We start from the raw sequence: 57,081 nt of genomic DNA on the forward strand, positions 1-57,081 counted from the left end.
GGGGGGGCGGGGCCCCGCCCCCCCCCCCCCCGGGGGGCGGGGGGGGGGGCGGGGGGGGGGGGGGGGGCCCCCCCCCCCCCACGACCGGGAGCCTTCAGGTCAACTGAGGTTCCATTGCTGGTTGGAGCCGCCGTTGCACGTCCAGAGTTCCGCCAGGGCGCCGTTGGCCGTGGAGGCACCGGTGACGTCGAGGCAGAGCCCGGACTGGGTGCCGGTGACGGTGCCGTCGGAGTTCACCAGCCATTGCTGGTTGGCACCGCCGTTGCACGGCCAGGTCACCACCTTGGTGCCGGCGGACGTCTGGTTGTTGTACGCGTCCAGGCACATCTGGCTGCTGCCGCTGTAGACGGTCAGCTGGTTGGAGGACGTACGGGTCCAGGTCTGGTTGGCGCCGCCGCTGCAGTCCCAGATCTGCACCTGTGTGCCGGCCGTGGTCGACGAGTTCGGCACGTCCAGGCACTTGCCCGCACCCACCGCGTGCAGCGCGCCGGTGCTCGTCCCGCCGGAGGAGGCGTTGCTGTATCCGGCCGCGGTGATGTTGGCCTGAACCGCGTTCTCGGTGGCGTCCGACGGGTAGCCGGAGGTCATCACGCCCTCGTAGAAGGTGCCCTGGGCGCCCTTGCTGTTGTCGCCGCCGGTGCCCAGGATGATGGCACCCTGCTTCCGCATCGGGTTGTAGCCCGCGACGTTGGGACGCGCTCCGTCGTAGAAGGTGGACAGGCCACCGGACTGCGCGTTGCCGCCACGGATCGCCCAGTGGTTCGGGCCGCCCTTGATGATGGCGGTCGTGTACCGGTAGTTGACGGTCGGGTCGTTGGCGTTGTAGCCCGCGTTGACTCCGGAGTACAGGCCGTTCTCCAGGTCGGCCATGATCCACGGTCCGTTGCCCGAACCGTAGCCCCAGACCCTGATGTTGCCGAAGTAGATGGCTTCCATGGTGCCGTTGCCGTCGTCGTTGCTGTCCGTCTCCGCGTTGCCGTAGTCGAAGCAGCAGCCGCCGTTGTAGTGCGTGCCGTCGAAGATCGCGTACATGCCCTCGGGGTTGTCCCCGGTGGCGATGCCGTTGGTGTGGTTGTTGCGGTACCCCGTGCCGGGTGCCACGAAGACGCCGTACGCCTTGTGACCGCCCACCGTGGTGGGTGCGGCGGTCGCGTTCGCGAGGTTGTCGGGGCCGCCCGCCGCACCGCCCCCGGGCGCCTGGGTGAGGTCGTTGCCGCGGCCCGACTGGTCGTAGATGACCGTGATCAGGCAGGTCGTCCCCGAGCAGAACGAGTCCTGCGCGGCGGCGTCGGCGTACCCGCCCGCGCTCAGGACGCCGATGTTCCGGGTGGTGTTGTCCGAGGCGCGCCGGACCTGGTAGAGCGGCCCGTTGTACGAGGCGTACAACGCTCGCGTGGTGCTGTGCGCCGCCACGCAGGGCGTACCGCCTGACGCGTAGATGTCGCACGGCCCGGACGTGGCGGCCGTGGCCGTGCCGGCTGTGGCCGTGGCCCCGGCCAGCGCTCCGGCGACGAGCGCGACCGCGGCCCCCGCCCGTGCGAACGTCCTCCACCGGGAGCGGGCGGAACGCGCCGATGGAGGGCCGTATGCCCGGGCCGGCGGATGTTGCGGACTGCCGCGGTGGCGCACCGCCACGAGTAACCGCTCGATGCCACCGCGTCCGGGCAGCAGACGGCGTCCGTTACGTGTGGTTCCCATCTGATCTCCCTACCGTGCCGGCGCGGCCCGTGCGGGTTGTGGTGGCGGTGCCGGCACATGCCGAAGCGCTTGAACGTTCCGTTGTGCAGTGAGATTGCAGAGAGAGTGCGGAGTCCCCGTTGTGAACCTGAGCGGAACCGATTCGACTCCTAATTCCCGCGGTTCGCAAGCTCTCGGAGTGGTCGAAAAGTTGCGGTGTGGCGGCACCCGGACGGCCCCGCGGCCGCCTGCCGCGCGGACGCCGAGGGAGAGGCGGGTGTGCCCGGCGCCCGGCCCGGATCACCCGGATGCCCCGTCCTCATGCTGTTGAGCAGGGGGACACGGCCGAACGGACCGGCCTCTAAACGCCCGTTCGGATGGCACTGGCCGAGGCGGCCGGGCCGCGGTCCGCGCGTCGGCGCCGCTGTCGGCTCGTGGTACGCCAGTGACCCCGCACACCGCCGGTCGCGGCCTCCTGTTGAAGCGCTTGCGTCGAACCGATTCGCTCGACGGTCCGCACCGTCTCCTGCGACGGCTGCCGCACCGTGGTCGGACGTGGCTCGGTGCGTGTCGATCTCCGCTGTTGACGTCGACCGGTTCGTAGCCGGAACCGACGGCGGTAGGGGTCTGCCAGGTTCAGTTCGGGGTGCCTGACCTCACGACCCGCACCTCTCCGGCCGGTATGCGCAGCTCTCCGCCGACCGGTTCGTCCGTGAGCATCTCGCGGCCCCGCGCCGGAACGATCGCGACGTCGTCCGCGTGGTTGACGAAGAAGGTGAAGACCTCTTCGTCGTTGAGGCGCACGAGCACTTCGAGCCCCTTCGGCACGTCCGCGAGGTCGGTGGGGCGCACCAGGGAACGGGCCATGTCGAGCAACGCATCGCTGTCGAGTCCGGCCGAGACGTAGACCGCACGGCCCCCGGTCCCGAGCGCACGCGACGTGATCGCCGGACGGCCGCTGAGGTGGCCCCCGCTGTAGCGGGCGATCACGTCGGCGTCGCGCACGCGGACGAGTTCGGTCCACTCCGTGCCGGACCATCCGTTGTCGAGGGTGAACGTCTCACCCTCCTGCAACGGCCGGAACTCCTCGCACCAGGCGCCCAGCAGCTCACGAAACGCGCCGGGATACCCGCCGGGCCTCACCTGGTCGTGCTCGTCCACGATCCCCGAGAGGAAGCCGACCACGACCGTGCCGCCCGCCTCGGCGAAGGCACTCACGCGCGCCGCGGTGTCGTCGTCGGTCAGGAAGAGCCCCGGCACCACGAGCACCTCGTACCCGGTGAAATCGGCCCAGGGCGAGAGGACCTCGATACTCTCGTTCAGCCGCCAGAACGCGTGGTGCCAGTCCCGGACGACGCGTCCGTAGGCGAGGTGGTTGTTCGGCTTGACTCCCTTCGTCATCGCCCAGCCCGCCTCGTCGTCGAAGAGGATGCCGACGCGGGCCTGGGGAGTGCGTGAGCCCATGACCGGGGCGAGGCGCTGGAGGTACTGGCCCAGCTTGCACACGTCGCGGTGGAGCTCGGTGTCCTCGCCGGCGTGGGGAACCATCGCCGAGTGGAACTGCTCCGCCCCGGCCCGGGAGGCGCGCCACTGGAAGAACAGGATACCGTCGGAGCCGTGACCGACATGGCTCAGGCTGTTGCGGATCATCTCTCCCGGCGCCTTGGCGCGGTTGCGCGGCTGCCAGCTGACGGCGCTGGTCGAGTGCTCCATGAGCATCCACGGACGGCGCTGCGTCGTCATCGCTCGCATGCGGTCGCCGGAGAAGGCGACGTCCTGCTCGGGGAGCGGGTCGGGTGAGCGCGTGTAGTGGTCGTTCGCGACGATGTCCATGTGGCGTGCCCACCGGGGGTAGTCGACGACGTCGGGCTCGGCGCCCGCCATGAAGTTCGTCGTGACCGGGAGGTCGGGCGTGACGCTCTTGAGCACGTCGCGCTCGGCAAGGTAGTGCGCCAAGAGCTCGTCCGAGGAGAAGCGGTCGAAGTCGAGGACGAGGGACGGATTCTTCGCGTCGTTGCCGCGGGGCGGGAGGATGTGCGCGAAGTCGCGGTAGGTGTGGCCCCAGAAGGCGGTGCCCCATGCCTTGTTCAGCGCGTCGAGAGTCCCGTACTTGTGTCGGAGCCAGTCGCGGAACGCAGCCGCCGACGTGTCGCAGTGACAGCGGCCGTTGCCGCCGCCCAGCTCGTTGCTGACGTGCCACATGACGACGTGATCACGGTGACCGTAGCGGTCGGCGAGCGCCCGGACCATGCGGAGCGCATACGTGCGGAAGACCGGGCTGCTCGGGCACCAGCCGAGCCGGGCGCCGGGCCAGTGCGGCTGCATGTCGTGGTCGACGGGGTAGATCTCGGGGTGTGCCGCCAGCAGCCAACCCGGGGGCGCGGCCGTCGGTGTGGCGAGGTCGATGGCGATGCCGTTGCTCGCCAGGAGGTCGACGATCTCGTCCATCCACTCCCAGTCGAACTCTCCGTCCGCGACTTCGACGAGGCCCCAGGAGAAGATGCCGAGCGAGACGATGTTGACCCCCGCCTGCGTCATCAGGCGGACGTCTTCCTTCCACACGTCCCTGTCCCACTGTTCCGGGTTGTAGTCGGCTCCGTAGCTCAGCCCGCGTGTGGGCCAGGCGTTGTCGACGTGGGACCAAGTCATCCTTTGACTCCTCCAGCGATGAGGTCGAGGCGCCAGAACCGTTGCAGGAACAGCACCAGGGCGATGAGGGGGACGATCGCGAGCGCGGCGCCGACGATGGCGAGCGTGTACAGCGCCGGCGAGCCGGAGCCGCGTTCGAGCAGGGAGTTCAACCCGACCGTCAGAGGGAAGGTGCGGGTGTCGGAGAGCATGATGTACGGCAGCAGGAAGTTGTTCCAGATGCCGACGAACTGCAGCAGGAACACCGTCACCATCCCCGGCCCCATGAGGGGGAGCACGACGCTGCGGAAGATCCGCCACTCTCCGGCGCCGTCGATCCGGGCGGCTTCGAGTACCTGCGTCGGGATGGCACTCGCTGCGTACACCCGGCAGAGATAGATACCGAACGGGCTCAGGATGCTCGGGAGCAGCACCGACCACTGCGTGCCGGCCAGATGCAGGTCGGACAGCAGCAGGTACTGCGGCACCGCGAGGGTGATGCCGGGGATGAGCAGCCCCGCGAGGATGGCGGCGAAGAAGATCCGGCCGCCTCGGAACTCGGACTTCGCCAGGGCGTAGCCCGCGGAGGCCGACACGAACGTCGACAGGACACCGCCCACGCCGGCGTACAGGAGCGAGTTCGACGCCCACAGTCCGTAGGCACCGCCGTCATAGGAGAAGAGGTCGCCGAGATTGTCGATCAGACCGGTTCCGGGGGCGAAGGTGAACGAGTCGAACAGCTCGCCAGGGGCCTTGCTCGCAGCGACGAACACCCAGGCCACGGGAAGGAGGCAGTAGATCGCACCCGCCACCATGATGAGCGTGGGGACAATCTTGGTTCGTTCGCGCGACCTCTCGTCGGTCGTGCTCATCGCATACCCCGTCTCGTCGAGATGCGGACCAATGCCAGGACTCCGATCGACACCAGCGCGGTACCGACAGCCAGGACGATCGACGCCGCCGCCGCGTCATGGAGATCGTCGAGCGCGAACGCGTCCTGGTAGATCGACATGAGCGGAACCCACGTGTTGGAGATGGTGTTCGTCAAAGGTTTGAGCATCAGCGGCTCGCCGTAGAGCTGGAGAGTTCCCAGCAGCGCGAAGATCGCGGTCAGGAGCAGCGCCGGCCCGACCAGTGGCACCTTGACACGGAGGGCGATCTGGATCTCGTTGGCCCCGTCCAGGCGGGCGGCCTCGATCAGCTCGTGGGGGATGCTGCGCAACGCCGTGTAGATGACGAGCATGTTGAATCCCGTGCCGCCCCAGACGGAGATGTTGGCGAGCGAGCCGTAGATTCCGCTCGGTCCGAGGAAGGGAATGTCCCCCCAGCCGAGGGACCGAGTGACGTGCGAGAACGGGCTCGTCCCCGCCAGATACATGAACCCCCACATCAGCGCGGCCACGACGCCGGGCACGGCATAGGGAATGAAGATCGCCGTGCGCCCGAAACGCCGCAGTTTCACCCCCGGCGCGTCCAGCAGCAGAGCGAAGAGCAGCGCGAGCCCCAGGGTCAACGGCACCGCGATGATCCCGTAGAGCACCAGATGTCTGAGCCCGGCGGCCAGTTGGGCGTCCTGGAAGACCGAGACGTAGTTGTCGAACCAGACGAACACCGTGGAGCGGGTGCCAAGGGCGCCGCCGCCGGTCCGCCGCTGGGCGTAGAAGCTGGAGCCGAACGCGTACACCACGGGGATCACCGTGAACACGGTGTACAGCACCATGGCTGGTGCGCTGAACAGGTACGGCGCGATACTCCGACGACCGCGGCGACGGGTCGGCGGCGGAGCGGCCGCCGTCACAGACCGGGTGTCCGTGTCGGCAACGGCTGTGTTGGTCATGCGGATGCCCTCTCTGACGCTCTGCGCTTTCCTTCAGGTCGCGGCTCTATCCCTCGCTCACCTTGAACCCCTGCTTCTTCAGGTCGTTCACGACGGCTTTCTGCGTGACGGTCAGGACGTCCGCCCATGACGTGCCGTTGTGCACGGCCGCGTTCATCGCGTCGGTGAACGCGGTCGCTGCGACGTCCGTGTTCGGGCCCCAGGTCACCGGGCGGGTGTGCTTGGCGATCTCGGCGACGACCTTGTAGTAGTCGGTCTGCTGCGGCATGAGAGCGGGCGGCTTCTGCGCCGTGGCGGCTTCTTGTCCCGACAGTGCGGCGGGATAGCCGTTCTGCACGTTGAGGATCAGCTTCGCGCCCTTGTCACCGGCGTTGAGCCACTTCGCGAACTCCGCGGCTTCCTTGGGGTGCTTGGACTTGGAGGTGACGACGACCGAGGAGCCGCCCTGGAACGAGACGGTCGGGTCGTTCGCGTTCCACCGGGGCAGGGGCGCGAGAGCCCACTTGCCGGCGGTCTTCGGCGCCACACCGTAGATGACACCAGGAGCCCAGGCAGCGGAGGGCCAGGACAGCATGGTGCCGTTGTTCAGCTGCTGGTTGTACGTCGGCGTCAGGATCGGATCGGCCGCGATGAGCCCGTCCTTGAACATCCCCTGGAAGAAGTCCATCACCTTACGGGAGTTCGCACCGTCGATGTCGACAGTCCACTTGTCCCCGTGGACCGACCACCAGTCGTCGCCGGCCTGCGCCGCCACGGCGGCGTACCAGCCCCATCCGTCGGTGCTCAGGGAAGCCATCGTGAGCTTGGGGTTGCGGGCCTTGATCTCGGCGGCCGCCTTGCGGTAGTCCTCCCACGTCAAAGGCGCCTTGATGCCGTACTTGTCGAAGACGTCCTTGCGGTAGACCAGTGCCATGGGGCCGACGTCCTGCGGCAGTCCGTACGTCCGGCCGCTGAAGGTCGTCTGCGCCCACGAACCGCGCGAGTAGTTCTTCCGGACGTCGGAGACGTAGTCGGTGATGTCCAACGGCGCGCCGGCGACAATCATGCGAGGCAGCGACGTGTTCTCCACGAGCGCGAGATCGGGGGCGTTGCCCGCGCGAATCGCGGCCAGCAGCTTGGCGGAGGACTGCTCGCCACCGCCGGCGTCGGTGTGGACCACCTTGATGTCCGGATGTGTGCGGTTGAACTCCTTGACTTCCTGCGCGCTTCCGGGCGCCCACGCCCAGTACTGCAGGGTGACCTGCCCCCCGGAGGAGGTGGCGGCGCTTCCATCCGAACAGGCGGAAGCGAGGAGCGCGGTGCCGACCGCGGCGGCCACAGCAGCCAAGGTCCTGCGGAACTTCCTGGTACGCATGAGTCTCCCTTGACTCGGAGCGGACTCGGTCTCTCGCGGCGACGAGCATCACTCGCACCACCAGAGTTTGTCAATGGAGGTGACAAACCCTGGTGCGCCTGCCCGCGCGACAGACCTTTCCCGCCACGGGAACGGGGCGTCGGGCGCAGGCGACGCTGGACCGAACGGTGCCCAGAGGGGGTGGACCACCGCGGTTTGCACCGCAACCGGGGTTCACCTGCGTGGGGTTGGAAGCCAGCCGCCCTGCGAAGAGGTCGTCTGCGCCCGACGGGCAGCAGTACGCACCGGCCCGGCCTGTGCCGTGAGCCGGGACGCCGGCCTGTCCGGCGGCGTCAACGGGGGCCGGCGCGAGCAGAGCATGACGGCCCCCACCAGGACCGTGGCGTCACCGGATGCAGAGATCAGGGCGGCTTTCCCGGGGACGGAGCGGGCCAGGCGTGCAAGGCGGGGGGAATCGACGCGGTGGGCGCACCTTCCGGCCGAAGGCCGGGGGACGTCGGCGACCGACGACAACGCCGCTGGGGGCACCCCCCTCCGGGGGGGGTGCCGGCCCCCGCGTGCCGGACAGCCTCTACCCCCTTGCCGCCAAGGCCAGTTGGGACATCTCAGTGGTCGTACTCGGCGAGCCGCCGGTACAGCGCCAGGCCGGCCGCCGCGCGTGCCCATTCGAGGAAATCGAACACCGTGACCTCGACGACGGGCGAGTCCGGCACGGTGTACACGGTGCGCATCCCCTCGTCGAAGTCCTCGGTACGGGAATCGAGGATCGACGGGCTGTCCCCCGTCAAGATCACCTTGTCGGGATCAAGCAGGTTCAGGATGTGTCCGGCCGCCACGCCGATCCCGCGCGCAGCGCGCGCCAGTCGCTCACGCGCCGTCTGCTCGCCCGCCGCGGCTCGATCGATGACGTCACCGAGTGTCCGGGCGCCGACGACATCGTGCACGATCGAGGTCGTGGAACTCTCCGCCCACAGGCAGCCGCGATGCCCCAGGGGGCACCTCGCGCCGTCAGCCGCGACCAGAACGTGGGAGAACCTTCCCGCCCTGCGGTGCGCACCCAGGATGATCTTGCGGTCGGCAACCAGTCCGAACCCGATCTCCCGCCCGAGGGAAATGAGGGCCATGCTGTCCTGTCCCTCGGCCAGGCGCGGCCACTGCTCGAACGCGGTGAGGGCCACGATGTCGTCTTCGGCCCATACCGGTATGCCGAACTCCTTCTCCCATTGCGACCGGGTCGCCTCGGGCGCCACCGCCTGGAGGCCGACCCCTTCCGCGGCTCCGTCGATCCGCTCCACCGATCCGCACAGGGCCAGAGCGGCCACCCGCAGGCCGTCGGCCTTCGCCTCGGCCAGCCAGGCGCGACATTGCGCGCCGATGACGGACGGCTCCAGCTCGTCGACGTGCTGCCGCCGCTCCCAGACCACCTTGTTGGTCAGATCGATTCCCGCGGCGACCAGTTCGCCCGCGCGGACGTGTACGCCGAGGAAGTGGAAGAGGTCGGTCCTGGCGAGCAGCATGTCCGCGGGGCGTCCCGTGCTGGCCCTCTGTTCCCTGCCGCCTTCGACGATGAGACCCGCGGCCTCGAGATCGCGTGCGATCGCCGTCATCCGGGTGCGGGACAGGCCGAGCTTTTTCGCCACCTCGCTCTTGGAGAGTCCCCCGTTCCAGAGAATGCGGTTGTACGCCGACTGCGTCGTCGGATGCAGCTGCGGCCATCCGGCATCGGATCCGGAACCCGGGGTGAGATCGTCAGGTGCGCTTGTCATGAATACATCCAACACACTTTCGCCAGCCACATGCCACGGCGCGGTCGATGCATGGTGTTCATCTCCGAGGCCACGCTCCGTCGGCATCGATCACTGCGATCGTACGGATCACCGGCAGCCCGCGGGATGCTTCGAGCCTGACCTCCACCTTGTCGACGACCTGTGGAGGAAAGCGCAGAATACGCTGGTAACCGACCGAGTTCGCCTCGGCCAGCACCCGTTCGCTCCCGTCGGACACCCCGATTATCACCACTCGTTCGAGGCGCTGCCCCTGCGTGATGTCCTCGCGGATCACCACGGCGCCGACCTCGGTGGGGCCGGCGAGGGCGAGCGAGACGGTCGGCACGGCATCGACCGCCTCCGGTCGCCACACGTACGGTGCTGCCGCATCCCCGGCCAGGCGGGTGAGGGCGGCCCCGTCGGCCACGGACCCGCCGGCCTGCGTGCGCGGCGCCCCGGACGACAGCTGAATTTCCGCGTCCAGCACTCCGTTCCGGAACATCCGGATACGTTCGCCCAGTCCCGTCAGGGCGGCGACGTCGGGGGCGGCCACAAGTCCGCGGCGGTCGGGCGGCACGTTGAGCAGCAGGCACGCGTTCCCACCGACCGCGTCACACCACAGATCGAAGAGTTCGTCGGCGGAGCGAACGGAGTCGTCCTCGTTCTGGTGATAGAACCACCCCGGCCGGATGGACGTGTTCACCTCGGCGGGGTACCACACGAGATCGTCAAAGCGGCCGGCGAGGGCCTCGCGGCTGCCCAGGTCCTCGTCGTCGCTTCGGATGAGCCGGGAGAAGACTCCGTCGTCGGCATGCTGCGAGCGATCCGCGACGCGTTCGGCGTCGCGCAGTGCGGCGGGTACGACGCTCCATTCGTCAGGCCGGGTGTGCCCGGCCTCGTTGCCGCACCACCGGACGTCCGGGCCGCAGACGGAGATCACGGCACCGGGTTGCAGACGCCGTACGACCGCGTAGTAGCGCTCCCAGTCGTACAGCTGGTGCGCGCCGTCGGGGCCCTCGCCGTTGGCGCCGTCGAACCAGACCGAGAAGACCTCGCCGTATCCGGACAGCAGCTCCTCCAGCTGGCGCACGAAGAAGTCGTCGTACGCCTTCCCCGAGCCGTACGACGCCTCCGTTCGGTCCCACGGCGAGAGGTAGATCCCGAACTTCAGACCATGGCGCCGCGCCGCATCGGCCACGAGCCGCACGAGGTCGCCCTTTCCCCCCTGCCATCTGGCGGCGGCGACCGAGTGCGCGGCCACCTGCGAGGGCCACAGGCAGAATCCGTCGTGGTGTTTGGCCGTGAGGACGGCACCTGTCATCCCCGCCGCGGCGATCACCGACATCCACTGATCGACATCCAGGCCGGACGGGTCGAACAGGGCCGGGTCCTCGCCGCCCAGACCCCACTCGCGATCCGTCATCGTGTTCATGCCGAAGTGGATGAAGGCATAGAACTCCATCGACTGCCACGCCACCTGTCGCGCGCTGGGCCGCACCGTGGTCAGCGCCCGGACCTCGTCGAGGGCATCGGCGGCACGAGAAGGGGGCAGGATGTCACCGGTCATTCGAATCGTCCCGTTCGCAGTTGGCACCTACGTTTGTCACCTCGGTTTACAAACCGAGACCCTATCCTTCTGCCGGAGTGTTGGTCCATACGACCACCGCGCTCACCTCCGCACGTCACAGCCACGAGGATCGGTACGGGCTCTGGGCCGCGATCGAAAACCGCGGGGGAACGCCCGCGGAGGCAACGCGGCTGCCCCGGTCGAGACAGCCGCTGCCGATGAGAAAACAACGGTCGACGTGAAGGGCTTTGGATCAGCGCCCGGCGTGGTCGAGGTCCACGGGCCCCCGGAGAAGTGCCGACCTCCGTGCCGCAGGCCGTGACTCCGAAACACCACGGTGCCCGCCTCGCAGACCAGCCGGCCCTGGCCACACAGGTTGCGACGCGGCGGTCGTTCTCGTTGCCGTAGGCGAGGAAGTGCTTGGGCACCGGGGCGGCGCGAAGGCAGGCGGCGTTGATGTCGGTTGAGGTGCGGTTTCGCTCGCCCACACAATGTCGAAGCGCTTCGACGCTGCCACCGGCCTGACAGGCTGTCAATGGCCCCCGTCAAAGAAAGTTTCCTTGTGCTGGGCCCCTTGTTTTGCGCGAAACCTGTCATTACCTTCGCCTGCCAGGTGAAGCGCTTCGACGCCTCCGAAGGGGAAGGGCCGCCTCCATGGGTCAAGAGTTGAACCGCAGGAAGTTCGTCAGCACAGCAACCTCGGTCGCCGGTGCGGCCGTACTCGCACCGCTGCTGTCCGCCTGCGGGGACGGCGGACAGCAGCGCACGGGCACGAACACGAGGGCGGGTCTGAAGGCGGCCCTGCCGGCGTATGTGCCGAGCACGTCCGTCAGGCCGGACATCGCCTCCGTGCCGGGCAGCGAGGGCGCGGCGACCGATCCGGCGTTCCTGCACTACCCGTCCGAGCAGGTCGCCACGGTCTCCGGCACACCGGGCAAGGGCGGCAGCTACACCGCGGTCACCCCGCTGTGGGGCACCGTGCCGACGCCCGGCAACTCCTTCTACCAGGCCATGAACAAGGCCCTCGGCGTCGACCTCACCATGAAGCCCGCGGACGGCAACAACTACGCCACCATCGTCCCGACGATGACGGCCGCGAAACGGCTGCCCGACTGGATCCAGCTGCCGAACTGGTGGAACAACAACTTCAGCGTCGGCCAGCTGGTCGGTACGCAGCTCGCGGACCTGACGCCCTACCTGTCCGGCGACAAGATCAAGAAGTACCCCAACCTGGCCGCCCTCCCGACCGGTGCCTGGCAGGTCGGGGCCTGGGGCAACAAGCTGTACGGCATTCCGTGCGGCCCCACCAGTTTCGTCATCGCCGGCACCACGTTCTACCGCCGCGACATCCTGGAACCGAAGGGCATCACGGCCGATCAGGTCACGTCCGCGGACGACATGATGAGCCTGGGCAAGGAGCTCACCGACGCCAAGCGCGGCGTGTGGGCCTTCGACGACGTGTGGACGTACCTCTTCCCCTTCTGGGACGTGCCCCCCGGATGGGGGATCGAGGACGGCAAACTGGTCCACAAGTACGAGATGCCGCGGTTCCTGGAGGCCCTCGACTGGCACTACCGGCTGGCCACCGCCGGCTACATGCATCCCGACGCGGTCGCCGGCAACAACGCCAACGCCGCCACCCGCTTCTACGCCGGAAAGGTGCTGGTCTCGGGCGGGGGAATGGGCGCCTGGAACCTCTCCGACCACCAGAACGGCACGGCCGCCGACAAGAACTACCGCCGGGGCGCGTTCAACATCTTCGCCGCCGACGGCAAGAGCACACCGCGCACCTTCATGGGCGCCTCGACCAGCATCATCAGTTACCTCAACGCGAGGCTCAAGCCCCATCAGATCGAGGAGCTGCTGGCGGTGGCCGACTACCTCGCCGCGCCGTACGGTTCACGCGAGTACACGATGGTCAACTTCGGCGTCGAGGGCGTCCACTACACGATGCAGGACGGCGTGCCGACGTCGACCGCTGAGGGCAGGAAATACGTCCAGGCGGCGACCTACCCCTTCCTCGCCGCACCACCCGCCGTGCTCAGCAACCAGGGCGCCGACGTCGTCACCAAGGACTACGCCGCCTGGCAGGCCGCCAATGTGAAGCGCCTGTACAAGCCGGTGTTCTTCAACATGAACATCAGCATGCCGCAGGCGATGGCCACGGCCAGTGCCGCACAGTCCGTCGAGGACACCATCAAGGACTGCTACCACGGCAAGAAGAAGGTCAAGGACGTGCAGGCCGCCATCGCGAGCTGGAAGTCGGGCAGCGGGGACCGGCTCAAGCGCTGGATGACGGAGAACGTCCTCGACAAGTACAACACCGGCCAGTGAGCACGGCGCGCGCGCAGGAGAGCCGGCCGCCCGCGCGGCTGACCTGGCGGATCAGGTTGCGGCGCGACCGAACCCTGCTGGTCATGACGGTCCCGGCGGTCGTCCTGCTGCTCGTCTTCAACTACGCGCCGCTGTTCGGCCTGGTGACCGCGTTCCAGTACTACGACCCCCTGACCGGGGTGTGGCACAGCGAATGGGCCGGTTTCGACCAGTTCCACCAGCTCCTGGGCGACCCGCAGTTCTGGCACGCCCTGCAGAACACGCTGTACCTCAGCTTCGTCCAGCTGATCCTGTTCTTCCCGGTCCCCGTCGCCCTGGCCCTGCTGCTGAACACGGTGCTCAGCGAACGGGTGCGCAACACCGTCCAGGCGATCGTGTACCTGCCGCACTTCTTCTCCTGGGTGCTCACCCTCACGGTCTTCCAGCAGATGCTCGGCGGCGCGGGCGTGCTCAACCAGTTCCTGCGCGCCCACGACATCGGCACCTGGGACATCATGAGCAACCCGCACACCTTCGCGCTGCTGGCGACCTCCCAGGCGGTGTGGAAGGAGGCGGGCTGGGGGATCATCGTCTTCCTCGCCGCCCTCAGCGCCATCAACACCGAACTCTACGAGGCGGCCGCCGCGGACGGCGCCGGCCGTTTCCGGCGGATGTGGCACGTCACGCTGCCGGGCCTGCGGGGCGTGATCGTGCTGATGCTGGTACTGCGGCTCGGCAACGCCCTGTCGGTGGGCTTCGAGCAGTTCCTGATCCAGCGTGACGCGGTCGGCCACGAGACGGCCGACGTGCTGGACACCTTCTCCTTCTACTACGGCATCGCCACGAACAACTACGGCTACGGCGCGGCGGCCGGGCTCTTCAAGAGCGTGATCTCGCTGCTGCTCATCTGGGGCGCCAACAAGCTGGCGCACGCCTTCGGCGAGGACGGGTTGTACCGGAAATGACGAACGCATTCACACTCGGCCGCAGACAGGCGAAGGGCGGTCCGGCCGCACGGGCCGTCCGGGGCGCGACGCGGGCGGAGCGGCCTTCCTGGGAGGAACCCCCGACCCCGGCGGGACAGGCCGCCAAGGGAGTGACCCTGACCGGGGTGGTGGCGGTCGTCCTGGTCCCGTTGTGGATCATCGTGGTGACCAGCTTCTCCACCCCGGGCGCCATCAACCGGGCCGGGGGCCTGGTGATCTGGCCGGACGGCCTGACCGTGCAGGCGTACCGGGAGATGCTGGGCGACCCGACCGTGCGCACCGCCCTGCTGGTGAGCCTCGGCATCACCGCAGTCGGCACGGCCCTCTCCATAGCGGTCTCCGTGCTGTGCGCCTACGGCCTGTCGCGGCCCCGCTCCTTCGGGCACCGCTGGCTGCTGGTGCTGCTGATCGTCACGATGTTCGTCAACGGCGGCCTGATCCCCACCTTCCTGGTCGTCACCGGTCTCGGCGGCTACGGCCAGTGGTGGGCGCTGATCCTGCCGAGCGCGGTGTCGGTGTTCAACATCCTGGTGCTGCGCTCCTTCTACTCGGAGACCTCCGCCGAACTGATCGACGCCGCGCGGATGGACGGCGCCGGGGACTGGCGGGTCCTGTGGTCCGTCGTCCTGCCCACGTCCCGGGCGGTGACCGCGGTGATCGCCCTCTTCTACGGCGTCGGCTACTGGAACTCCTTCTTCAACGTGATGTTGTACATGCCCACGGACAGCCAGAAGTGGCCGCTGCAGTACGTCCTGCTCACCTACGTCAACCGAGGCAACGGGCTGCCGGGATCGCTCAACGGCGGGTTCGGCACCACGCACGCGCAGACCGCGCCGCTGTCGCTGCAAATGGCGGTCGTCGTACTGACCCTGGTGCCGCTGCTGATCGTCTACCCGTTCCTCCAGAAGCACTTCCGGACCGGTGTGCTCACCGGTGCCGTCAAGGGCTAGGAAGGATGCCGACGCTTGGTCACCATCGCCGACGTGGCACGACATGCGGGCGTCTCGTCCAGCACGGTCAGCTACGCCCTCAGCGGCATCCGCCCGATCTCCGAGGAGACACGGGGCCGCGTCCTGCGTGCCGTGGCGGAACTGGGCTTCCACCCCAACGCCGGTGCCCGGAGCCTGGCCGGCCGCCGATCGCACATCATCGCGCTGGTGGTGCCGCTGCACCGCGGCGTGTACGTGCCGATCATGATGGAGATCGCCGTCTCCGTCACCACGGCGGCCCGACGGCACGGCTACGACATCCTGATGGTCACCAATGACGAAGGCCCCGAGGGAGTGCGGCGCGTCGCGGCGAGCGGGCTGGCCGACGGCGTGATCCTCATGGACGTCGAGCTGGACGATCCGCGCGTCCCGGCGTTGCGCGCCCAGGGCACGCAGGCAGTGCTGATCGGCGTGCCCGACGAGCCGCACGGACTGTCCTGCGTCGACCACGACTTCACCGCCGCCGGTGCCCTGTGCGCCGACCACCTCGCCGATCTCGGCCACCGGGAGGTCGCCTTCATCGGCTACGCGTCCGGCGTCTACGAACGGCGCGCCGGATACGCCGCGCGCACCCTCGTCGGCTTCCGCGAGCGGGCGGGACGGCGGGGCATGCGCTTCCTGTACCGACCGTGCGAGGGCACCTACGAAAGCACCGCCGGGACCCTCGCCCGTATTCTCGCCGACCGTCCCGGCACCACCGGATTCGTGGTGCAGAACGAGGCGGCCGTCGGCCCGTTGCTCAGCCTGCTGCGCGCCGCCGGGCGCCGCGTGCCCGAGGACGCCTCGGTGGTGGCCCTGTGCCCGGACCAGGTCGCCGAACAGCACGCACCCGCGCTGACCGCGGTGTCCGGCCCGACGCGAGAGCTGGGCCGCGTGGCGGTCGACCAGATGATCGCCCGGCTCACCGCCGCGTTGCGGGGCGACCGCCCTGAAGACGAACTGACCCTTCTCACCACGACTCTGACCGTACGTCAGAGCACTGCTCGAAGCACCCGGCTCCCCCTGCCCGAGGAACCCTCATGACAACGCGCAGCATCACCGACCGCCTGGGCGGCCTCGCCTTCGGTGGGGACTACAACCCCGAACAGTGGGACGAGACGGTCTGGAAGGAGGACGACACGCTCATGCGCCGGGCCGGAGTCAACCTGGCCACCGTGGGCGTCTTCTCCTGGGCCCTGCTCGAACCCGAGGAAGGGCGCTACGACTTCGCCTGGCTCGACGCCCACATCGACCGCCTGCACGCAGGCGGCGTCGCCGTCGACCTCGCCACCCCGACCGCGTCACCGCCCCCCTGGTTCACCCTGGCCCACCCCGACGCACTGGCCGTCAGGCCCGACGGCACCCGCCTCACCCACGGCAGCCGCGACACCTACTGCCTCACCGCGCCCGCCTACCGCGACGCGGCCCGCCGGATGGCCGCCGCCCTGGCCGAGCGGTACGGCGACCACCCCGCCGTCGCCCTGTGGCACGTGCACAACGAGTACGGCACGCTGTGCTGGTGCGACCACACGGCCGCGGCCTTCCGGGTGTGGCTGCGCGCCCGGCACGGCTCGCTGGGCTCCCTCAACCAGGCGTGGGGAACGGCCTTCTGGAGCCAGCGCTACACCTCCTGGGAGCAAGTGCTGCCGCCCCGCGCGACGCAATGGCACAGGAATCCGGGCCAGGCCCTTGACTTCCGCCGATTCTGGTCCGACCAGATCATCGCCGCGTTCCGCGAGCAGCGCGACGCGATCCGCGCGCACAGCGACCGGCCGGTGACCACCAACCTTATGCTGCCCGCCTATCAGAACGTTGACCTGTGGGCCTTCGCCCGCGAGCTCGACATCGTCACCTCCGACCAGTATCCGGGCGCACCCGGCCTGGACGCCGCGGCCGACGCCGCGTTCCACGCCGACCGTACCCGCTCTCTGGCCGGCGGCCGCCCCTGGCTGCTGATGGAGCAGGGCACCAGCACCGTCTACGACGGCGACCGCGTGCTCGGCAAGGAACCCGGGGAGATCCTGCGGCACACCCTCGGGCACATCGCGCGCGGTTCGGAGGGCGCCCTGTTCTTCCAGTGGCGGCAGTCCCGGGCCGGCGCCGAGACCTGGCACTCCGCGATGGTCCCGCACGCGGGGCCCGACAGCCGGATCTTCCGCGAGGTCACACAGACCGGCGAGGCGGTCGCCCGGCTGGCCGAGCTGGCGGGGTCGACGGTCACCGCGCCGGTGGCCGTGCTGCACGACCCCGACGCCTGGTGGGCGCTCGGCGTGGACGGTCTGCCGTCCACCGGCCTCGACTACCACACGGCACTCCTGCGAGCCCACCGGGCGCTGTGGGACACGGGCGTCACCGTCGACTTCGCCCACCCGGAGCACGAGTTGAGCCGCTACCGGCTCGTCATCGCCCCGGCCCTCTTCCTTCTCTCCGACGCGGGCGCGGAGAACCTGCGCCGCTACGTCGCCGACGGCGGGATCCTCCTCGTCCAGCACGCGGCCGGATATGTCGACGAACGCATGCACGCCCGGCTGGGCGGCTATCCCGCCGCGGCGCTGCGCGAGGCGCTGGGCATCCGGGTGGAGGAGTACCGGCCGCTGCGGCAGGACGAGCGGATCGCCCTGTCGGACGGCTCGTACGGAACGGTCTGGAGCGAGTCCCTGCGGTCCGAAGGCGCGCAGACGCTCGCCGCGTACACCCGCGGCATGCTCACGGACAGCCCGGCACTCACCCGGAACGGTCTCGGCAACGGGCAGGGCTGGTACCTGTCCACCCGTCTGGACGACGCCGGCTACGGCGCGCTGGTCGGCCGCCTGCTGGAAGAAGCCGGCGTCGAGCCGGAGCTGCCGGGTCTGCCGGCCGGTGTCGAAGCCGTCACCCGGCACGCACCCGACGGCCGGCGCTGGCACGTCGTGATCAACCACCGCGCCGAGGCCGTGCCCCTGCCGGACCCCGCCCACGACCTGATGACCGGTGCACTCGCGCACCAGGTGCCGCCCGGTGGTGGCGCGGTGCTGCGCAGGCCGTGACTGCCTGAACCGCCGTCCGGCGGTTCACCCGACGAAAGGACAGAAGGGGTGCCCCTTCAGCACCAGGCCGCCCGCGTGGCCAACCCCGTGATCCCCGGCTTCCACCCCGACCCCAGCGTCTGCCGCGTCGGCGACGACTACTACCTCGCCTGCTCCAGTTTCGAGTACTTCCCCGGCGTACCCCTCTTCCACAGCCGCGACCTGGTGCACTGGACGCAGATCGGCAACGCCCTGGACCGTCCCGGACAACTGCGCCTGCCGGCCTCGATGCCGTCCTCCGGCGGGATCTACGCCCCCACCCTGCGCCACCACGACGGACGCTTCTGGCTGATGGTCACCAATGTGGCCGAGGGCGCCGGCAACCTGATCGTCACGGCGACCGATCCCACCGGCCCCTGGTCGGATCCCGTACGGGTACCGGGCGTGCCCGGCATCGATCCCGACCTGGCCTGGGACGAGGACGGCACCTGCTGGTGCACGTTCGCCGGGATCGCCCAGGTCCGCATCGACCCCACCACCGGACAGACGTACGGCACGCCGCGCAAGCTGTGGTCCGGCGCACCCGGCGCCAAGGCCCCGGAGGCACCGCACCTGTACCGGGTCGGGGACTACTGGTACCTGCTCATCGCCGAGGGCGGCACCGAACGCGGCCACTGCGTCTCGATCGCCCGCAGCCGTACGCCCACCGGCCCGTTCGAACCGTGCCCGGCCAACCCGGTCCTCACCCACCGCAGCACCGACCACCCCGTGCAGAACACCGGTCACGCGGACCTGGTCCAGGCACACGACGGCTCCTGGTGGCTGGTCTTCCTCGGCGTACGGCCGCGCGGCGGCACCCCCGGCTGGCACGTGCTCGGCCGGGAGACCTTCCTGACACCCGTGACCTGGGAGGACGGGTGGCCGGTCGTCGGCGAGGTCGCCCTGGACCTGCCCGCGCCGCCCTGGCCGCTCGTCCCCGGCCCCGCCGAGGAGCACCGGGACGACTTCGGCCTCAGCGAGCTGCGGCCGACCTGGATCTCCCTGCGGGACCGGTCCGCCGAGCACTGCAGCACCAAGGAGCGCCCCGGCTGGCTGACACTCCGCGCACGGGGCGACTCCCTGGACGAGCCCGACGTGGTGTTCACCGGCCGGCGCCAGCAGCATCTGGCGTGCCGGGCCCGCACCCTGGTCGATCCCTCCGAGGGACGCGGCGGGCTCGCCGTCCGGCTGGACGAGCGGCACCACTACGCCGTCGAGGCATCCGGCGGTCAGGTGCGGGTGATCGCGCGGATCGGCTCCCTGCGCACGGTCGTGGCGACGCGGCCCGTGCCCGAGGGACCCGTGGTCCTCGGCGTCACGACGAGGGAGCCGGCGCCTCCGCACGGGCCGTGCACCGGACCCGACGTCGTCTGCCTCGGCGTCGAGGACCCCGACGGCACTTTCACCGTGCTCGCGGAACTCGACGGCCGCTACCTGTCGACCGAGGTCGCCGGCGGCTTCAGCGGCCGGGTCATCGGCATGTACGCCGCGGCAGGCACCGTCCACTTCGACTGGTTCGACTACGAACCAGTAGGTCGCTGACCCTCCGGCAGACAGGACGCAGACCGCCGCACCGCGGAGCGGCACACGTCCCGTCACCCGACGGACCATCACTTTCAGGCGTGGCCGGCAGCGGCGACCCGCCGCTGCCGGGCCCGGTTCGGATCACCCGCACGACCGACCGAAAAGGATGATCACGTGAAGGACATCAGCACCGTACGACACCGCGCGCGCCGGCGCGCTCAGGGCCCCGGCCGCCTGGCCGCGTTACTGCTGGCGCTGCTCGTCGTCCTGGGGCTGCCCGGCGGCACCGCGGTCGCCGCGGCCGCGGGTGCGACGCACCCGGCACGGCCGGCGGTCAGGGTTCCGGCCACCGCCGTGGACGCCGTCGCCGCCATGCAGCCCAGCTGGAACGTGGGCAACACCCTCGACGCCATTCCGGACGAGACGTCCTGGGGCAACCCGGCCATCACCAAGGCGATGTTCGACGCCGTCCGCGACAAGGGCTTCCGCAGCGTCCGGATCCCCGTGACGTGGAACGACCACCAGTCGGCCGCCGCGCCCTACACCGTCGACGCCACGTTCATGAACCGCGTCAAGCAGGTGGTCGACTGGGCGCTCGCCGACGGCCTCTACGTCGTGCTCAACGTCCACCACGACTCGTGGCAGTGGATCGCGAACATGTCCACCGACCACGACGGGGTGCTCGCCCGCTTCAACTCGACCTGGACCCAGATCTCGACGACGTTCCGGGACGAGCCGCGCACCCTGTTGTTCGAGAGCGTCAACGAGCCGCAGTTCAACAACGCCACGGACACGCAGAAGGCCCAGTTCCTGAACGAGCTGAACACCTCCTTCCACACCATCGTCCGCTCCTCGGGCGGCGGTAACGCCGACCGCATGCTGGTCCTGCCCACCCTGGGCTGCACGCCCTCACAGGACCTCATGGACAACCTGGCCGGCACGATGGGTTCGCTGCACGACAGCAACCTGGTCGCCACCGTGCACTACTACGGCTACTGGCCGTTCAGCGTGAACATCGCCGGCGGCACCCGGTACGACGCCACCTCCCAGAAGGACATGAGCGACGCCTTCACCCGCATGCACGACACGTTCGTCGCCAAGGGCATCCCCGTCTACCTCGGCGAGTACGGCCTGCTCAGCTACCCCGACTACACCCACACCGACTCCGTCGAGCGGGGAGAGGCCCTGAAGTACTTCGAGGACCTCGGCTACCAGGCGCGCCGCAACGGCGTCACCACCGCTCTGTGGGACGCCGGTTCGTTCCTGAACCGCAACACCCTGCAGTGGCGGGATCCCGGCATGATGGACCTGATCAAGGCCAGCTGGAGCACCCGATCGGGCACCGCCTCCTCCGACACGGTCTACGTGCGCAAGTCCGCCCCGATCACCGCCCAGACACTCACCCTGAACCCGAACGGCACCAGCTTCCAGGGCCTGTGGCAGGGCAGCACCCAACTGGCCTCCGGCCGGGACTACACCGTCTCCGGCAACCAGCTCACGCTGACGGCGGCCGCTCTCACCCGGCTGGCCGGCAACCGGGCCTACGGGGTCGACGCCACCCTGCGGGCCAGGTTCTCCCAGGGCGCCTCCTGGCAGATCAGCGTCATCAGCTACGACCCCCCGGTGCTGTCCGACGCGACCGGCACCAGCAGCTCCCTCACCATCCCCACGCAGTTCCGCGGTGACAGGCTGGCGACCATGGAGGCCAGGTACGCCGACGGCAGCAACGCCGGCCCGGCGAACTGGACGCCCTACCAGGAGTTCAACAGCACCTTCACCCCCGACTACACGGGCAACTCCATCACCCTCACGTCCGCCTTCCTCTCCGCGATCACCGACGGCGCGCCGGTGACACTCACCTTCGACTTCTGGAGCGGCGCCACCGCCACGTACCACGTCACGAAGTCGACAGGCTCGGTCACCGGCACGGCCTCCTGACCGGCCGGCCCTCGTCCTGGCTGCCCACCCGGGCAGCCAGGGCACGTCCTCACTCCTCCTTCGGCGGAGCCGTGCTCTCCCGGACGGTGAGGGTGGTGGCGATCTCCAGTCCGACCTGCGGCACGTCCTCGCCACGGCCGAGCGCCAGGGCCAGCTCGGTGGCGGCCGCCGCCATCTCGGCCAGCGGCTGATGGACGGTGGTCAGGGGCGGATCCACCCATGCCACGACCGGCACGTCGTCGAAGCCCACCACGCTCAGATCGTGCGGGATGCGCAGTCCCAGCTCCCGCGCTGCCTGGTAGACACCGAGCGCCTGCATGTCGTTCGCGGTGAACACAGCGGTGGGGCGGTCGGGGCGGGACAGCAGTTCCCGCGCCGCGGCGCAGCCGTCCTCCCGGGTGAGCAGGGTCTTCACCACGAGACAGGGTTCCGCCGGCACGCCGCTCTCCGCCAGCGCGGAGAGGTAACCCGACAGACGGGCCCGGCAGAAGGGATGGTCAGGCCCGCTGATCATGGCGATACGCCGGTGGCCCAGATCGAGCAGGTGCCGGGTCGCGGCCTGACCGCCTCGCCAGTTCGTGGCACCCACGAACGGCACGTCGTCGGGGAGTTCGTCGATGGGGTCGAAGACCACGAACGGGATGCCCTTCGCCCTGAGCCGCTCCCGCTCCGCCTCGGAGAGCTGCGCAACCGACAGAACACACTGGGGCCGCCGTCCCACCGTGTCGTCGATCAGGGCCGACGTGTCATGGAGCCCGAACTCCGACACCAGTACACCGGCACGGTTCCTGCGGGCCACGCGCTCGACACCGCGGATGATCTCCACGGCCCACATGCTCTCCAGTTCACGGAACACGAGCTCCACCAGGTTGGCGCGGTTCTTGGGGGGCTTGCGGTAACCGTACTGGTGGATCAGCTGCTCGACGCGGGCACGGGTCTCGTCCGACACCCCGGAACGGCCGTTGAGCACCTTCGACACGGTGGGCACCGAGACGCCCGCCGACTCGGCGATGTACGCGATCGTCACCGATGCGGGTCCCCCGCCGCGCTCGCTGTGGTCTTCCGTCGACGCTCTTCCCGCTCGGTTGTCCGGCACGGTCTCCCTTGTCCCCATCCCGTCGCCAACTGCCTCTCATTCTGGCACCTCCCAAGGGGGGCCGGTGAGTGCTGTGGAGGTCGGAGAACACCTGGGCCGGACGCGGACCCACGTCGGCGGCGCGGCCGCACGCACACACCCTCGCGTCCGGCACGGGGTGGTAGCGGGCCGGACGCGGATCAGGTAGGGGTTGTTGTCCGCAGGGGGGCCGGCCCTGCCGGGCGCACCGCGGCAGCGCGTCCCTGCGTCGCAACAGGCTCCAGTTCCCAGCGCTGCGCGGCCGACCCGTTCCGCCGGGCCACGACCACCCGTGTGCCGTCGGCGGCCAGGGCGAGGTCCTTGTCCCAGCGCAGCAGGAGTTCACCGTGCACCGTCAGGTCGTACGACACCTCCCCCGCGTGCACCAGGCAGCCGGCGACCACGACACCGCGCGCGCCGGGGTCGGCGGCGACGCACAGGGCGGGGTCGAGCGCGCTGCGCAGCAGGCCGTCGTCCTGGTACGACCACTGCTGGGACTCGGCGTCCGAACACGGGCCGAGCCGCAGGTCCGCACCCACCCGGACCCCGTTCTCGCCCCCGCGCACGTCGACGCAGCGCCCGGCGCCGGTGCTGCGCAGTCTGCCGTGGTCGATCTCGAGGGGCTCGCTCGCGGAGGCCGCGGACGGGGAGCCCGAGGGCGGCGGGTGGGCGGCGCGGCCGGGCGGGGTGGTACCGCCGCCGGGGGCTCCCCAGGTGGTGGCGCCGGGGCGCGGGACACCGTGGTCGTCGGACCAGCTCCTGGCCACGAGCACGGTGGCGAGCAGCACGAGGGAGACCAGGCCGACGCCGGCCAGCACGGCCTTGCGGCGTCCGCTCCGGGACACGACGCGGTGCCGGTGCCGTCCGCCGGGCACCGCCGCGGGTGCGGGTTCGCCCGCGACCGTCCAGGCGTCGACGCCCGCGCCGTGGCCGGGCCGCGTGTCGAGGTAGCGGCGGGCGCCCCAGCCGAGCACGGTCTCGGCGAGCAGCACCCCCAGGCCGCCGTCGAAATGGCTGAGCTGCTCGGCGGCCTGCCGGCAGTACCGGCAGTCGGTCAGATGCCGTTGCACATCGGGGAGCAGAGAGCCGCCCCGGCGAACAGGGACGTCGAGGAGCCGGTTGTAGAAGCGGCATTCCTTCGAGGGCGCGAGTTCCCGGTGGGCGCGCACCAATTCGGTCCTGAATTGTTCGCGCGCCTGATCGAGAGCGGCCACGGCGGTGACGGTGTCGACACCCAGCAGACCGGCTGGTATGTTTATGGGTTCGGCTTCGACCTCGGAGTGCCAGAGGAGGCATTGCGACGCTGCCGGAAGGGCCTGGAAAGCGCGCTCCGCGAGTTGGCGCCTTTCGGGGGTGCCGGGTCTTGCGGCGCTGAGTCCGCGGCCGCCCGTGGTCTTGCGCAGTTCCGGTACGACGACAGAAATGACGTCGTCGGCGCCCCACGCGCGGACCGTCTCCCGTACCGCCACGAGGAGCTGCGGGCGCAGGGTGGCGCCCGCCGCACCGCCGGCCAGTCCGCCGAGGACCCGCTCGAAGGCGGCGCTGGCGACGAGTTGCGCGTTGGGCGTGGCGGCGGCCAGGCAGACGACGGCGTAGTCGCAGGTGGCGCGCCAGTGCCGGGCCAGCAGCAGGGCGACGGCATGGTGTCTGGCCGCAGGGGCGCCGGTGAGCTGGGCGATGAGATCGCGGTCGGAGTCCCCCGGGGTCGAACCGGGGTGAGGCGGGTAGGGCGGGCGTGGGGGGTAGGGGGGTTGCACTGAACCATTTCCTTCCGTGCCGCAGGGCGGGCATGCGAAATGCCGCCCTGACGGAATGCGGTGCTGATTGGTGCATACCTTTAGGGTCCATAACGAGCAGCCCGCCGGCCGCACCGTCTATGGACCCTCCCGCGCGGTGGCTCACCTTTGCACACACGCATCACAGGAAACAAGAACTTGGCGTGGCCCGAGTTCAATTGCCCGGCAGTTCAGATAAATTACCGGCGGTACCCGCACTCGGCCGGGATTCAGCGGTCACACAGGTTCAACTTGTGTGCGCCAGGCACCCGATGACACACGAAATCTTCAACACCCGGACGGCCGCGGTCGCTCGGCCCCCGCGGCGGAACGCGGAGTTCCACAGCCGCCTCCCACGCTTCTCCCGGCCCTCTCTCATCCCGGCGGGCCAGGATGTGCCGCATGATCACCCCCCACTCCTCCCCCGTCCCCGTCTCCCCCCGACCGGTCCGCAAGGCCGTGGTGCCGGCCGCCGGGCTCGGCACCCGGTTCCTGCCCGCCACCAAGGCGACGCCGAAGGAGATGCTGCCGGTCGTCGACAAGCCGGCCATCCAGTACGTCGTCGAGGAGGCCGCGAAGGCCGGGCTCGACGACATCCTCATGGTCACCGGCCGGCACAAGCGGGCCATCGAGGACCACTTCGACAACGCCTTCGAACTGGAGCAGGCGCTGACCGCCAAGGGCGACACCGTGCGCCTGGACGCCGTACGCGATCCCGCGCGGCTCGCCGACATCCACCACATCCGCCAGGGCGACCCGCTCGGCCTCGGCCACGCGGTGCTGTGCGCCAGGCACCACGTGGGCGACCAGCCCTTCGCGGTGCTCCTCGGCGACGACCTGATCGACGCCCGCGAGACCCTGCTCAGCCAGATGCTGGACGTCCGCGACCGCTACCAGGGCAGTGTGGTCGCGCTGATGGAGGTCGACCCGTCGCAGGTCCACCTCTACGGCTGCGCCGCCGTCGAGCCGACCGGCGAGAACGGTGTGGTCAGGGTGACCGGCCTGGTGGAGAAGCCGTCCCCGCAGAAGGCGCCCAGCAACTACGCGGTCATCGGCCGCTACGTCCTCGACCCCGGGGTGTTCGACGTCCTGGAGCAGACCGCGCCCGGCCGCGGCGGCGAGATCCAGCTGACCGACGCGCTCCAGGACCTGGCCGCGGCCGGCACGGTGCACGGGGTGGTCTTCGACGGACTGCGCTACGACACCGGGGACAAGGCCGACTACCTGCGCACGGTGGTCCGGCTCGCCTGCGAACGCCCGGATCTCGGGCCCGGGTTCACGGCATGGCTCAAGGAGTTCGTGGCGGGCCTGCCGGAAGACGGGGCCGCCCGCGAGGAGAGCCGCGCCGCCTGAGCGGCGCCCGGAGAGCCACGGCACCGGCCGGACGGCCGCCGTTCCACGCCGCCGCCCGGTCGGCCGACGACGTGCGCCGTCCGGCCTCTGACAGGCGGTGTCCGCTGCGGTCGACGTCCGCCAGGCCGGTCAGCCGTTGGGACGCAGCGTCCAGACGACCCTCATCTCGCCGGTGACCGCGCCGTCCTCGCGCGTGATGGCGACGGTGACCGGGAACTCGGGGCGCTTGCCCTCGTCGAGTTCGGCGACGACGTCGGCGATCGGACGGCCCAGGGTCGCGGTGGCCTTGACCGGGCCGAGAGCGATCTTCTTGTAGACGATCTCGGCGCTGACGGCGAGCGGCACGGCCCGGGAGAGCTGGTCGCCGAAGGCGGCGAGCACGATCGCGCCGCTCGCGGACTCGGCGAGGGTGAACATCGCGCCCGCGTGCGGACCACCGATGTGGTTGTGGAAGTCGCCCTGGTCCGGCAGGCACAGCACGGCCCGCTCCGGAGTGGTCTCCAGGTACTCCAGGTTGAGGGTCCGCACCATCGGGACCGTGGCGGCGAGCATCTCGCCGATCGACATCTGGTCAGTGCCCATGACGGTCATGTTACTCATGAGTATCAGTGCCTGACCAGAGCCGTTGCACGGCAACCGGGTCACCACCGGCCGTACCCGCGCCCCGCGCCACCACCGCGGCCGCGATCGCCGCGGGGTGGCGGCGGCCCTGCGAAGGCGGTCGCGCCCGCTGCCTCCCGCGGCCTGAAACCCACGGTCAGCGGCTGGAAGGTCGCGAGATCCTCTCCCCGGCAGGGCCGTACGACGTCCGACCGGCTGAGCCGCCGGGACCGGCCGGCACTAGGGTTACGAGCCATGTGGCCAGAACAGCAGCCGCCAGGGGGCGAGCAGTACCCGCAGAACAACCCGTATCAGCAACCGGGTTACCAGCAGCCGAATCCGTACCAGCAGCCCGGCTACCAGCAGTATCCGCAGCAGGGCGGGTACGGGCAGCAGCCGCAGTGGGGCCCGCCCGGGCCCGCCGGCGCTCCGCAGACACCACCGGGCGGGGGCGGGGGCGGCGACCGCACGAAGCTGGTCGCGATCATCGCGGCCGCGGCCGTCGTGGTGGCGGCCGGGGTGACCGGGTTCCTGGTCCTCGGCGGCAAGAAGGACGACAAGGCCGACACCGGCAAGAACCAGCAGGCGACCCACTCACCGGCCGTCTCCACCTCGGCCTCTGCATCGGCGTCCGCGTCGGCCAACGACGATCCGCGCGGTGCCGACCAGACCGACAAACCGACGATCGCGGGCTGGAAGACCGTCGTGAACCCCAAGTGGGGCACGGCCTTCGACGTGCCGGCCGACTGGGAGGTGCTCACCTCGGGGACCTCCGTCGGCTTCGAGGACACCGACGGCAAGCCGATCATCACGATGTCGGCGCCCGCCCAGTACAAGTCGAAGTGATGCACGAGCGACGACGACAAGGACGGCAGGACCGAGGACACGGCCCTGGCGTCGGTGGGCACCAAGGGCGAGAGCGGCGCGAAGAGCGCGGGCGACGCGGCCGTCCGGGAAGTCCCCTGGTGGGTGTACGGCGGCTACACGCAGCCGGACAAGAAGAGCATCGCCTACGACAAGAAGGCCACCGCGTACACCACCGCGTCCGGCCTCAAGGGCGCCTACGCCTGGGCGCGTTCGACGAACACCCCGCAGAAGGGCAAGTGCGCGGGCGACGGCAAGGCGATCACGTTCGGCTTCGAGAACTCGGCGGGCGACCTGGTGTCGTGGGACTTCTACGGCGCCAGGGGGGTGAACGGCGAGGTCCCGACGGCGACGATCATGAAGATCCTCAGCACGGTGCGGCTGCACGGCACCCCGGCCGGGAGCTGACGGCGGCCAGGGACCGGATGCCCGCAAATCGGATTGGCAAGGCGGGGTCCCGGCCGGGATAGTCGGGCGGTGACCTACGCCTCCGACTCCTCCGACCCCTCCGACCCCTCCGGCTCACCCGAATCCCCCGGCAGTTCCGACTCCCAGGGCGCCTCCGGTGCCCCGCGCGCCCCCGCCCGCCTGCGTAGACCCGCATGGGCAGGCCGCAACTACAGCCTGCTGACCGCGGCGGCGATCGTGACGAGCCTGGGCGCGGGCGGCTCCCTGATCGCCGCCGCGTTCGCGGTACTGGACGCGGGCGGCGACGCCGGGGACGTCGGCCTGGTGGCCGCCGCCCGCACCCTCCCGCTGGTGGTGTTCCTGCTCGTCGGCGGCGCGGTGGCGGACCGTTTTCCCCGTCACCGCGTGATGGTCGCGGCCAACGCCCTCAACTTCCTCTCCCAGGGGGCCTTCGCCGTCCTCGTACTCACCGGTGACCCACGGCTGTGGCAGATGATGCTGCTCACCGCGCTGGGCGGCACCGGCCAGGCGTTCTTCAGCCCGGCGGCGGAGGGCATGCTGCTGTCCTCGGTGAGCGGCGAACAGGCGGGCCGCGCGTTCGCCGTCTTCCGGATGGCGATGCAGGGCGCCTCCCTCGGTGGCGCGGCCCTGGGCGGCGCGCTGGTGGCGGCGCTGGGACCCGGCTGGGTGCTGGCGGTGGACGCGGCGGCGTTCGCGGTCGCCGGTACGCTGCGCTCGTTCCTCGACGTCAGCCACATCCCGCCACGCGCCCCGGGCGAGGGGATGCTGGCCGATCTCCGGGAAGGGTGGCGGGAGTTCACGGGGCGCCCCTGGCTGTGGGGGATCGTCGTCCAGTTCTCCGTCGCGAACGCGGTGGTGGGCGCGGCCGACGCGGTCTACGGCCCGCTGGTCGCTCGCGACAGCCTGGGCGGACCCGGCCCGTGGGGGCTGGCGCTGGCCGCGTTCGGCGCGGGCACGGTGGCCGGCGCCCTCCTGATGACCCGCTGGAAACCCCGCCGGCTCCTGTTCGTCGGCACCCTCTGCGTCTTCCCGCTCGCGCTCCCCTCCGCGGCACTCGCGGTCCCCGTCCCCGTGGGAGCCCTGTACGCGGTGATGTTCGTGGCCGGCACGACGGTCGAGGTCTTCGGCGTCTCCTGGATGACCGCGCTGCACCAGGAGATCCCGGAGGAGAAGCTCTCCCGGGTCTCCGCGTACGACTGGTTCGGCTCGGTCTCCCTGCTGCCCCTGGCGACCGCGCTGGCGGGCCCCGCCGAGCAGGCCTTCGGCCGGGGTCCTGCCCTGTGGGGCTGCGCGGGCCTGGTCGTCGCCGTCACGGCCGCGGTGCTCCTCGTCCGGGACGTCCGCGACCTCACCCGCCGCACGGTCCCGGTGACCGCGCAGCCGTCGGCCGCCTCACCCGATCCCGAACGCTCCGCCGGGGGGCTCGGGTGACGGTACCGCGTCCGCGTCCCCGACCGGCCGGGCCGCGCCGACGAACTCGCGCAGCGCGGGCCCGTGTTCGACCCGCGCCGGGAAGGCGTCGGCGGCCGTACGACGGGCCAGCGCACCGGCGTCGATCGGCCGGTGCGAGGCGACGAGCACCGCGTTCCCGAACCGCCGCCCGCGCAGCACGCCCGGCTCGGCGATGAGCGCCAGCTCCTCGAAGACGGCGGCGAACGTGGCGAGTTGAGAGCGCAGGAAGCCGAAGGGGGCGGAGTCGGCGAGGTTGGCCAGATAGACCCCGTCGGCCCGCAGCACCCGCTCGGCCTCCCGCGCGTAGCCCAGCGAGGTCAGATGCGCGGGGATCCGGGAACCGCCGAAGACGTCCGCGATCAGCACGTCCACCGAATCCCCGGGCGCCGCTTCCAGCCAGCCGCGCGCATCGGCGGCGTGCACCGCGATCCCGGACCGCTCCGGCAGCGGCAGATGCTCGGTGACCAGCTCCAGCAGTTCCCGGTCGGCGTCCACGACATCCTGCCGGGACCCGGGCCGGGTCGCCGCCACATACCGGGCGAGCGTGCAGGCGCCCCCACCGAGATGCAGCACATCCAGCGGCACACCGGGCTCCGCCACGACGTCCAGCACATACCCGAGCCGCCGTGCATACTCGAACTCCAGATGCGTCGGCTCATCGAGATCCACATACGACTGCGGCGCCCCGTCAACAGTCAGCAACCAGGCCCGCTCCCGATCGACATCGGGCATCAGCTTCGCGGTCCCGCGCTCGGTGACCCGGACGACGGGTATGGATTCACTCACACCACCATTGTCGCCCTGCCGAAGGGGCCCGGCGCCCCGTCCGACGACCGGCGACACCGCACGCCGTCTCCGTGGCCGTCGGCCGACAGCCGACGGCCGACGGCCGACGGCCACGCCAACGCCCCGGAAGGGGCGCGGGGAACTGCGCGACCCGCCCAAACGGGCCCGCAGTCCCCCACGCACCGCAACCTCACTCCACGGAGGTCACGGTCCCCGCCCCCACGGTCCGGCCGCCCTCACGGATGGCGAACCCCAGCCCCGCCTCCAGCGGAACGTCCCGCCCCAGCTCCACGGTCATCTCCACCGTGTCCCCGGGCCGGGCGACCGCCGTCTCGCCGAGGTCGACGTCCCCGACCACATCCGCCGTGCGGATGTAGAACTGCGGCCGGTACCCCGTCGAGACCGGCGTCGTACGCCCCCCTTCGCGCCCCGACAGGACGTACACCCGCGCCGAGAACCGCCGCGCCGGCACCACGCTTCCCGGCGCCGCCACCACGTGTCCACGCCGCACCGCGTCCCGGGGCACGCCCCGCAGCAGCAGCGCCACGTTGTCCCCGGCCTGCGCCTCGTCCATCGGCTTCCCGAAGGTCTCCAGGCCGGTGACGACCGTCTCGACGTCCGCGCCGAGCACCTCGACGCGGTCCCCGACCCGCACGGTCCCCCTCTCGACCGCTCCGGTCACGACGGTCCCGCGCCCGGTGATGGTGAGCACGTTCTCCACCGGCAGCAGGAACGGCGCGTCCAGATACCGTTCCGGCATCGGCACGTAGGTGTCCACCGCGTCGAGCAGCGCCTCGATCGACGCCGTCCACCGCGGGTCCCCTTCCAGCGCCCTGAGCCCGGAGACCCGTACGACGGGCACGGCGTCGCCGCCGTAGCCGTGGGCGCTGAGCAGTTCGCGGACCTCCAGTTCGACGAGTTCGACCAGTTCCTCGTCGGCCGAGTCCGCCTTGTTCAGCGCCACCACGACGTGGTCGACGCCCACCTGCCGGGCGAGCAGCACGTGTTCGGCGGTCTGCGGCATGATCCCGTCGAGCGCGGAGACGACCAGGATCGCCCCGTCCAGCTGCGCGGCCCCGGTGACCATGTTCTTGACGTAGTCGGCATGGCCCGGCATGTCCACGTGGGCGTAGTGCCGGGTGTCGGTCTCGTACTCGACGTGCGCGATGTTGATGGTGATGCCGCGGGCGGCCTCCTCGGGGGCCCGGTCGATGCGGTCGAACGGCACGAACGTGCCGGTGCCCCGCTCGGCGAGGACCTTGGTGATGGCGGCGGTCAGGGTGGTCTTGCCGTGGTCGACGTGGCCCATCGTGCCGATGTTGAGATGCGGTTTGGTGCGGACGTATGCCGTCTTGGGCATGGCTGTACCTCGCAGCGTGTCCGTAGGAAGTGCGCGGGGACCCCGGGGAACCGGCCGACCCTCCCCCTGCGGGGTCCGCCGGACTTTCCGGAGAGGGTCAGCTTCGGGCGCCGTCGACAGCGGCCGCGAGAACGGGAACGGCAGCCTTCGGCGCATCCGCGACTGCGGATGCTGCGACGAGGAAGGCGAACCGGAACATGACACAGATCATGGCCGACGCATCACCCCACGTCGAACGGTTTTCCGCACCGCCGGTTCACCCAAGGGACGGGGACCATACGGCGATCACACATCGGCTTCGGTTAGTGTCGCCGAATGCTCGATGCCAACCGCTCTGGCACCGCCACGGCCCCTCCCCGGGTCGCTGTCACGGAGCTGACCATCGCCGTCCCCGCTCCGGTGGGCTTCGGCGCGCGCTGCACGCGCGCGCTGCTGTCGCCGTGGTCCCGGCTGTCCCTGCTCGTCGCCGTGCTGGCGGCCGCCGCGGCGTCGGTCCTGCTCTTCCATCCCCAGAAGCTGCTGACGCAGGGCTGGCCGCCCCAGATGGCCGGCGCCACCGCGGTGGTGATCTTCGCCGTGGCGTACGGCCTGATCACGGTGGCGTTCGTGCCCCGGCCCTTCCTGAACCTCGCGGCCGGCGCGCTGTTCGGCTCGGCGCCGGGCATGGGCGCGGCCATGGCCGGCACCGTGCTCGGGGCGTGGCTCTCCTTCGTGCTCGGCCGGCTGCTCGGCCAGGAGGCGCTGCGCCCGCTGCTGCGCGGCCGGCTGCTGAAGGCGGCGGACCACCAGTTCAGCAGGCACGGCTTCCGCTCGATGCTGGCGGTACGCCTGTTCCCCGGCGTCCCGTTCTGGGCCGCGAACTACGCGGCCGCCGTCTCCCGCATGCGCTGCACGCCGTTCCTGGTGGCGACGGCCCTCGGTTCCGTCCCGAACGTCGCCGCCTACGTCGTGGCGGGCGCCCGCGCCTCGACCCCGACGTCCCCGGTGTTCCTGATCTCGGTGGCGGCCATCGTCGTACCGGCGGTCGCGGGCGCGGTGGTGGCCTGGCGGAAGCGCCACCATCTACGCGGCGCCCCGTAGGGGCGCGGGGAACTGCGCGCTCAACCACGACGGTGCCGCGGCCGCACGACCACAGGCGCGGCACCCCGTGAGGCGCACGGCCCCCTATCGAACCGCCTCCAGCACCATGGCGTTGGCCAGCCCACCCGCCTCACACATCGTCTGAAGGCCGAAGCGAGCGCCGCGTTCCCGCATCGCGTGCACCAGCGTCGTCGTCAGCCGGGTCCCGCTCGCCCCCAGCGGATGCCCCAGCGCGATGGCCCCACCGTTCACGTTCACCTTGGCGAGATCCGCCCCGGTCTCCTGCCGCCAGGCCAGCACCACGCTGGAGAACGCCTCGTTCACCTCGAACAGGTCGATGTCCCCGATGCCGAGCCCGGCCCGCCGCAGCACCTTCTCCGTCGCCGGGATCACGCCGGTCAGCATGAGCAACGGGTCGGAGCCGGTGACGGCAACCTCGTGCACGCGGGCCAGTGGCCGCAGCCCGAGCCTCGCCGCGGTCTCACCGGAGGTGATCAGCACCGCGGACGCGCCGTCGTTGACCGGGCTCGCGTTGCCCGCGGTGACGTTCCACTCGATCTGCGGGAACCGTTCGGCGAACCCGGGGTCGTAGTAGGCGGGCTTGAGCCCGGCGAGGATCTCGGCGGTGGTGCCGGGCCGTACCGACTCGTCACGGGCGACGCCCTCCAGCGGCGCGACCTGCGTGTCGAAGAGTCCCGCCGCCCACGCGGCCGCCGCCTTCTGGTGCGAGGAGACCGCGAAGGCGTCCATCTCGGCCCGCGAGAGCGACCACTTCGCCGCGATGAGCTCGGCGCTGATGCCCTGCGGGACCAGGCCCTCCGGGTAGCGCGCGGCGACTCCGGGGCCGAAGGGGTCCTTGCCGGCCGGCACGTTGGACCACATCGGCACCCGGCTCATCGACTCGACACCGCAGGCCACGACGATGTCGTAGGCACCGGACATGACGCCCTGCGCGGCGAAGTGCACGGCCTGCTGGGAGGAGCCGCACTGCCGGTCCACCGTGGTCGCCGGGACCGTCTCGGGGAAGCCGGCGGACAGGACGGCGTACCGGGTGGTGTTCATGGCCTGCTCGCCGACCTGGTCGACGGTGCCGCCGATCACGTCGTCGATGAGGGCCGGGTCGACGCCGGAGCGCTCGACGAGGGCGCGCAGGGTGTGGGCGAGGAGTTCGACGGGGTGGACGTGCGCCAGGGACCCGTTCGGCTTGCCCTTCCCGACGGGGGTGCGTACGGCTTCGACGATGACTGCGTCACGCATCACGGGGACCTCGATTGCCAGTCTTGATTACCGGTGAGTAGGAAATCCGAACTCACCATAACTCCGAGAGTTGGAAAATCCAACCCTCCACTAGACTGAGCCCATGGCCGCCCCCAAGCACCCCCGACCGTGTTCGATCGCCGACGCCCTGGCACTGGTCGGCGAGAAGTACTCCCTGCTGGTCCTGCGGGAGGTGTGCCTGGGCAACGGCCGCTTCGACCAGCTGGCCCGCAACATCGGCGCCCCACGCGACATCCTGGCCACCCGGCTGCGCCGTCTCGTCGACGCCGGGATCCTCACCAAGCGCGTCTACAGCGAGCGGCCGCAGCGCTTCGAGTACCGGGCCACCCGGGCGGGCCTCGAACTGGAGCCGGTCCTGATGACCCTGATGGCCTGGGGCGACCGGCACCTCCACCCGGACGGCGACCGTCCCATGGTGATCGAGCACAGCTGCGGGAAGCCGCTCGCCCCGGTCGTCACCTGCGCGGCCTGCGGCGACCCGGTGCGGCACGAGGACCTGACGGCCCACCCGCAGGCACCGGGCTGGACCGTCAGCGGACCCGAAGCCGCCTGAGCGGCCCGCTCCTGGACACGGCCTCCCCGGCGCTCACCAGGGATGCGCCGCCAGGTACTCGGCGATGTCCGCACGCTCCCAGCCGCCGTCGGCGACGACGACCCGGTAGCGGCGCCGGAGGGTGTCACCGGGGGCCAGTCCCAGTTCGTCGTGGAAGGCCCAGGAGGGAGCGATGCCGGCGAACGGGTCGTTGCGCACGAACCAGTGCGCGGGGTGGCCGCCGCGGGTGCCCGAGTGGTCGTTCTCCGGGGCGTGTTCGAAAACGACGGTGGCATGGCCGTCGGCGCCGTCGTGCTCGCCGGACAGGGCCAGCCAGGACGACTGGGAGCCCATCAGCTCCGGGCCCTCCGCCTGAGGACCGATGATCCGGCCGTCCCGGAAGGCGCGCGGGCCGCGCCAGAACAGGCCGGTGTAGCCCGCCTGTTCGCGCCCGGCCGTGGTCGGGCTGCCGAACAGCAGAGGTTCGGCACGGCGGTTGGTGATCGCGCTGGTCCAGGTGAGCGCCCAGCAACCCGCCTCGGGATCCACGTCCCGCACCTCGATGCGGCGCCGCTCCTCCGCCCACAGCGTCCCGTCGTACGGATGCCAGGTCAGCCGCTCCGCGAGGACCAGGCGGCCGTCGGCCGACGACAGTTCGTCGAAGCCGGCGTGCCGCATCGAGCCGACGCGTTCCGGGATGGCCACGTAACCCTGGCCGTGGACATAGGAGTTGCCGCCCCACAGGTTCGCACCCGACAGATGCGATGCGGTCAGGGAGAGGCCCTTGTGCCAGCGGTGGTCGTTGGGCCGGTAGTCGGTGACGACGTCCCCGGCGAGGGTGCGGACCGGGTGGAGGTACGGCCGCGGCGCCTCCCAGGCCGCCTCGGGCCGGTAGACGTACGAGAAGAGCTGCACCCCGGTGACCGGCTCGGTCACGGTGACGCGGTCGCCGTGGGTGTGCGTGATCCGCAGCTCGCCGCTCACGCGGACGCCTCCTCGCGCTCGGCCGGCGCCCAGCCCGGGGCTCCCCCGTGCAGGGCCGTGTAATAGGGATCACCCGGACCGATCTCGCCCGCGTGGACGGTCGTGTCGGTGAACGCCGCCTTGTACAGCGCGGTGATCAGCTCCAGGCTGGTGCGCCCGTCCGCGCCGCTGCTGCGCGGCCGCTCCCCCGCCCGCATGGCGGCGACCAGCTCGCGCAGCTGCGCCAGGTGCGAGCTGGGCACGTCCGGGCCGAAGTCCTGCCAGGAGGCCGCCTGTTCGGCGGGGACGCCGGGCGCCGGGGTGATGCGCCAGTTCTCGTTGGCGTGACCGTAGAGGTGGGTCAGCTCGACCGTCGCGCGCTCGCAGTCGATGCGGATGCGGCTGACCTCGTCGGGGCTGAGCACACTGTTCACGACGGTGGCCAGGGCGCCGTTCGCGAACCGGACCAGGGCGGTGGAGACGTCCTCGGTCTCCACGTCGTGCACCAGCCGGCCGGCCATCGCCCGCACCTCGCTCCACGGCCCCAGCAGGTCGAGGAGCAGATCCATCTGGTGGATGCCGTGCCCCATCGCCGGGCCGCCGCCCTCGGTCGCCCAGCGGCCCCGCCAGGGCACCGCGTAGTAAGCGGTGTCGCGGTACCAGGTGGTCTGGCAGTGGGCGACCAGCGGGCGCCCCAGCGCCCCCGCGGCCAGCAGCCGCCGTACATGGGTGGCCGCGGAACCGAACCGGTGCTGGAAGACGATCGAGGCGTACGGCCCGCCGTCCGTGCCCTCCTCCGCCTCGATCGCGTCGAAGTCGGCGAGACTCGGCACGGGCGGCTTCTCGCACCACACCCAGGCCCCGGCCCGCAGCGCGGCCAGCGTCTGGTCCCGGTGCAGGGTCGGCGGGGTGCCGATGGTGACCAGGTCGGGCCGCTGTTCGGCGAGCATCCGGTCCAGGTCGGTGTAGGCGTGCGGGATGCCGGCCTCGGCGCACATCGCCTCGACCGCGGTGGCATCGATGTCGACGGCGGCGACGACCTCGGTCTCGCCCTCCGCGGCCAGCTGGGCGAGGGCGGGCAGATGCGAGCCGCGCCCGATGGCGCCGGCGCCGACGACGGCGGCCCGGATGCGCCGGCCGGTGAAGGGGGCTGCGGAGCGGGACGAGCGGGGCATGGACGTGATCAGCACTCCTCGGGCGTGTACCGGCGATGGGCGAACTCCCGCCCGGAGTGCGCCGCACACGCACCCCGATGTGCGGGAGCAAGCGCTTTCTCCTGCTGAAACGTAAGCGGCGGCACCTTGACCGGTCAACACCCCGGGCCGCCCGTCCGCCTGCCGAACCCCTGTGTCCGCGCGGTCACACCGGCCCGATACCCTGCGCCTGCACGCGCATGATCACGTGCGCCCACGTGATCACGCGTGGCCGCGCGGACCTTCCAGCCCCTTCCTCACCCCTGGGACGCCGTACCTTCATGTCTTGGTTTGAATCGCTGGTCCTCGGCCTCGTCCAGGGGCTGACCGAGTTCCTGCCCGTCTCCTCCAGCGCGCATCTGCGGCTGACCGCGGCCTTCTCCGGCTGGAAGGACCCGGGTGCCGCCTTCACCGCGATCACCCAGATCGGCACGGAGACCGCGGTGCTGATCTACTTCCGCAAGGACATCGGGCGGATCGTCTCGGCCTGGTTCCGGTCGCTGTTCGACAAGGCGAGGCGGCGGGACCACGACGCCCAGACGGGCTGGCTGGTGATCGTCGGCTCGATCCCGATCGGCCTGCTGGGCGTGACGTTGAAGGACCAGATCGAGGGCCCGTTCCGCGACCTCCGCATCACCGCGACCATGCTCATCGTCGTGGGCGTCGTCATCGGCATCGCCGACCGGCTCGCCGCCCGCGACGAGACGGGCGGCCGGCACCGGGCGCCCAAGCAGCGCAAGACGCTGGAGAACCTCGGGGTCAAGGACGGCCTGATCTACGGCCTCTGCCAGGCCTGCGCCCTGATCCCCGGCGTCTCCCGCTCCGGCGCCACCATCAGCGGCGGCCTGTTCATGGGCTACAAGCGCGAGGCCGCGGCCCGCTACTCCTTCCTGCTCGCCGTCCCGGCCGTGCTGGCCTCCGGCGCCTTCGAGGTCAAGGACTCGGTGAGCGAGGGCCAGGTGGCCTGGGGCCCGACGCTGTTCGCGACGGTGATCGCGTTCGCGTCCGGCTATGCGGTGATCGCGTGGTTCATGAAGTGGATCTCCAACAAGAGCTTCATGCCGTTCGTCTGGTACCGCGTCGCCCTCGGCGTCGTCATCATCGCCCTGGTCTCCGCGGACGTCCTGAGCCCGCACGCGGCGGAGTCGGCGAGCTAGCCGGGCCCCTGTCGTTCGGATCATCCCGGCGTCGCGGGCTCGGCACGCGCTCCCCCAGCGAGGGGAGCCCCAGCGGCGTTGTCGTCACTCGCCGACGTCCCCCGGCCTCCGGCCGGGAGGTGCCCCCGCCTCGTCGCCCGCCGCGATGGGGGTGCCTCCGCGCGAGCGCATTCGAGGGTGGGGAGGCTGATCGGCCACGCCTCCTCCGCCGCGCAGCCGCACGCTCCCCACGCTCGAACAAGCGCGCCGGGGGCACCCCCGTCGCCCCGCCCGCGTCGGTCGAAAAGCGAAGCCCCTCACCGCCGGCCTGATCCGAACGACAGGGCCTGGCCCTCCCCGGCGGCGGCCGGTGTCCCCTGGTGGTAGTACACGCGCCAGCCCGTCTGCGTGAGCCGCCACAGGGAGCTGCGCCAGGCCCGGCGCCCCTGGTTGTCGGCGAAGTACGTCAGGTGGACGATGCCCGGGGCCAGTACGGTCCCGGACATCTCGCTCACCTCGACCGGCGACTCCGGGGACACCGATCCGCCGCTGGTCACCGTCAGGATCGATGCCGCGTCCCAGCGCCGGCCGGACGCGCCGACCTCGGTGAACTCCGGGTCGAGCAGCTCCAGGACGAGGGCCGGGGAGGCACGCACCTCGGGATCGAGAAGCCGCAGCTCCGCGTCGACGGCCGCCTGCACCGCCCGCTCATTCTCGGCTTGGTCGTCGGCCTGGTTCTCGGCATGGTTGTCGGCCTGGTTCTCGTCCGTCATGCGCCGACCCTACGGACGCGGCGTCGCCGGGCCCAGCGAATATCCCGCTGTCCCGGGCGGGTTCAGACCGCCTTCAGCAGGAGCTCGGCGAGTTCCGCCGGCATGGTGATCATGCAGTCGTGGCCGGTGGGCAGTTCCCACACCGGCTGGTGGGCGGGGACCGGACGGCGGACGACGCCCTCCGGGACGTTCGCCACACAGTGGATGTGGGTCCGCGGGATCGCGCGGACGGCCGGATCGTCCAGCCGCACCGGCTGCTGGAAGCTGCGCACCGCCTGGTCGGACAGCATGGTGCGCAGCCACGCCACGTCCGCCGCCTCGGTCACCCCGAACAGCCCGTACGGCGGCGGCAGTTCGGGCAGCGGCGGAACCCGCCAGCCGTCGTCGGACGCGAGGGCCCTCTCGATCAGGGCCCGGGTCACGGGCTGGATGTCCGCCGCCGTCTCGCCGTGCTCCGGAACCATCGCGTCGAGGTAGACCAAGTGCCCCACCCGGTCGGGGACCTCGTTGGCGACGGACGAGACGACCAGCCCCGCGTAGCTGTGCCCGACGAGGACGACGTCGGTGAGGTCCTCGTCCCTGATCAGCCCGACGACGTCGGCCACATGGGTGTCGAGGCCGACCTCCGGGCCGAGCAGCCGGGCCTTCCTGCCGTGCCCGGTCAGATCGGGCGCGTGCACCCGGTGCCCGGCCGCCGTCAGCAAGGGGACCACCCGCTCCCAGCACTCCCCGCTGTGCCAGGCACCGTGTACCAGCAGATACGTCGACATGATCGCGCTCCCTCGGTTGCTCGTCGCCGTCAGCGACCACGCTCGCGGGCCGCCGCCGGCCGGGGCAGAGCCCCGGTGATCCTGGGAGTGACAGGACCAGGCAGCGGCGCGGCGGCCGCGTTACGGTGGCGTGATGGCCGACGAACCGAACCTGCTCGGCGCGTACGTGCGCGCCCGCCGCGAGCTGGTCACCCCGGAGCAGGTCGGCATTCCCGTGCTGGGGGTACGGCGGGTGCCGGGACTGCGCCGGGAGGAGGTCGCGATGCTGGCCGGCATCAGCGCCGACTACTACCTGCGCCTGGAACAGGGCCGCGACCGCAACCCCTCCGTCCAGGTCCTGGAGTCCCTCGCCCGGGTACTGCGGCTCGACGAGGACGCGACGGCGTACCTGCTGCGCCTCGGCGCCGACCGGCCCCGGCGGCGTCGGCGCCGCGCCCGCAGGGAGACCGTCCCGCCGGGCGTGGCCCAGCTCGTCGCCACCCTCCCGCTGCCCGCGCTGGTCGAGGGCCGCTACCTCGACGTCCTCGCCGTGAACGCCCTGGCGACCGCGCTGTCACCACGCTTCACGGTCGGCGGCAACCGGCTGCGCGACACCTTCCTCGACCCCGCCGAACAGGCCCTCCACCCCGGCTGGGAGGAGGCCGGCGCCGGCATGGTCGCCGGCTTCCGCCGCTCCGTCGGGACCGACACGGACGACCCCCGCGTCATCGACCTGGTCGGTGAACTCTGCCTCGCCAGCCCGCACTTCAGCCGCCTCTGGGCCCGTCACGACGTGGCGTCCTGTGACGGCGTGGCCAAGGTCATCGACCACCCCCAGGTCGGCCGCCTGCGGCTGAACCGGGAACGGCTGGACGTCAGCGGCACGGTGGGACAGACACTCGTCGTCTACCACCCGGACCCGGGCAGCGCCGACGCGGAGAAGCTCGCGCTGCTCGCCGCGGCGCTGCCGACGGGCTGAGAAAGGCCGAGAAAGGGCCGGGGAAGGGCCGAGGAAGGCTGGGCGCCGCATCTCGGCCAACTCCCGACTTCCGTCGTTTGCCGCGGAGTTGACGTCGTCGCACCGGCTGCGGCGAGGACGAAGGCCCGTATCGGCCGCATGGCCTGATCGATGCCGGGCACGTCGACCTGGCAAATGCCAAGGCGTGGCCGTCCGTCCGCCGTGTCGCCCGTGACCAACCACATACGGTCTGCGTAGTGGCCCGGTAGCGCACGGTCAGTTCTTGCCCCTAGGCTGTTTGGTATGTCCCCCGATTCCCGAACCCCTGGTTCCGTGCGGTCTGCTGCCGAGGTCAACGAGCGCATCCGGGCGCTGTGGCTGCGCGCGGGCGGAACGCTGTCGGCCGAGGACCGGACGGAGTACGAACTGCTGGTGGTCGAGTGGGCCGAGGCCATCCGCGAACAGATCATCGAGGCGGCCTGACCGGCTCGGGGTTCAGCGGCCGCCGGAGACCCGCAGCACCGCGCCGGTCGTGTAGGAGGCCTCGGGCGACAGCAGCCAGGAGATCGCGGCCGCGATCTCCTCGGGCCGGCCGGCGCGGCCCAATGGCGTGGTGGCTCCCACCCGTTCGGCCCGGCCCGGGTCGCCCATCGCCGCGTGGATCTCCGTCTCGATCACACCGGGAGCCACCGCGTTGACCCGCACGCCGTCCGGGCCGAGTTCCTTGGCGAGGCCCACGGTGAGGGCGTCGACGGCCGCCTTGGTCGCCGCGTAGTGGACGTATTCGCCGGGGCTGCCGAGGGTGGCCGCCGCCGAGGACACGTTCACGATGGCGCCGTTCCCACGCGGTCCCATCAGCCGGGCCGCCCGGCGTGAACACAGCAGCGCGCCCAGCAGGTTGACCTCCACGACCCGGCGGAGATCCGCGGCCTCCGCGTCCGCCAGCCGCCCGAACGGCCCGGTCACGGCGGCGTTGTTCACCAGACCGGTGACGGCGCCCAGTTCCCGCTCCGCGGTGTCGAACAGCCGCTCCACATCGGCCTCCACAGCCGTGTCCACCCGAACGACGACACACCGCGCCCCGGCCTTGCGCACCCCCTCCGCGACCGCCTCGGCGGCGTCGGCGTCCCGGACGTAACCGATCACCACATCGTGCCCGTCGCCCGCGAGCCGCAGGCAGGTCTCGGCGCCGATCCCCCGGCTGCCTCCGGTGACCACCGTGACGGGACGTGCCATTGCCAACGACCTCCTCGGACCGACCAGACGGCGATCTTACGACCGCAGCTGCGCGAGCATCCCGTCCACCACGGGACACGGCCGCTCCTCGGACAACAAGCCGGCCGCCTCTTCGAGTTCGCCGGCCCGCACCAGCTCATGGACCCGGACCGCGAGCGGGGTCACGTCCGCGTTGCCGACGATCCACTCGTCGGCGTACCGGGCGGCCGCCTCACCCAGTCCAGCGACCGGCATGGATGCCGAACTCGCCCATGGGTCCGATCATGAACGAGTAGGGCACAGCCGTCCGCTGAATCCCCGCCTCGAACCACCAGCCGTCCGCCGTTGAACCTTCCGGGACGTCGGTATCGAGGTACTTGGGTCCACCGTCGTAGTGCGGAGCGGGAGGAAGGACGAGACCGCCCCAACCCTCCTGATACGCCGTTGCCCGCTCGATCTCCGCGGAGGGGATTCCGGCAGTCAGCCACTGCGCCCGGTGCCGGCTCACCCTCGGTACGTCGCCCCGGACGCCGTGAGCGAGGACGAAGTGCCGGGCCCGCCTGGTCAGCCCATCGAGCCGGACCGGGGACCGGGGCACGGGCCGGTGGTCAGGTACTCAGTCGCATCCGGTCCCCCATCACCACGACCGGGTGAAGGCGTGGATCGAGAGTGCGCAGCAGGGTCTTCATGCCGGACGCCGGAACGGTGACACAGGCGGACGTGCCGTCGCCGTGGTCCAGGTGCAGCCATATGCCGCCGCCCTTCTCCACTCCGTCGGGACGGCTCCAGTCGAACGGCGGGACATCCTTGAGCCGGTTGTAGTCGATGGCGATGACGTAGTCGAAGTCGTGGACGTGGTCGTCGCCGTTCTCGATCATGGAGGCGAAGGCATTGTCGTCGTACCAGTAGCGCAGGCGGCTGCCCGGATCCTTGAGCGACCCTCCGGCATCCGTCAGGGAGAACACGCCGACGGGACTGCGCTCGTCGTCCATGCGATGGTCGGTCGTCCAGCCCAGTCTGCCGTTGTGCGCGGGCCAGCTGCCGTTGCGTTTCCAGGCAGTGCCCTGTTTCTCGTAGAGCACGACGGTGCTCTCGGCGGAGTCCGTGTCGTCGCCGTAGACGACCACGGCCTGGCGGGCGTCGGCCGGTACGCGCTTGCCCATGCGGCTTCCGACGCCCGGAAGGCGCGGGCCCGTTTCCGGGCCGAGGGAGCCCGGCGCGACCGGGTTGTTGACACCCGGGGCACCGACATGACTCCTGTACCCGTCGGCCCCGCCGCACGCCGCGGTGCCGGCCAGCAGCACACCGCAGGCAAGAGCCGCGGGTATGACATGACGCGCACCGCCGTGCCGCGCCGGAGGAGAACAGGGCCGTATCTGAGCTGATGTCCGCATGATCAGGATCTTGTGGCGGGCCGCCCCGGCACGCACCCCGAAGACGGCATCCGGCCTAACAGCCGGACCCATGGGCCGGAGCCTGCTGTCGGGTGGGGCAGCCCGTCATCCACGCAGGTGGGCGAGGAGCTCGTCGCCAACGGGGTAGGAGCGGGCACCCAGGGCCCGGCAGGCGTTGATGACGTCGGCGCCGTAGAACGCGGAGTCCGCCCGCAGCACCGGCAGGCCGCTGGCGCCGCAGCGCGTGCGGTGCGGATGGTCTCAGCGACGAACGCTGCCGCCCCGCGCGCGGAGTTCGAGGGTCCCTTCCGCAGCCTGGTGGCGGCGATCACCGGGGCGGACAGGGGGTGTGGAGACGACGCCGAGCAGTGCATTCAGGCCCTTGACCTTGCCGTATCCGTAGCCGGCGCCCTGTTTGGCGTAGCCGTGGGTGCGGCGGATGGTGTCGTCGATGTGCATGGATGCTGCCTGGTCCGCGCCGGGCAGCAGCGGGGTGTGACGGGCAGTGCAGGCAGGAACCGGCGCGCCACGGCGTGCAGTTGCTCCAGACCGCCGCCGCGGCAAGGGAGGATTGCGTCTCGGAAGTGCCTTGCCGATCGTGCCTGATGTGGTCCCAGAGGAACCCCGTCGTCGCAGGTCGCAAGGCACTTCTTCGTTTCTGGAAACACCGTCCACGGGCATCAAGCCGGTGGATCCGGGGTCAGCGCACCAGGCAAGGGGGCTCTCGCAGTACCTGTATCACCAGGGTCTCCTAGACGTCCAAAACGCCTGTCACCATGGACACGCCTGCAGCTTTACCCCCATCAGTTCAATTCAGCTGCCCCGAATACGCGACCGTGTCGGCGCGTTCTTCCACGACAGAAGCGACGGAGCCCAATGGCGGACAACCAATTCACCACTCACACAGAACTTTTCGATCTGAGTGGGAAGTACGCCCTTGTCACTGGCGGCACCAGAGGCATTGGGATGATGATAGCGCGCGGCCTTCTCCAGGCGGGCGCCCGCGTCGTCATCAGCTCACGCAAAGCAGACACGTGCGCGGAGGCACAGCATCTACTGTCCGAATTCGGCGACGTTCAAGCAATCCCCGCCGACCTGTCCAGGCACGACGAGTGTCAGCGCCTCGCTGATCTCGTCAAGGCCGACTCGGAACACCTGGACATCCTTGTCAACAACGCGGGAGCGATGTGGCGCGAGCCGCTGGCGACGTTCCCGGACGAGGCCTGGGACACAGTGATCGACCTCAACCTCAAGTCGCCGTTCTGGCTGGTGCAGGCGCTGCTCCCCGCACTTCGCCGGGCGGCCACCGCCGACGATCCCGCGCGGATCATCAACATCGGCAGTATCGCCGCCATCCACGTCGCCCAGTCGCCCAACTACTCGTACGCCGGCAGCAAAGCGGCACTCCATCAACTCACCAGAGTGCTTGCCCGAGAGCTGGGCCCACAGCACGTCACGGTGAACGCGATAGCACCGGGAGTGTTCCCGTCGCAGATGATGGCGTCCACGCTCGATGCCATCGGCGACACGATCGCGGCGGCGGCCCCTCTGCGCCGGCTCGGCCGCGACGACGACATGGCGGGTATCGCCGTGTTTCTCGCCAGCCGGGCCGGGTCCTACCTCACGGGCACCGTCATCCCGGTAGACGGCGGCATCGCGACGACCGCATCGGGAACCCCTTAGACTGCGGAACCCGTTTACGGTGAGGGGACGGCCACGATGGATCTACGCACCGAGATCCGGGAGTTTCTCAGCTCGCGTCGCGCCCGCATCGCACCCGAGCAGGCGGGTCTGCCCGCTTACGGCGGCAACCGTCGGGTCAAAGGTCTGCGCCGCGAGGAGGTAGCGCTACTGGCGGGGGTATCGGTCGACTACTACGTGCGCATGGAGCGCGGCAGCCTCGCCGGTGCCTCCGACGGCGTGCTCGACGCGTTGGCCTCTGCCTTGCAACTCGACGAGGCCGAGCGCGACCACCTGTTCCACCTCGCGCGCCAGTCCAGGGCGCCCAGCGGCCCACGCCGGCGTAGGCCTGCCGTGACGGTGCGCTCGACGCTACAGCAGGTGCTCGACGCGATCTCCGATGCGCCGGCCTGGATCGGTAACGGCCGTTATGACGTGCTGGCCATGAATCAACTCGCTCGCGCGCTGTATTCACCGGTGCTGGCCGACCCGCGACGGCCCGCGAACACAGCGCGGTTCGTCTATCTGAACCCCGAGGCGGCCAGAGATTTCTTTGTCGACTACGACCAAATTACCGGTGACGTGGCCGCGAAGCTACGCATGGAAGCCGGCCGCAATCCGCACGACGAGGAGCTGATCGCCCTGGTCGGCGAACTGTCAACGCGCAGTGAGCTATTTCGGCAGCGGTGGGCATCTCAGGACGTGCGGCTGCACCGGTCCGGCCGCAAGAGTATGCGCCATCCGATCGTGGGCCGGCTCGACTTGGACGTCGAGTCCCTGGAACTGCCCGCCGAACCCGGCCTGCACCTCAACGTCTACACCGCACCCGCGGGCACACCGACCGCTGACAATTTGGCGCTCCTGGCGTCGTGGGCGGCCACCCAACAGTCGCTGGCGACCGAGCTCGAAACACACAACGGATAGTTCCCTGGTCCTCTTCGCCGAAGACGAGCACCTCCCCCTGGGATCGGTCCGAAGCTTGGAGATCCTACCGGCCGGCACAGCACCGCCCTCGCTGTTCGGGAGTGCAGAGCCGAGTCCTCCCCCCAGGTTTCTTCGAACCTCCGATCGCCGAGCAGGAACCCCTCAGCGCCTTCCTCATAAGGACTCCTCCCCGTGCCCCTGAGCCCGTTCTGTCCTGCGTTCCCCACGCGCTTCCACGTGGCTCCCGAGCCGCTCTTGCCCCACTGGGCGACACCCCACCTCCGCGAGTCCACAGGGAGAGGTCGCTGCTCGTCGCTACGGCGATCGTTCGGCCGGAGGGAGAGAAGCCGGCTGCGCGGAACGTGGAGTAGTCCGCCGAAGAGACCGGCGATGCGTACGCGGCTTCCGGTGATCGGCCCCAGCCCGGGGCAGGACAGGTCGGCGACGGCGTCGGGGGTGCTGTCCTCGGGAGCGGGGTCGCGGTCCCTGGCAATCTTCTCGCCGGTCACGGCGTCGAAGAGACCGTGACCGTCGGAGGAGACGGCCATCACCAGATCGTGGCCGGTGTCGGGGTCCGTCGCGAAGCCGATCCCGAGCAGTCCGCCGACAGGGACGCCGTACTCGTACGCGAAGACGGGCCGCCAGGGTTCGGGTGCGGGCATCACCGGGGCCGCGAGAAGCCGGTTCCGCATCGCCCGCTGGTAGGGCGAGAGTTCGGTCTCATGCTCGGACTGCCCGACCGGGGGCGTCTCCTTCGTCCATTTCATCACGTGACCATGATCCTCGCTCCGACAGGCAGGCCCGAAGGTGACCTCGGTCCAGCGCGTGGGCATAGGTTGTTGTGGGCTGTGACCGCTGCTTGATGACCCACGTCATCCGGTCCCGCTGCCAACTGGCCGGAAATTGCCCCGTGCAAGCGGCCGGGCCGCCGATTTCGGGGCGGTGGGCCTGGTGGACGTTGAGCGTGGAGGTGGTGTGGCGGGCACGACTACGGAACTTGGGTTCTTGTTCGACTGACTGGCCGTTCATGTGCCCAGGCTCGGGGGTGTTTCGGTTCGAACACCACCGAATATCGTCCGTGCCCCTTGGCTCCGCCCGTCCCGTGCCCAACACTGACCCGTTGACTTCCTCCCCCGCCAAGGACGGGGGATTCCAGCGGTCGCCCGCTGGGTTTCCTGCTTCGCCGACGACTGCCCCGTCCGGGAGGACTCCCGTTGAGGTCTCACACCGTCTCCACAGGCAGACGCCGCCGGCCCGGCGGCCAGAATGCTGCGTGCCGCGTTCACGTCGCGGTCATGCGCGGTGCCGCAGGTTCCGCACAGCTTCGAGCTGGCGCGCGCGAGCCTGCCGTTCTCCAGCAGGTTGCGGACGGTGAGGTCCTCGATCACGACCGTTGGGTTCTCACGGACGAGACGAGTCGACAGCTTGTGCAGGAAGTCGCGGCGCCGGCCGGCGATCCGCGCGTGAACCTTGGCGACCCTGCGCCGGGCCTTCTCCCGGTTCGCCGAGCCCTCCGCCTTCCGCGACAGCTCCCGCTGCGCGCGGGCCGGCCGGACGCGGCTTCGGCCGCGGCCGAAGGTGCGGGACAGCTCGGCTGCCTGCTCGTCCGTGGGGTGAAAGCGGTCCTTGAAAGCCCGCTTGACCTGCTGCGCCACGTCTCACATTGTCTCAGTTTCCGTGTGAGCAGCGGGTGCCGGCCGGTGGCCGCAGACGCCGAATCGCCCTGGAGGGGATTCGCCTCTCCCTGCCCTGCTCCGCAGGGACCTCGTTTCCTCCCCGGCCTGAAGGCCGGGGTATCCACGAAGGAATCCCGATGACACAGCGCGTGGAGCTCGCGACCGTGATGGACCGGCTGGCCGTGGACGAGATGGTCACCGAGTACGCGGCGGCCGTCGACGACGGTGACTGGACGGCGTACCGGGAGCTGTTCACGGCGGACGGGCGGGCCGACTACCGCTCCGCCGGTGGAATCGAGGGCGATGCCGGGCAGGTGGCCGGGTGGCTCGCGGACAATCTGACCCTGTTCTCGATGCGCCAGCATCTGATCGTCAACCGCCGGGTGCGGTTCGGGAATCTGGACCACGACACCGGCGACACCGCCCACCTGCGGGCCGACTACGTCAACCCGATGCGCTTCGCCGGCGGCGACGGCGCCTCCACCGCCCCGGACTTCGTGTGCGGCGGCCGTTACTCCTTCGCGTTCCTGCGTACCCGGGACGGCTGGCGGCTGCGCCAGGTGGTCGTCGAGGAGAAGTGGCGCAGGCTGCCCGACCCGCGTGCGGTGGCCGTGTCCGACTGAGCCCGCGTCCACGCCCCCTGTCAAAGATCCCGCCCGGTCCCGCACACTGGAAGGACCCGCAGGCAGGAGGCGATGGATGAGGACCGTCGAGCGCTGGCTCACCTCCCCGTGGCGGCGCTGCTGCGTCGCGACGCTGGCGGGCGCCCTGCCGGTGCCGGCCTTTCCGGCGCCGTCGCTGTGGTGGCTCGCCTATGTCGCGCTGGTCCCGTGGCTGCTGCTGGCGCGCTCGGCGCCGACCGGACGGCGGGCGGCGTACGACGGCTGGTGCGGCGGGTTCGGGTTCATGGTCGCCGTGCACCACTGGCTGCTGCCGAGCCTGCACGTCTTCATCTTCCTGATCGCCGGTCTGCTCAGCGTGCTCTGGGCGCCCTGGGGCTGGGCGACACGCCGGCTGCTGGGCGGGGTGCCGTCGCCGGGGCGGGCCGCGGTGGCGGTGCTGGTGCTGCCGTCGGGCTGGCTGATGGTGGAGCTGGTGCGGTCCTGGCAGGGGCTCGGCGGGCCGTGGGGCATGCTCGGCGCGACCCAGTGGCAGGTGACGCCGGCGCTGCGGCTGGCCTCGGTGGGCGGGGTGTGGCTGCTGAGCTTCCTGGTGGTGGCCGTCAATGTCGCGGTCACCGTGCTCATATCCGTGCGGGAGGCACGTGTGCCCGCGGTGGCCTCGCTGGTGGCCACGGCCGCCGCGACCTCGGCGGCCTGGGTGTGGTCACCCCGCCCGGACGTCGCCGGTCACGTCCGGATCGCCGTCGTACAGCCCGGCGTCGTCGACGGCACCGACAGCGGCGACCGGCGGTTCGACAGGGAGGAGCGGCTGACCCGGCAGCTGGCCGGGCGGCATCCCGATCTGATCGTCTGGGGCGAGAGCAGTGTCGGGTACGACCTGGGGGACCGGCCCGATCTCGCCCGGCGGATCGCCGCCCTCTCCCGGGAGACCGGCGCGGACATCCTGGTCAACGTCGACGCCCGGCGCTCCGACCGGCCCGGCATCTACAAGAGTTCCATCCTGGTGGGCGCCGACGGCCCGACCGGTGACCGGTACGACAAGATGCGCCTCGTTCCGTTCGGCGAGTACATACCGGCCCGTTCCCTGCTCGGCTGGGCCACCTCGGTCGGCAAGGCGGCCGGCGAGGACCGGCGGCGCGGCGCCGAGCAGGTGGTGATGAACGTCGGCCACGGCCTGCGGGTCGGCCCGATGATCTGCTTCGAGACGGCGTTCCCCGACATGAGCCGGCATCTCGCGCAGGACGGCGCGCAGGTGCTGATCGGCCAGTCGTCGACCTCGTCCTTCCAGGACAGCTGGGCGCCCGAGCAGCACGCCTCGCTGGCCGCCCTGCGGGCCGCCGAGACCGGCCGGACCATGGTGCACGCCACACTGACCGGGGTCTCCGCCGTCTACGGCCCCGGCGGCGAGCGCATCGGTCCCCGGCTCGGCACCGACGCGAGCACCGCGCGGGTCTACGAGGTGCCGATCGCCCGCGGTGTCACCCCGTTCACGCGGTACGGCGACTGGCCGGTGGACGGCGCGCTGCTGGTGCTGGCGGCCTGCTGCCTGGTCGAGGGGCTGCGGACGGTCAGGCTGCGCCGGGGTGGCGCCGAACCTCTCGTACCACCTGCTCGCACAGCTCATGAGTCGCCAGTGCGTCCCGGGCGCTGAGCACCTTCCCGGCGCGGACGGCGTCGAGGAAGGCGAGAACGGCCTGTTCGATGCCGCGCTGCCGGGCGACCGGCACCCAGTCGCCGCGCCGCCGGACCGTCGGCTGGCCCTTGTGGTCGATCACCTCGGCGAGGTTGAGGACCTGGCGCTTGGTGTCCTGCCCGGAGACCTCCAGGATCTCCTCCGCCGAGCCGCTGAGCCTGTTCATCACGCCGAGCGCGGTGAAGCCGTCCCCGGCGAGCTGGAGCACCACGTGGTGCAGCAGGCCGTCGGCGACCCGGGCCCGGACGGTCACGTCCTCGACCGGCCCCGGGGCGAGGAAGCGCAGGGTGTCGACGACGTGGATGAAGTCGTCGAGGATCATCGTGCGGGGTTCCTCGGGCAGCCCGACGCGGTTCTTCTGCATCAGGATCAGCTCGCGCGGATGGTCGGCGCACTGCACGTAGCCGGGGGCGTGACGGCGGTTGAAGCCGACGAACAGCGACACCTTCCGCGTCTCGGCGAGCGTCACAAGGCGCTCGGAGTCGGCGAGCCGGTAGGCGAGGGGCTTGTCGACGTAGGTCGGTACGCCCGCCTCCAGCAGCCGGGTGACGATCTCGGGGTGGGCGACGGTGGCCGCGTGCACGAAGGCGGCGTCCAGGTCCTGGGCGAGGAGGCCGTCGAGGGTCGCGTGGCGGCGGCCAGCGGGCAGGCGGAGGCTGTCGGCGACCCGGTCGAGGGTGGCGGGGGTGCGGGTCTGGAGGTGGATCTCGAGCCCCGGCTGCGTGGCCAGCACCGGCAGATACGCCTTCTGCGCGATGTCGCCGAGTCCAATGCAGCCGACCTTCACTGACGCTCCCCTGGCCGATGCCCGTAGCGGTTGCCCACGTCTGTCTGAGCGGAAGCATACGGGCCGATAATCCGTGGTGGGATCGGCCGGGGTGGGCCAGGATGCCGGGTATGACGACCGAACGCCGCATGCCCGCAGTCGACGCCGGTGAACGCGCCATGCTGGAGGGCTGGCTGGAGTTCCACCGGCAGACCCTCGCCGCGAAGTGCGAGGGCCTGACCGACGCCCAGCTCAGGACCGCCTCCGTGGAGCCGTCCCCGTTGTCCCTGATGGGGCTGGTGCGGCACATGGCCGACGTGGAGCGGTCCTGGTACCGCAGGGTCCTCGTCGGCGAGGACGCGCCGCCGCTCTACTTCAGTGACGAGGACCCCGACGGCGAGTTCCATCTCGGCGAGGCGGACACCTGGCAGGAGGCGTACCCGGCCTGGCAGGCCGAGATCGAGGCCGCCCGGCAGGCCGCGGCCGGCTTCGGTCTGGACGACCTCTCCAAGGGCCGCCACCGCCGCACCGGGCAGCAGATCAGCCTGCGCTGGATCCACACCCACATGATCGAGGAGTACGCCCGGCACAACGGCCACGCCGACCTGATCCGGGAGCGGATCGACGGCGCGACCGGCGACTGACGTCAGCCTCGCACCCGCCTGTCCCCCGTACCGGGCACGAGATCACCCGTGCGGGGCACCAAAGTACCGTCGACGGTGTCAACTCCCGCGCCGACCCAGCAGAGTTGCGCGGGTGCATCGAACGACGACCACCGCAGCGCTCCTGGTCACCGTGACCGTCTCCGCCCTTTCCGGCTGTGTGACGGTCCAGGGTCCGGCGGCGCCCGGACCGCCTCGGGGTACGGCACCCTCGCTGGCGTCGGTGCCCCGCCCGGACGGCAGCGCCGAGCCGAGGGTGGTGCAGGCGCCGGTCAAGGAGGCCCTGGAGCTGGTCGGCCCGTCCCGTCCGGCCCAGCGGGCCGCACCGGCCGCACCTGCCGCCCCGCGCGCCCCCGCGCCCGCTCCCCCGGCCCACCACCGTCCCCCGGCGCCCCCGCGCGCCACCGGCCGGCACCCCCACTCCCACCCGGCACACGGGTCGCACAGCTCGCGGGCCGACCTTCCGGGCCTGCCCCGCTCCGTCCCGAAGGCCCCGGACGTGTGCGCCCTCGGCAAGCAGTACGGCGGCTGGATCGCGGACAGCCCGCAGGCGCGGATCTGCGAGCAGGCGTACGGGCGCTGAGACGCCGGCGCGGCCCTACTCCGGCCGCTGCCGCGGTGGGCCCCAGGAGTCGGAGCCCGGGTCGCCGTCGTTCTCCAGCCGCAGTGCCAGGCGGCTGATCGCGGCCCGGACCCCGTCGCCGTACCCGTCGTCGCCGAGCGCGGTGGCCGCGCCGCGGGCCCGGTGCAGATGGCTGCGGGCGGCCTCGGTGCGACCGAGTTTCACGTAGTCGGCGGCGAGGTTCAGGTGCAGGGAGGGGTAGAAGCCGCGCAGCCCCACCGCTCCCTCCGCCCCGTCCGCCTCTTCAGCCTCGTCCGCCGCCGACAACGCCCTCAGATCCCAGGCGAGTTCGTCCGACGGGTCGTCCTGGGTGTCGGCCAGGTAGTGGGCCAGGGTGCAGCGGTGCAGCGGCTCGCCGTGCTCGCCGATCTCCGCCCACAGGTCGAGCAGGCGCCGGCGGGCCTCCTCACGGTCGCCGGCGTGGTGCAGCATGACGACCTGGCCGATCCGTGTGAGCACGGCATCGGGGGCCGTACGCTCCTGTCGCTCCGCCACGGGGCCCTCCGGGCAGCTGTGAACCGTTGTGTGCTGCCGACGCTAGACGGCGCCGCAGGTTTTCACCGGCAGGCGGCGCCGTTGGACCATGGCCCGGTGGTCGGCCGGGCGGGCCGGTGGGAGCCGGCCGCGCCCACACGGCGGAGCCGCCCGGTGACGCAGCCCCCGCCCCAGGGGGTTTCCCCGGGCGGCTTCGAGGCCCTGTGCACGCGTTCAGCCCAGGTTCGGAATCCGCCAGTCGATCGGCTCGTGGCCCTGGGCCGCCACCGCCTCGTTGATCTTGGTGAAGGGGCGGGTGCCGAAGAACTTCGCGGCGGAGAGCGGGGAGGGGTGCGCGCTCTGGATCACCACGTGCCGGCTCTCGTCGATCAGCCGGAGCTTCTTCTGCGCGTAACCGCCCCAGAGGACGAAGACCGCCGGGTCGGGCCGCTCGGCCACCGCGCGGATCACGGCGTCCGTGAACTTCTCCCAGCCCTTGTTCTTGTGCGAGTTGGCGTCACCGCCGCGGACCGTGAGGACCGCGTTGAGCAGCAGTACGCCCTGCCGGGCCCACGGCATCAGACAGCCGTTGTCCGGCGTCTCCTCCCAGCCCAGCTCCTCCTTCATCTCCTTGTAGATGTTCCGCAGGGACGGCGGGATCCGCACCCCGGGCCGGACCGAGAAGCACAGGCCGTGGCCCTGGCCCTCGCCGTGGTACGGGTCCTGGCCGAGGATGAGCACCTTGACCTGGTCGTACGGCGTCGCCTCCAGCGCGGCGAAGACCTGCTCGCGCGGCGGGTAGACGGGGCCCTTCGCCCGCTCCTCCTCGACGAACTCGGTCAGCTCCTTGAAGTAGGGCTGCTGCAGCTCGTCACCCAGAACCCCGCGCCAGGACTCGGGCAGCATGGCGATGTCGGTCACGTCAACGTCCTCACGAATTGCGGTCACTTGCAGATCCTGCTGATACCGAAAAACCTACAGGCGACCACTGACAACCGGTGCCGGACGGCGGTTTCACCAGCTGGTCTTGCGGTGCAGCTCCCACATCATCATGATCGTGGACGGGTCGAGCGCCTTTTCACCGCCGGAGATGTCGTCGCTGGCCGCGACGTACTGCCGCCCCTGCCACAGCGGGATCAGCCGGGCGTCGTCGACGAGGATCCGCTGGGCTTCCTCGAACTCCTTGACGACTTCGCCGCGGTCGATCTCGCTGCGTGACTCGGGCAGCAGCCTGCCGGTGATCACGGGTGACGGGTAGGGCGTGCCGAGGGCGTTCCGCTCGCCGACGAAGGGCGCGATGAAGTTGTCGGGGTCGGGGAAGTCCGGGAACCAGCCGCGGCCGAAGACCGGGTACTCGCCGTTCTGGTAGCCGACGACGTAGGTCTTCCAGGGACGGCTCTTGAGCGTGATGGTGAAGAGCCCGGAGTCGTCCAGCTGCTGCTTGAGTTCCTTGAACATCTGGGCGGTCTCGGAGCCGTAGCGGTCGGTGGTGTACCAGAAGGTGAGCGGGACGCGCTGGGTGATGCCGGCGTCGGCGAGGATCTTGTGGGCCTTGGACGTGCTGGGGTCGCCGTAGTCGTCGAAGAAGCCGGTGGTGTGGCCGGTCAGGCCCGCCGGGACCATGGAGTACAGCGGGTCGACGGTGTCCTTGTAGACCGTGTGGGCGATCGCGGCGCGGTCGACGAGCTGGGCGACGGCCTTGCGCACGGCGGGCAGCTTGGCCCACGGGTCCCTGGGGTTGAACACCAGGTAGCTGATGTCCGTGCCGGTGCCGTCGATCAGCTGCAGGTCGGTGCTGCTGTGCGCCTCCAGGGCGACGATGTCGGAGGCGGCGAGACCGCGGTAGGTGACGTCGATGTCCCCGGACCTGAGGGCCTTGACCATGGTGGCCGAGTCCTGGAAGTAGCGGATGGTCACGGCGTCGTTCTGCCGCTCGGCGAAGCCCTGGTAGTTGTCGTTGCGGACCAGCTCGGCCTGCTTGCCCTCCTCGTAGGACTTCAGGGTGTACGGCCCGGAGCCGTGCACGGAGTCGTCCTTGCGCAGCGAGTGGGCCGGGTAGTCGTCGGGGTCGACGATCGACATGGCCGGGGTGGCGAGCACGAACGGGAAGGTGGCGTCGGCCTTGTTGAGATGGAAGACCACCTCGCGGTCGCCGATCGCCTGCACCCGGTCGAGGCTGCCGAGCAGTCCGGCGGGGCCGCTGGGCGCGTTGACGGCCCGGATCCGGTCGATGGAGTACTTGACGGCATGGGCGTCGAGGCTGTCGCCGTCGGCGAACTTCAGGCCGGAGCGCAGTTCGCAGCGGTAGGTGCGGTCGCTCGAGTCCGTGAAGGCGCAGGCGTGCGCGGCGTCGGGCTGGGGGGTGGTGGCCCCGTCGGGGTAGGCGAGCAGTGTCTGGTAGACGTTCCGGAACAGCTCCCAGGAGCCGTCCCACGATCCGGCGGGGTCGAGGGTGCTGGGAGCGCTGGTCGTGCCGACGACGATCGGCCCGCTGTTGCCCGTGCCGCCGGAGAGGACGCCGCACCCTGCCACCAGGGATATGGACGCGACCGCGGCAACTCTTCGCAGGCCTCGGTTCCGGTTGAACACGCGCACGCTCCTCGATCCGCCATACCAGGGGTCGGCGGCAGACCATACCGCAGCGTTGCGCGCCTTGAAGCACCCCGGAAACACGGGCGTTGATCGAATGTGCTATGACGACGTTGTCATGTGGCTGTGCGAATCTCGTACGAGCACCCGGGCGCCGTTTTCCTCACATTTGCGGGAAAATATCTGTGACGAAAACGACGCCTGACGGGCGATCAGGCTGTGCCGGCGGTCAGGCTATGCCGGCGTTCAGGAAGACGCCGCCGTCGACGACGAGCGTCTGGCCGGTGATCCAGTCGGACTGCTCCGAGGTGAGGAAGGCGGCGGCGCCGCCGATGTCGGAGGGCACGCCGAGCCGCTTGAGCGGATAGCCGGCGGACGCCTCCGCCTCCCGGCCCTCGTACAGGGCCTCCGCGAACTTGGTCTTGACGACCGCGGGAGCGATCGCGTTGACCCGGACGCCGGGGGCGAACTCGTGGGCCAGCTGCTGGGTCAGGTTGATCATCGCGGCCTTGCTGATGCCGTACGCACCGATGAACGGCGAGGCCGACAGGCCGGCGACGGACGCGATGTTGACGATGGCGCCGCCGTTGTCCTTCTGCCAGGCGTGCCAGGTCTTCTGGGCGAAGCCGAGGGCGGAGACCACGTTGGTGTCGAACACCTTGCGGGCGACATCCAGGTCGACGTCGGCGATCGGGCCGAACACCGGGTTGGTACCGGCGTTGTTGACCAGGTAGTCGACGCGGCCGAAGGCCGCCATGGTGCGCTCCACGACCTCGCTCTGGTGGGCCAGGTCGTGCGCCTTGCCCGCGATGCCGATGACGCGCTCGGAGCCGAGGCTCTCGACGGCCTCCTTGAGGGCGTCCTCGTTGCGGCCGGTGATGGCGACGCGGTCGCCGCGGGCGACCAGCGCCTCGGCGATGCCGTAGCCGATGCCGCGGCTCGCGCCGGTGATGACGGCGACCTTGCCGGACAGTTCAGGCAGTTCAGACATGTCGGTGTTCCCTAGTGATCTTCTAGTCGAGCGGTCCGCCGGCCACGTACAGCACTTGGCCGGAGACGAAGCCGGCGGCCTCGTTCGTGAAGAAGGCGATGGCGTTGGCGATGTCCTCGGGCTCGCCGACGCGCTGCACGGGGATCTGGGTGGCCGCGGCGGCCTTGAACTCCTCGAAGCCCATCTTGACGCGCTCGGCGGTGGCCTTGGTCATCTCGGTGGCGATGAAGCCGGGGGCCACGGCGTTGGCGGTGATGCCGAACTTGCCGAGCTCGATGGCGAGGGTCTTGGTGAAGCCCTGCAGACCGGCCTTGGCGGCGGAGTAGTTGGCCTGGCCGCGGTTGCCGAGCGCCGAGGAGGAGGACAGGTTGACGACCCGGCCCCAGCCGGCCTCGACCATGTGCTGCTGGACGGCCTTGGTCATCAGGAAGGAGCCGCGCAGGTGCACGTTGAGGACCGTGTCCCAGTCGGACGCGGACATCTTGAACAGCAGGTTGTCGCGGAGCACGCCGGCGTTGTTGACCAGGATGGTCGGCGCGCCCAGCTCCTCGACGACCCGCGCGATCGCCGCGGCGACCTGGGCCTCGTCGGAGACGTCGGCGCCGACCGCGATGGCCTTGCCGCCGGCCGCGGTGATCTTCTCGACGGTGTCCTTGCAGGCGGCCTCGTCGAGGTCGATCACGGCGACCGCGCGGCCCTCGGCGGCCAGTCGTACGGCGGTGGCGGCGCCGATGCCGCGCGCGGCACCGGTGACGACGGCCACCCGCTGCTCAGTGCTGGACATTGCTGTTTCTCCTCGCCCTTGAGAACACCTGATCGAGAACCCGGCCGGCTGGTGAGCGACCGCTTAGTACCTTCAACAGACGTGACGCTAGAAGCCCTGGCACGCGGTGTCAACGTCACACCCCACCAAGGCGCCATTATGTTGATCACCCCGGCCGGCGCCGGTGCGACCGCGGGCGGCAGGCCCTACGGCGCCGGCACCGCTCCCGGGGACGGCACAGGCGCCGGACCTGGTGCTCACATGGCGCACCGAACCGGCGCCGACCAGCGGCTATGAGGCGTCGCGCCGGGCTCGGGATCTCCACCAGGGCACAGCGCCCTCCGCCCGAGGGGGCCGGTCGCCGGGGGCGGGCAGGCCGTCCGGGCCGCCCGCACCCGGAAGGGTTTTCACACGGCCGGCGCAGTGCGGGAGGGTGTGGGTACGCAGGAGCACGGGCACACGATCCCCTTGCGGATCGGCGGGTTTTCGGGAGGACGCCGCCCGGCCGCCGCGATGCGGGCCTCGCGTGATCGACGGGGATTCCACGAGTCGCGCGACGAACGGATCCCCCTGCTCGCCGCCCGCGCCGCTCTTTGTGTGGCTCGTACGCTCCACGTCCCGGTGCCGGCGTGACGCCGCGTGGTGTGGTCCGTCACCTCACCAGGAGGTCCAGCAACCGCTCCGTCTCGGCGGCCGGGTCGAGGGTGAGCCCGGTGTGCACCGGCCCCGGCTGCACGACGGCGGAGCGGGGCGCGACCAGCCAGCGGAAGCGCCGCCCCGGGTCGTCGCCGGCCGCGTGCCCCGCCGCCGCCCCGCCCGCGCAGACGCCCTCCACCGCTGCGAGCGCGGCCCGCACCCCGGCCACGTCCGCGTCGGGGTCCAGGGCCCGCAGCCGGGCCTCGTCGAGATGGGTGCGGGCGCCGACGTACGCCTTGGCCCGGCAGTACAGGATCACGCCGGCGTTGATGCACTCGCCGCGCTCCACGCGGGGTACGACGCGCAGCAGGGCGTA

General features: G+C 70.8%; 48 protein-coding genes and 5 pseudogenes (1 of these 53 only partly in view). 21 read left to right on the top strand and 32 right to left on the bottom strand.

The window, feature by feature from the left end:
* Positions 1-99: 99 nt before the first annotated feature.
* From AB0P24_RS31465 to AB0P24_RS31495, 7 genes are all read right to left on the bottom strand, one after another.
* Positions 100-1,698, bottom strand: a complete 1,599-nt coding sequence (locus AB0P24_RS31465) for an arabinofuranosidase catalytic domain-containing protein (protein WP_365799952.1) — start codon at positions 1,696-1,698, stop codon at positions 100-102.
* Positions 1,699-2,313: 615 nt separating this feature from the next.
* The gene (locus AB0P24_RS31470) at positions 2,314-4,326 is read right to left on the bottom strand and encodes a beta-galactosidase (RefSeq protein ID WP_365799954.1); all 2,013 of its coding nucleotides are present in this window, start codon (positions 4,324-4,326) and stop codon (positions 2,314-2,316) included.
* On the bottom strand, positions 4,323-5,177 hold the full coding sequence (locus tag AB0P24_RS31475; protein WP_365799956.1) for a carbohydrate ABC transporter permease: 855 nt from the start codon (positions 5,175-5,177) through the stop codon (positions 4,323-4,325). Before AB0P24_RS31475 ends, AB0P24_RS31470 begins: the two co-directional genes overlap by 4 nt.
* Positions 5,174-6,025: a sugar ABC transporter permease gene (locus AB0P24_RS31480; RefSeq protein WP_365799958.1), complete on the bottom strand. Its 852-nt coding sequence runs from the start codon at positions 6,023-6,025 to the stop codon at positions 5,174-5,176. Before AB0P24_RS31480 ends, AB0P24_RS31475 begins: the two co-directional genes overlap by 4 nt.
* Before the next feature lie 163 nt (positions 6,026-6,188).
* Complete coding sequence (locus AB0P24_RS31485; protein ID WP_365799960.1) at positions 6,189-7,496, bottom strand: sugar ABC transporter substrate-binding protein; 1,308 nt, start codon at positions 7,494-7,496, stop codon at positions 6,189-6,191.
* A gap of 605 nt (positions 7,497-8,101) precedes the next feature.
* Positions 8,102-9,349 (bottom strand): ROK family transcriptional regulator, encoded by a 1,248-nt coding sequence (locus tag AB0P24_RS31490; RefSeq protein ID WP_365799962.1) that lies wholly within the window; start codon positions 9,347-9,349, stop codon positions 8,102-8,104.
* Entirely contained in the window at positions 9,321-10,829 is a 1,509-nt protein-coding gene (locus tag AB0P24_RS31495; protein ID WP_365799964.1) for an alpha-L-fucosidase, read from the bottom strand. The genes AB0P24_RS31490 and AB0P24_RS31495 overlap by 29 nt, the downstream gene beginning before the upstream one ends.
* A gap of 654 nt (positions 10,830-11,483) precedes the next feature.
* Between AB0P24_RS31495 and AB0P24_RS31500 the strand changes: the two genes are divergently transcribed.
* The 7 genes from AB0P24_RS31500 (at position 11,484) to AB0P24_RS31530 (ending at position 21,602) form a co-directional block, all read left to right on the top strand.
* On the top strand, positions 11,484-13,163 hold the full coding sequence (locus AB0P24_RS31500; RefSeq protein WP_365799966.1) for a Tat pathway signal sequence domain protein: 1,680 nt from the start codon (positions 11,484-11,486) through the stop codon (positions 13,161-13,163).
* Complete coding sequence (locus AB0P24_RS31505) at positions 13,160-14,107, top strand: ABC transporter permease subunit (protein ID WP_365799968.1); 948 nt, start codon at positions 13,160-13,162, stop codon at positions 14,105-14,107. The genes AB0P24_RS31500 and AB0P24_RS31505 overlap by 4 nt, the downstream gene beginning before the upstream one ends.
* Complete coding sequence (locus AB0P24_RS31510) at positions 14,104-15,078, top strand: carbohydrate ABC transporter permease (protein WP_365799970.1); 975 nt, start codon at positions 14,104-14,106, stop codon at positions 15,076-15,078. The genes AB0P24_RS31505 and AB0P24_RS31510 overlap by 4 nt, the downstream gene beginning before the upstream one ends.
* Positions 15,079-15,093: 15 nt before the next feature.
* Complete coding sequence (locus AB0P24_RS31515; protein ID WP_365799972.1) at positions 15,094-16,140, top strand: LacI family DNA-binding transcriptional regulator; 1,047 nt, start codon at positions 15,094-15,096, stop codon at positions 16,138-16,140.
* Positions 16,137-18,122, top strand: a complete 1,986-nt coding sequence (locus AB0P24_RS31520) for a beta-galactosidase (RefSeq protein ID WP_365799974.1) — start codon at positions 16,137-16,139, stop codon at positions 18,120-18,122. The genes AB0P24_RS31515 and AB0P24_RS31520 overlap by 4 nt, the downstream gene beginning before the upstream one ends.
* Positions 18,123-18,170: 48 nt before the next feature.
* Positions 18,171-19,682, top strand: coding sequence for a glycoside hydrolase family 43 protein (locus AB0P24_RS31525; protein ID WP_365799976.1), 1,512 nt, complete (start codon positions 18,171-18,173; stop codon positions 19,680-19,682).
* 165 nt (positions 19,683-19,847) lie between these two features.
* Entirely contained in the window at positions 19,848-21,602 is a 1,755-nt protein-coding gene (locus AB0P24_RS31530) for a cellulase family glycosylhydrolase (RefSeq protein ID WP_365800075.1), read from the top strand.
* A gap of 49 nt (positions 21,603-21,651) precedes the next feature.
* Here the strand turns inward: AB0P24_RS31530 and AB0P24_RS31535 are convergent, their stop codons facing one another.
* Together AB0P24_RS31535 and AB0P24_RS31540 are read right to left on the bottom strand one after the other, a co-directional pair.
* Positions 21,652-22,629 carry a LacI family DNA-binding transcriptional regulator gene (locus AB0P24_RS31535; RefSeq protein ID WP_365799978.1) on the bottom strand — a complete coding sequence of 326 codons (978 nt, stop codon included), beginning with the start codon at positions 22,627-22,629 and terminating at the stop codon, positions 21,652-21,654.
* 248 nt (positions 22,630-22,877) lie between these two features.
* Entirely contained in the window at positions 22,878-24,473 is a 1,596-nt protein-coding gene (locus AB0P24_RS31540) for an RICIN domain-containing protein (RefSeq protein WP_365799980.1), read from the bottom strand.
* A gap of 420 nt (positions 24,474-24,893) precedes the next feature.
* On the opposite strand from AB0P24_RS31540, the gene galU reads away from it, so the two are divergent.
* A complete protein-coding gene (gene galU, locus AB0P24_RS31545) occupies positions 24,894-25,844 on the top strand; it encodes a UTP--glucose-1-phosphate uridylyltransferase GalU (RefSeq protein WP_365799982.1) in 951 nt (316 codons plus the stop codon).
* A 129-nt stretch (positions 25,845-25,973) separates the two neighbouring features.
* Here galU and AB0P24_RS31550 read toward each other — a convergent pair whose 3' ends face one another.
* A complete protein-coding gene (locus AB0P24_RS31550; protein WP_365800077.1) occupies positions 25,974-26,411 on the bottom strand; it encodes a DUF4442 domain-containing protein in 438 nt (145 codons plus the stop codon).
* A 288-nt stretch (positions 26,412-26,699) separates the two neighbouring features.
* Here AB0P24_RS31550 and AB0P24_RS31555 point away from each other — a divergent pair.
* Together AB0P24_RS31555 and AB0P24_RS31560 are read left to right on the top strand one after the other, a co-directional pair.
* A pseudogene (locus AB0P24_RS31555) lies at positions 26,700-27,716 on the top strand (hypothetical protein).
* A gap of 180 nt (positions 27,717-27,896) precedes the next feature.
* The gene (locus tag AB0P24_RS31560) at positions 27,897-29,168 is read left to right on the top strand and encodes an MFS transporter (protein WP_365800079.1); all 1,272 of its coding nucleotides are present in this window, start codon (positions 27,897-27,899) and stop codon (positions 29,166-29,168) included.
* Here the strand turns inward: AB0P24_RS31560 and AB0P24_RS31565 are convergent.
* Both AB0P24_RS31565 and tuf read right to left on the bottom strand, forming a co-directional pair.
* Positions 29,130-29,975, bottom strand: a complete 846-nt coding sequence (locus tag AB0P24_RS31565; protein ID WP_365799984.1) for a fused MFS/spermidine synthase — start codon at positions 29,973-29,975, stop codon at positions 29,130-29,132. The two genes, AB0P24_RS31560 and AB0P24_RS31565, sit on opposite strands and share 39 nt — an antisense overlap.
* Positions 29,976-30,165: 190 nt before the next feature.
* Positions 30,166-31,335 (bottom strand): elongation factor Tu, encoded by a 1,170-nt coding sequence (gene tuf, locus AB0P24_RS31570; protein WP_365799986.1) that lies wholly within the window; start codon positions 31,333-31,335, stop codon positions 30,166-30,168.
* Between the two features lie 315 nt (positions 31,336-31,650).
* Between tuf and AB0P24_RS31575 the strand changes: the two genes are divergently transcribed.
* Positions 31,651-32,415, top strand: coding sequence for a VTT domain-containing protein (locus tag AB0P24_RS31575; RefSeq protein ID WP_365799988.1), 765 nt, complete (start codon positions 31,651-31,653; stop codon positions 32,413-32,415).
* Between the two features lie 84 nt (positions 32,416-32,499).
* Here AB0P24_RS31575 and AB0P24_RS31580 read toward each other — a convergent pair whose 3' ends face one another.
* Positions 32,500-33,672: a thiolase family protein gene (locus tag AB0P24_RS31580; protein ID WP_365799990.1), complete on the bottom strand. Its 1,173-nt coding sequence runs from the start codon at positions 33,670-33,672 to the stop codon at positions 32,500-32,502.
* Between the two features lie 103 nt (positions 33,673-33,775).
* Here AB0P24_RS31580 and AB0P24_RS31585 point away from each other — a divergent pair, with 103 nt between their 5' ends.
* Positions 33,776-34,246, top strand: a complete 471-nt coding sequence (locus tag AB0P24_RS31585; RefSeq protein WP_365799992.1) for a helix-turn-helix domain-containing protein — start codon at positions 33,776-33,778, stop codon at positions 34,244-34,246.
* 33 nt (positions 34,247-34,279) lie between these two features.
* On the opposite strand, the gene AB0P24_RS31590 is transcribed toward AB0P24_RS31585, so the two are convergent.
* Positions 34,280-35,209 carry a PmoA family protein gene (locus tag AB0P24_RS31590; protein WP_365799994.1) on the bottom strand — a complete coding sequence of 310 codons (930 nt, stop codon included), beginning with the start codon at positions 35,207-35,209 and terminating at the stop codon, positions 34,280-34,282.
* Entirely contained in the window at positions 35,206-36,363 is a 1,158-nt protein-coding gene (locus tag AB0P24_RS31595; protein ID WP_365799996.1) for a Gfo/Idh/MocA family oxidoreductase, read from the bottom strand. The genes AB0P24_RS31590 and AB0P24_RS31595 overlap by 4 nt, the downstream gene beginning before the upstream one ends.
* A 299-nt stretch (positions 36,364-36,662) precedes the next feature.
* Between AB0P24_RS31595 and AB0P24_RS31600 the strand changes: the two genes are divergently transcribed.
* The gene (locus AB0P24_RS31600; protein WP_365799998.1) at positions 36,663-37,538 is read left to right on the top strand and encodes an undecaprenyl-diphosphate phosphatase; all 876 of its coding nucleotides are present in this window, start codon (positions 36,663-36,665) and stop codon (positions 37,536-37,538) included.
* Positions 37,539-37,834: 296 nt separating this feature from the next.
* Here AB0P24_RS31600 and AB0P24_RS31605 read toward each other — a convergent pair whose 3' ends face one another.
* Positions 37,835-38,218, bottom strand: coding sequence for a DUF4440 domain-containing protein (locus tag AB0P24_RS31605; protein ID WP_365800081.1), 384 nt, complete (start codon positions 38,216-38,218; stop codon positions 37,835-37,837).
* A gap of 134 nt (positions 38,219-38,352) precedes the next feature.
* The gene (locus tag AB0P24_RS31610) at positions 38,353-39,060 is read right to left on the bottom strand and encodes an alpha/beta fold hydrolase (RefSeq protein ID WP_365800000.1); all 708 of its coding nucleotides are present in this window, start codon (positions 39,058-39,060) and stop codon (positions 38,353-38,355) included.
* A 133-nt stretch (positions 39,061-39,193) separates the two neighbouring features.
* Here AB0P24_RS31610 and AB0P24_RS31615 point away from each other — a divergent pair, with 133 nt between their 5' ends.
* Complete coding sequence (locus AB0P24_RS31615) at positions 39,194-40,018, top strand: helix-turn-helix transcriptional regulator (RefSeq protein WP_365800002.1); 825 nt, start codon at positions 39,194-39,196, stop codon at positions 40,016-40,018.
* 282 nt (positions 40,019-40,300) lie between these two features.
* Positions 40,301-40,480 carry a hypothetical protein gene (locus tag AB0P24_RS31620; RefSeq protein WP_365800004.1) on the top strand — a complete coding sequence of 60 codons (180 nt, stop codon included), beginning with the start codon at positions 40,301-40,303 and terminating at the stop codon, positions 40,478-40,480.
* A 12-nt stretch (positions 40,481-40,492) separates the two neighbouring features.
* Here the strand turns inward: AB0P24_RS31620 and AB0P24_RS31625 are convergent, their stop codons facing one another.
* From AB0P24_RS31625 to AB0P24_RS31640, 4 genes and pseudogenes are all read right to left on the bottom strand, one after another.
* Entirely contained in the window at positions 40,493-41,233 is a 741-nt protein-coding gene (locus AB0P24_RS31625) for an SDR family oxidoreductase (RefSeq protein WP_365800006.1), read from the bottom strand.
* Positions 41,234-41,269: 36 nt separating this feature from the next.
* A pseudogene (locus AB0P24_RS31630) lies at positions 41,270-41,449 on the bottom strand (DUF4291 domain-containing protein); the annotation flags it as partial.
* 371 nt (positions 41,450-41,820) lie between these two features.
* Positions 41,821-42,375, bottom strand: a complete 555-nt coding sequence (locus AB0P24_RS31635; RefSeq protein WP_365800008.1) for a hypothetical protein — start codon at positions 42,373-42,375, stop codon at positions 41,821-41,823.
* 492 nt (positions 42,376-42,867) lie between these two features.
* The gene (locus tag AB0P24_RS31640) at positions 42,868-43,065 is read right to left on the bottom strand and encodes a hypothetical protein (protein WP_365800010.1); all 198 of its coding nucleotides are present in this window, start codon (positions 43,063-43,065) and stop codon (positions 42,868-42,870) included.
* Between the two features lie 417 nt (positions 43,066-43,482).
* Here AB0P24_RS31640 and AB0P24_RS31645 point away from each other — a divergent pair, with 417 nt between their 5' ends.
* Together AB0P24_RS31645 and AB0P24_RS31650 are read left to right on the top strand one after the other, a co-directional pair.
* The gene (locus AB0P24_RS31645; RefSeq protein WP_365800012.1) at positions 43,483-44,289 is read left to right on the top strand and encodes an SDR family oxidoreductase; all 807 of its coding nucleotides are present in this window, start codon (positions 43,483-43,485) and stop codon (positions 44,287-44,289) included.
* A 36-nt stretch (positions 44,290-44,325) separates the two neighbouring features.
* Complete coding sequence (locus tag AB0P24_RS31650; RefSeq protein ID WP_365800014.1) at positions 44,326-45,210, top strand: helix-turn-helix transcriptional regulator; 885 nt, start codon at positions 44,326-44,328, stop codon at positions 45,208-45,210.
* A 283-nt stretch (positions 45,211-45,493) separates the two neighbouring features.
* Here AB0P24_RS31650 and AB0P24_RS31655 read toward each other — a convergent pair.
* The 4 genes and pseudogenes from AB0P24_RS31655 to AB0P24_RS31670 all read right to left on the bottom strand — a co-directional run.
* A pseudogene (locus tag AB0P24_RS31655) lies at positions 45,494-45,977 on the bottom strand (hypothetical protein); the annotation flags it as partial.
* Complete coding sequence (locus AB0P24_RS31660; RefSeq protein WP_365800016.1) at positions 45,931-46,239, bottom strand: DUF4291 family protein; 309 nt, start codon at positions 46,237-46,239, stop codon at positions 45,931-45,933. The pseudogene AB0P24_RS31655 and the gene AB0P24_RS31660, both read right to left, overlap by 47 nt.
* A gap of 113 nt (positions 46,240-46,352) precedes the next feature.
* Positions 46,353-46,757 (bottom strand): annotated as a pseudogene (locus AB0P24_RS31665) (transposase); the annotation flags it as partial.
* A gap of 30 nt (positions 46,758-46,787) precedes the next feature.
* Positions 46,788-46,865, bottom strand: a pseudogene (locus AB0P24_RS31670) (helix-turn-helix domain-containing protein); the annotation flags it as partial.
* A gap of 158 nt (positions 46,866-47,023) precedes the next feature.
* Between AB0P24_RS31670 and AB0P24_RS31675 the strand changes: the two are divergent.
* A complete protein-coding gene (locus AB0P24_RS31675; protein ID WP_365800018.1) occupies positions 47,024-47,509 on the top strand; it encodes a nuclear transport factor 2 family protein in 486 nt (161 codons plus the stop codon).
* 76 nt (positions 47,510-47,585) lie between these two features.
* Entirely contained in the window at positions 47,586-49,160 is a 1,575-nt protein-coding gene (gene lnt / locus AB0P24_RS31680) for an apolipoprotein N-acyltransferase (RefSeq protein WP_365800020.1), read from the top strand.
* Here lnt and AB0P24_RS31685 read toward each other — a convergent pair.
* Positions 49,078-49,989, bottom strand: a complete 912-nt coding sequence (locus AB0P24_RS31685) for a Gfo/Idh/MocA family oxidoreductase (RefSeq protein WP_365800022.1) — start codon at positions 49,987-49,989, stop codon at positions 49,078-49,080. The two genes, lnt and AB0P24_RS31685, sit on opposite strands and share 83 nt — an antisense overlap.
* Positions 49,990-50,099: 110 nt before the next feature.
* Between AB0P24_RS31685 and AB0P24_RS31690 the strand changes: the two genes are divergently transcribed.
* Positions 50,100-50,612 carry a DinB family protein gene (locus AB0P24_RS31690; RefSeq protein ID WP_365800024.1) on the top strand — a complete coding sequence of 171 codons (513 nt, stop codon included), beginning with the start codon at positions 50,100-50,102 and terminating at the stop codon, positions 50,610-50,612.
* Between the two features lie 112 nt (positions 50,613-50,724).
* Complete coding sequence (locus tag AB0P24_RS31695; RefSeq protein ID WP_365800026.1) at positions 50,725-51,213, top strand: hypothetical protein; 489 nt, start codon at positions 50,725-50,727, stop codon at positions 51,211-51,213.
* A 15-nt stretch (positions 51,214-51,228) separates the two neighbouring features.
* Here AB0P24_RS31695 and AB0P24_RS31700 read toward each other — a convergent pair whose 3' ends face one another.
* The 6 genes from AB0P24_RS31700 to AB0P24_RS31725 form a co-directional block, all read right to left on the bottom strand.
* A complete protein-coding gene (locus tag AB0P24_RS31700) occupies positions 51,229-51,747 on the bottom strand; it encodes a hypothetical protein (protein WP_365800028.1) in 519 nt (172 codons plus the stop codon).
* A gap of 213 nt (positions 51,748-51,960) precedes the next feature.
* The gene (gene ung / locus AB0P24_RS31705; RefSeq protein ID WP_365800030.1) at positions 51,961-52,647 is read right to left on the bottom strand and encodes a uracil-DNA glycosylase; all 687 of its coding nucleotides are present in this window, start codon (positions 52,645-52,647) and stop codon (positions 51,961-51,963) included.
* 93 nt (positions 52,648-52,740) lie between these two features.
* Entirely contained in the window at positions 52,741-54,315 is a 1,575-nt protein-coding gene (locus tag AB0P24_RS31710; RefSeq protein WP_365800032.1) for an ABC transporter substrate-binding protein, read from the bottom strand.
* A 229-nt stretch (positions 54,316-54,544) separates the two neighbouring features.
* The gene (locus tag AB0P24_RS31715) at positions 54,545-55,306 is read right to left on the bottom strand and encodes an SDR family oxidoreductase (RefSeq protein ID WP_365800034.1); all 762 of its coding nucleotides are present in this window, start codon (positions 55,304-55,306) and stop codon (positions 54,545-54,547) included.
* A gap of 22 nt (positions 55,307-55,328) precedes the next feature.
* Complete coding sequence (fabG, locus tag AB0P24_RS31720; RefSeq protein ID WP_089105586.1) at positions 55,329-56,090, bottom strand: 3-oxoacyl-ACP reductase FabG; 762 nt, start codon at positions 56,088-56,090, stop codon at positions 55,329-55,331.
* A 631-nt stretch (positions 56,091-56,721) separates the two neighbouring features.
* A protein-coding gene (locus AB0P24_RS31725) for a DUF3037 domain-containing protein (RefSeq protein ID WP_365800083.1) crosses the window boundary here: on the bottom strand, positions 56,722-57,081 show its 3' portion. Its footprint extends 57 nt past the window's final position; the window shows 360 of its 417 coding nt (coding positions 58-417); its start codon lies off the right edge, out of view — the gene reads right to left on this strand; it ends in the stop codon at positions 56,722-56,724.

Origin of the sequence: Streptomyces sp. NPDC086519 (assembly GCF_040686075.1) — a bacterium.
Lineage (GTDB): Bacteria > Actinomycetota > Actinomycetes > Streptomycetales > Streptomycetaceae > Streptomyces > Streptomyces shenzhenensis.

What these genes read in the sequence shown, in the direction of transcription:
- tuf (WP_365799986.1), bottom strand. Translation starts at nt 31,335, where the DNA reads ATGCCCAAGACGGCATACGTCCGCACCAAACCGCATCTCAACATCGGC.
- AB0P24_RS31620 (WP_365800004.1), top strand. Translation starts at nt 40,301, where the DNA reads ATGTCCCCCGATTCCCGAACCCCTGGTTCCGTGCGGTCTGCTGCCGAG.
- AB0P24_RS31580 (WP_365799990.1), bottom strand. Translation starts at nt 33,672, where the DNA reads ATGCGTGACGCAGTCATCGTCGAAGCCGTACGCACCCCCGTCGGGAAG.
- AB0P24_RS31650 (WP_365800014.1), top strand. Translation starts at nt 44,326, where the DNA reads ATGGATCTACGCACCGAGATCCGGGAGTTTCTCAGCTCGCGTCGCGCC.
- AB0P24_RS31465 (WP_365799952.1), bottom strand. Translation starts at nt 1,698, where the DNA reads ATGGGAACCACACGTAACGGACGCCGTCTGCTGCCCGGACGCGGTGGC.
- AB0P24_RS31480 (WP_365799958.1), bottom strand. Translation starts at nt 6,025, where the DNA reads ATGGTGCTGTACACCGTGTTCACGGTGATCCCCGTGGTGTACGCGTTC.
- AB0P24_RS31615 (WP_365800002.1), top strand. Translation starts at nt 39,194, where the DNA reads ATGGCCGACGAACCGAACCTGCTCGGCGCGTACGTGCGCGCCCGCCGC.
- AB0P24_RS31645 (WP_365800012.1), top strand. Translation starts at nt 43,483, where the DNA reads ATGGCGGACAACCAATTCACCACTCACACAGAACTTTTCGATCTGAGT.
- AB0P24_RS31600 (WP_365799998.1), top strand. Translation starts at nt 36,663, where the DNA reads ATGTCTTGGTTTGAATCGCTGGTCCTCGGCCTCGTCCAGGGGCTGACC.
- AB0P24_RS31715 (WP_365800034.1), bottom strand. Translation starts at nt 55,306, where the DNA reads ATGTCTGAACTGCCTGAACTGTCCGGCAAGGTCGCCGTCATCACCGGC.
- AB0P24_RS31640 (WP_365800010.1), bottom strand. Translation starts at nt 43,065, where the DNA reads ATGCACATCGACGACACCATCCGCCGCACCCACGGCTACGCCAAACAG.
- AB0P24_RS31635 (WP_365800008.1), bottom strand. Translation starts at nt 42,375, where the DNA reads ATGGGCAAGCGCGTACCGGCCGACGCCCGCCAGGCCGTGGTCGTCTAC.
- AB0P24_RS31625 (WP_365800006.1), bottom strand. Translation starts at nt 41,233, where the DNA reads ATGGCACGTCCCGTCACGGTGGTCACCGGAGGCAGCCGGGGGATCGGC.
- AB0P24_RS31610 (WP_365800000.1), bottom strand. Translation starts at nt 39,060, where the DNA reads ATGTCGACGTATCTGCTGGTACACGGTGCCTGGCACAGCGGGGAGTGC.
- AB0P24_RS31510 (WP_365799970.1), top strand. Translation starts at nt 14,104, where the DNA reads ATGACGAACGCATTCACACTCGGCCGCAGACAGGCGAAGGGCGGTCCG.
- lnt (WP_365800020.1), top strand. Translation starts at nt 47,586, where the DNA reads ATGAGGACCGTCGAGCGCTGGCTCACCTCCCCGTGGCGGCGCTGCTGC.
- AB0P24_RS31550 (WP_365800077.1), bottom strand. Translation starts at nt 26,411, where the DNA reads ATGTCGATCGGCGAGATGCTCGCCGCCACGGTCCCGATGGTGCGGACC.
- AB0P24_RS31595 (WP_365799996.1), bottom strand. Translation starts at nt 36,363, where the DNA reads ATGCCCCGCTCGTCCCGCTCCGCAGCCCCCTTCACCGGCCGGCGCATC.
- AB0P24_RS31690 (WP_365800024.1), top strand. Translation starts at nt 50,100, where the DNA reads ATGACGACCGAACGCCGCATGCCCGCAGTCGACGCCGGTGAACGCGCC.
- AB0P24_RS31675 (WP_365800018.1), top strand. Translation starts at nt 47,024, where the DNA reads ATGACACAGCGCGTGGAGCTCGCGACCGTGATGGACCGGCTGGCCGTG.
- AB0P24_RS31520 (WP_365799974.1), top strand. Translation starts at nt 16,137, where the DNA reads ATGACAACGCGCAGCATCACCGACCGCCTGGGCGGCCTCGCCTTCGGT.
- AB0P24_RS31500 (WP_365799966.1), top strand. Translation starts at nt 11,484, where the DNA reads ATGGGTCAAGAGTTGAACCGCAGGAAGTTCGTCAGCACAGCAACCTCG.
- AB0P24_RS31660 (WP_365800016.1), bottom strand. Translation starts at nt 46,239, where the DNA reads ATGAACGGCCAGTCAGTCGAACAAGAACCCAAGTTCCGTAGTCGTGCC.
- AB0P24_RS31475 (WP_365799956.1), bottom strand. Translation starts at nt 5,177, where the DNA reads ATGAGCACGACCGACGAGAGGTCGCGCGAACGAACCAAGATTGTCCCC.
- AB0P24_RS31470 (WP_365799954.1), bottom strand. Translation starts at nt 4,326, where the DNA reads ATGACTTGGTCCCACGTCGACAACGCCTGGCCCACACGCGGGCTGAGC.
- AB0P24_RS31495 (WP_365799964.1), bottom strand. Translation starts at nt 10,829, where the DNA reads ATGACCGGTGACATCCTGCCCCCTTCTCGTGCCGCCGATGCCCTCGAC.
- fabG (WP_089105586.1), bottom strand. Translation starts at nt 56,090, where the DNA reads ATGTCCAGCACTGAGCAGCGGGTGGCCGTCGTCACCGGTGCCGCGCGC.
- AB0P24_RS31490 (WP_365799962.1), bottom strand. Translation starts at nt 9,349, where the DNA reads ATGCCGACGGAGCGTGGCCTCGGAGATGAACACCATGCATCGACCGCG.
- AB0P24_RS31485 (WP_365799960.1), bottom strand. Translation starts at nt 7,496, where the DNA reads ATGCGTACCAGGAAGTTCCGCAGGACCTTGGCTGCTGTGGCCGCCGCG.
- galU (WP_365799982.1), top strand. Translation starts at nt 24,894, where the DNA reads ATGATCACCCCCCACTCCTCCCCCGTCCCCGTCTCCCCCCGACCGGTC.
- AB0P24_RS31575 (WP_365799988.1), top strand. Translation starts at nt 31,651, where the DNA reads ATGCTCGATGCCAACCGCTCTGGCACCGCCACGGCCCCTCCCCGGGTC.
- AB0P24_RS31585 (WP_365799992.1), top strand. Translation starts at nt 33,776, where the DNA reads ATGGCCGCCCCCAAGCACCCCCGACCGTGTTCGATCGCCGACGCCCTG.